Genomic DNA, 56,981 nt, shown 5'->3' on the forward strand with positions numbered 1-56,981 from the left:
TCGGCCCAGTAAAGGCCGTCATGCTGGCCATCCGTGCTGATGAACTTCTGTGCGTACTCCAGCACGCCGTCGCCGTTGCGGTCGACTTCGGCGTAGTCCATCTGCGCATCGTGATAGGCCTCGGCGGCCTGGATGGCGGCCAGTTCGTTGCGGCCAATGCGCCGCAGGCGGATTTCCTCGCCGCCCGCCCGGGCATCGAAATGCCAGCCGTCCTTGCCCTGCACCAGGGGGATGGGCAGCGTCCAGGGGTCGTTGCCGACGACGATGTGGGCGCGGCCCTCGATGGCGCTCTGGATTTCGTGTTTTTCCCGGTAGTAGGCGAGGAAGGCGTCGACGTCCTCGCGTTCGATGCCCTTGGTGGGAATGTAGTCCTGCCAATGGGCCCCCAGCAGCGCGGCCAGGCGATCGGCATCGGCCTTCTCGGTGCCGAGGGCGGCGACGAAGGCGTCCGCGGCGGCTTGCGGGGTCTTGAAGCTCTGCTGCGCGACGGCGCCCAAGGCGCAGGTGGCCAGTGACAACAGGGCGAAGATGCGGATTGCGCGGTTCATGTGCTGTCTCCTTTCAGCGCCGGCGGCCACCACCGCCACGAGACGGTGCGTGGGCTGGCCGTTGCACCTGCCGACCGGCAGAAGCCTTTTGCGGGCGCGAGGCGGAGGCTCGGCTGAACTCACCCCGGCTGGTAGCCGCGCGCGTCTGGGACGGCTGGCGCGCCCCGGCGAATGCGTTGTTGCGCGGGCCCTGCCGACTGGCGGACTGCTGCTGGCGGGCCTGTTGCCGCACTTGCTGGTTGTTCTGCGCCCGAGGCCGTTGCTGGCGGTTCGCATCAGTGCGTTGGCGCTGCTGCACGGCACTTTCGGCCCGCTGCCGCGCCTGTGGGTCGGTGCGCAGGTCGCGTGAGGCGGCCTGGGCCCTTTCGCGGGCCTGCTGGTTGCTGGCGGCCGGGGCCTGGATGCCTCGCTGCTGCAGGCTCTGGCTGGCCCGCTGGCGCTCGGCGGTGCGCTGGGCATCATAGCCACGCAGGGCCTGGCGCTGTTCGCCGCCGGACATGCGCAGGCCGTTCTGCTGGCGGTTGCGGTTGTCGCGGTAGGGCACGCCGTCGCGGTTGATCGGGTTGTGGACGAATTTGTTCTGGCTGCGGTCGATCTGCCTGTTGGTGTTGATGTTGTTGTACTTGTTGACGTCGATATCCACATCGCCGCCGCCCCAGTCGCAGTCGCCCCAGAGGGAGTTGACGATGCCCACGCCAACGCCGAAGGCCAGGCCCGCCGCCAGGCCGGTGGCGATGGGATAGCCGTAGCTGGGCGGCGGCGGGTAGTAAGGCGGCGGGTAGGACGGATAGGACCAGGTGCCGTAGACCACCGTGGGGTTGTAGCTGGGCACGTAGACCACCTGCGGGTCGGCGGGCTCGATGACGATGGTCTGGGTGCTGGCGGCCGGTTGCACCACGGTGGTGGTGGAGCTGGGCGGCGGCGCCTCTTGCACGCTGACCTTCTGCTGCTCGTTGGATTGCAGGTTGCCGGCGGCCTGGGCCTGGCGCCTCAGGCGCTGGACGGAATCCATCACGTCGTTGGGCTGGGCGAGGAAGGCGTCCCCCACGCGCTGCACCCAGGCCGGGTCCTGGCCGAGGGTGGCGAGCACCTGCGGAAAGGCCACGAGCGATTGCACGCTGGGATCCCAGGGCTGGTTGGCCACCTGCTTCACGGCAGCGTCGCCACTGACATCCGGGTGCGCCTTGGACCAGGCGACCGCATCGGCCACGTTGCCCGGGTAAGTCGCAGCCATCAGCACCTGGGCCAGCAGCGAGTCCGGGTAGAGGGCGATGGGTGCCATCATCTGGTCCAGCTCTTCGGTCCTGAACACCGCCTGGCTGGCGGCGGGTTGGGCCGCAGGCGCGGCTGCAGGGGCGGCTTCGGGCGCGGCTGAGACCCCGGCGGCGGGGGCGTCGTCGCCTTCGGCTGCGGAGATGCCGGCATCCGTGGCGGCGTACAGCGGGTTGCTGGCCAGCAGGACGAGCAACACCGCACTGAATCTGTTGCGGATTGGCATGGTGCTTCTCCCGCAGAGGAGTTGGGTTGTCCTTGAACCCGGCAAAGGCGCGCGCCCTACCACTGCCGTTGAGAAACGATAGACCAGCGGATGGGACTGAGCCCCGCGAAGCTGACAGAAATGTAATCACCTGCCCTTTCCCGATACGGCAGTTTTGCGCGGTGCCTCTTTCGACTGACTGGATTGAAACGGCATGCAGTGCAAAACCTCGCGGCGGACCTTCGTCAAGGGCCTGGCCGCCGGCGTCCTACTCGGCACGGGCAACCCCTCTTCCGGTGGGAGAGGGGTTGCCCGTTGGGCCTCGCTTCGCCCAGCGCCAACCTACCTCGCGCCGATATCCCCGCTCGCCCAGCGCGCTTCGCTGCTTTCCAATGCGCTGGCGATGGTGGCGAGCCTGTCGTCCGGCAGGGTTCCCGGTAGCGGGTCGACACCGGCGCTGACGAAGAGCTGGGCATAGGCGTTGCGCAGTTCGGCGTAGGCCAGGTCGCGCTGGAGTTGGGCATCGAGGGTGTTCAGCTCGCCCTGGATCAGTTCCAGCTCACCGATGTTCTGTGCCTGGTGGCGGTTGCGCAGCTGCTCGACGATCTGCCCGTCCAGGTCGGCCAGTTGCTGGTTGGTCCGGAACTGCCGCAGGGCTTCCTGGTAATTGGCGTTGGCCACGTAGAGCTGCGCCAGCACGGCCATGGACATGGCCTGGCGGCGGGCCGCGGCGACGGATTCGCCGGCCTTGGCGACGTCGATGGCGGCCGGTGCGGAAATGGCGTTGAACAGGTTCCAGGTGACCTTCACGCCGTAGTCGGCCCAGCTCTGGTTCACCAGGAAGGAGTTGCTGTCGTAGTGGCCGCCGGCGGAGAACTCCAGGCCCGGGAGCATGCGCAGCATGGCCTTGCGGGTTTCCGCGGCGCTGATGCGCGCCTGGTAGTCCTGCTCGCGCAGTTCCGGGCGGCTGGCCAGGGCTTCTTCTTCCAGGCGGGCGATGTCCACCTTGAGTTCGGGCACCGGGTAGTCGTCGCCGGCGGCCAGGCTGTAGTCGGTGTTCAGCGGCAGATTGACCAGTGCGGCCAGCTCGGTCTTGGCCAGGGACAGCGCGCGGCGCTGCTCTTCCAGCTGGCGGGTGGCCTCGATCAGGGCGCGCTGGTAGCTCAGGGCCTGTACCGGATCGCCGATGCGTTCGCGGCTCATGCGCTGGCTGCTGCCACGGGCCTCATCCACCCGCGCCATCAGGCCGTCGATCTGCTTCAGCAGGCGGTCGGCGGCCACCGCCCGCCAGTAGGCCGAGCGCACGTCCTGGATGATGGTGTGGATCACCTTGCGGCGACGCTCCTGGACGATCAATCGCTGGTCGGCCTGCTGCTTGGCGCTGACATAGCTGACCCCGAAGTCCAGCACGTTCCACACCATGGTCAGGTCGGCCACGCCACGATCGCGGTCCTGGGAAGTCGAAGGCTCCAGGGACTGGGTGTTGGTCAGTACGCTCCGGCTGCTGGCGGCGCTGACGTTGCTGCGCCCGGCGTAGCCCGCCTCCATGGCCATGCGCGGCAGCATGTCGAAGCTGGCGAGGTCCACCTGCCGCTTGGCCAGGGCCTCCTCCATCACCTTGAGGCGCGCTTCGAGGTTGTACTTCACCGCGCGGGCCATGGCCTGGTGCAACGTCAGGGGGCCGCCGAGGGGCTCCTGATCCTTGAACATGGCCTGCAGGTCCTGGCGGGCACGCTGCTCGCTGACGCTGCGGTCGATGGGCTGGCTGGTCACCGCGCAACCGCTGATGGCCAGCGCCAGCACGCTGACACTGAAGAATTTCCCTGCTCTGCTCATCCTTGGGCCGCCCCCTTGGTCACGGCGTACATATTGTTCTGATTCGTGTCGATCAGGCCTGTGGCGGGTCCGCCTGGATCTGCCGCAGCGCCCGGGCCAGCTCGTCGACCTGTCGTTGTTCGTTGTCCTGGATGTCCTGCAGCTGCCGGCCCAGCGTGGGCGCGCCGAAGCCGTCCCGGGCGCCCTGGCCGGCATCCGCCGAGCGGTGCCAGGGCCTGGTGTCGAAGGGCTTCATCTGGCCGGCACCGTCAGCAAGCTCCCTGTCGAAGAAGCTGGCCAGGCTGCTGCTGCCGAAGACCCCGGCGTCGCCCCCGCCGAAACCGAGGAAACCGCTGGCCGAAGCGTCGCCATCACTGACACCGCCGCTGGCGAACACCTGGGCGATGAAGCTCGGCGCCACGGCCCCGTTGTGCCTGAAGAGACTGCCCAGGGTCGGGAAACCGCTGCCCGGGGTCTGCACCTCGAACAGCGGCAAGGGCAGCAGCGGCGAGCTGAAGGGCGGCGGCGGCGGTCCCGGCAGGAGCATGTCGATCGGCGCGTTGGGTGTTTCCGGGATGCGCGCCGGCGATTCGATGCGGAACTGCGGGTCACCTTCGCTCTGGCTGAGTACAAAGCTTTCGCCCACCAGGCTGCCCACCAGCACGTTGCCGGCGGCATCCCGGATGCCGGCGCCGGGGTTGTTCAGGCTGATGCCCAGCGAGCCATTGCCGGCGACATTGCCGACCATGATCTGGTAGGTGCGCGCGTCCACCTGCTCCAGCGATTGCAGGGTGCCGACCGCATCGCCGGTGGTGTTCAGGCTGAAGTAGTCGAGGTCGACGCCGCTGACGTCCTCGCTGAAGGTCAGGGTGAAACGCAGGGTACGCGCCGAAGTGGGCGAGGCGTCCGCGCGGACCAGGCCGATGGCGCTCGGCGCCGTGGTGTCGACGATCACGCCACGGGTGTCGCCGACGGCGTTCAGGTCCGGGGTCAGGTCATTGCCGGCGGCATCGCGCAGGGTCGCGCCATTGCTGGCCAGGCCGGTCACGGTGATGCCGTCGGCGTCGTTTTCGCCCGGCTGCACGCGGTACTGGAACACCAGGGCGCTGCCGCCGGAACCGGACAGGTAGTCGGCGAATACGGTGCTGCCGCCGATATCCAGGGCGAGAAGTGGAGTGCCGTTGACGAATACCGCCTCGCTGGCGTTGACCACGAAGGTCAGCAAGTCGCCGTCCCGGTATCGAAGCCAGATCGGTACGCTGACACTGGCCACGCCCGGTGCCACGGCATCCACTTGTACGCCGGTGGTGCTGGCGACGTTGTCGAGGCTGGGGTCGGCATCATTGCCCAACCCATCGCGCAAGGTCGCGCCATTGGCCAGGATGGCGCCGCCGACGCTGATGCCATTGCTGTCCAACTGGCCGCTGGCCACCGTCAGGCGGAACACCAGCGCGGTGCTGCCGGAGCCACTGAGGTAGTCGGCGAACACCGTGCCGCCGGTATCCAGGGTGACGGCGATGCGCGGGCTGCCGCCGCTGGTGTCGACGGTCACCGCTTCGCTGAGGTTGACGATGAAGTCGAGGTTTTGCCCGACCACATAGGTGCCGTTGGCCGGCACAGCCACGCTGGTGACCGTCGGCGCGTCTCGGTCGAAGCTGTACAGCGCGCCCACCAGGCCGCCGCTGATGGCGTTGCCGGCGAGGTCGACGATACCGGTGCCGGCGCCATTGAGGTTGAGCCCCAGGGTACCGGTGCCAGTGAGGCCGCTGACGGTGAGCTGGTAGGTCCGCGCGTCGATCTGGCTGATGCCGGTCAGGCTGCCGCCGGCGGTGCCGGTGGTCACCAGGCTGAAGTCGGCCAGATCGACGCCTGTGACGTCCTCGCTGAAGGTGACGCTGAAGCGCACGCTGCCGGCATTGGTCGGCGAGGAGTCGAGGGTGACGATGCCGCTGGGACCCGGCGCGGTGGTGTCGACCAGCACGCCGCTGGTATTGCCGACCGCGTTCAGCGTCAGGTTCAGGTCGTTGCCGGCGGCGTCACGCAGGGTACCGCCGTTGCTCGCGAGACTGGAGACGGCAATGCCGTCGGCGTCGTTGTCGCCGGCCTGGACGCTGTACTGGAACACCAGGCTGCTGGTGCCGGAGCCGGTCACATAGTTGGCGAATACCGTGCTGCCGCCGATATCCAGGGCGAGACGCGGGGTGCCGCTGACGACCACCGCCTCGCTGGCGTTGACCACGAAAGTCAGCACATCGCCGGCGTTGTACCGCACGGCCGGGGGCACGCTGACGCTGGCCACGGTGGGCGCCACGGCATCCACCTGCACGCCCGCAGTACTGGCGACGCTGTTCAGGGTGGTGTCGGCATCATTGCCCACGGCATCGCGCAGGACCGCGCCGTTGGCCTGGATGACGCTGCCGACGCTGATGCCATCGCTGTCGAACTGCCCGTTGGAAACCGTCAGGCGGAACACCAGCGCGGTGCTGCCGGAACCGCTGAGGTAGTTGGCGAACACCGTGCCGCCACCGTCCAGGATGACGGCGATGCGCGGCGTGCCGCCGCTGGTGTCGACGGTCACCGCTTCGCTGAGGTTGACGGTGAAATCCAGGTTCTGGCCAGCGACATAGGTGCCGTTGGCCGGCACGCCGACGCTGGTGACGGTGGGTGCGATACCGTCGATGACGATGGCGCTCTGGCCGGCCAGGGAGTTGCCGCCGGCCAGGGCGGGCAAGGTGAGGATGGCGTCGTCGTTGATCGCGCTGCGAATGGTGGCGCCATTGCCGGCCAGCGCAGCGGTGGACTGGTAGTTCAGGTCGGCGCTGAGGTCCCCGGCCTGCACCGTATAGCTGAAGGTCAGGGTGTCGCTGCCCGAGCCCGACAGGTACGTCGCGACACGATCGGTACTGCCGGTTTCCAGCAGCAGCGTGGGTACGCCGCCGCTCACGGTGACGGCCTGGTCGAACCTGACGCTGATATTGACCGTGTCGCCCACCTTGTAGCCGCCGTCGGGGCTGCCACCGGCGACGCTGGTGATGGTCGGATTGGGCTGGTCGACGTTGATCAGGAGGGTGTCGCTATCGGTCTGGTTGCCACCGTTGCCCGACAGGCCGAGATCGTTGGTGGTGATCTGCAGCGACGCGGGGCCGTGGTAGCCGGACGTGGGCGTGAAGCTCAGGCCGGCCAGGGCATTGTTGATGTCGTTGATGCTGCCGTCGAAGGTCATGGTGCCGTCGCCGGTGCCGCTGCCCACGGAGAACACCAGACCGGCGGTGCTGCCCAGGGTGATCAGGCCGTTGCTGGCAGTGAGCGTGACCCGCACCGTGCCACCGCCGGCGTCCACGTCGGCGATCGAGACCGCGTTGCCGTTGCCGGCGCTGAAGACCAGGACGCCGTTCTCCAGGACGGTCTGGCTGCCCGGCACGCTATTGACCGGCGCATCGTTCTCGGCGCTGACCACCAGGGTGAGCGAGGTACTGCTCGTCTGGTTGCCGCCGGTGCCGGTGTTGCCGCCGTCGTCGATGCCCAGCGACAGCACCACGTTGCCGGTGGCGTTGCTGGCCGTGGTGAAGCTGACGGCGCCGCCGGCGATGAAGGCATTGATGTCCGCCAGCGTGCCGCTGAGGCTGAGGGAGCCAGTCCCGGAGCCGAGCACGGTCACGCCGGCGGCGCTGGTGGCGCTGAGGGAGCCGCTGCCAGGCGCGACGCTGAACTGGACGCTGACCACGCCGGAGCCGGCATCGACGTCGCTGAAGCTGATGCCGGTGAGCGCCTGCGGGATGTCCTCGGTGACGCTGCTGCTGCCCGGAGCAGTGATGTTCGGGGCGTCGTTCACCGCGGTCACGCTGAGCGTGACGCTTTCGCTGTCGCTCCTGGGTGCGCCGCCGGTGTTGCCGTTGTCGTCGATGGTGACGGTGAGCGTGACACCGGCGGTGGAATTGAGCGCCGTGGTGTAGCCGAGGTTGCTGCCGGCGATGAAGGCGTTGATGTTGCCGATCGAGCCGGTCAGCGTCAGGGCGGACGCGGTGCCGCCCACGGTGACGCCGCCGCCACTGGTGGCGCTCAGGCTGCCCGCAGCCACGCTCAGGGTGACGGTGACGCTGCTGCTGCCCGCATCGAGATCGCTGAAGCTGATGCCGGTGATGGCGGTGGCGACATCTTCGCTCACGGCGATACTGCCCGGTACCGTGACGATCGGCGCATCGTTGGTCGTACCCACTGTGAGGGTGCGGTTGGCCGTCGCGCTGAAGCTGTTGCCGTCGCTTACCGCGAAACCGATGGTGCGGGTCGCGGTAGCGGGCGTATCCGAGCTGTTGCCGTAGGTGACGGCACGCAGGGCGGCCTGCCACTGCGCAGCGGAGGCGCCGCCGGCGGAAGTCAGCGTCAGTACGCCGGTGGCGCTGTTGTAGCTGCTGGTGATATCGCCCATGGCGGCCGAGTCGTTGCTGAAGGCCAGCACATCCTGGCCACCCTGGAAGCCGGCAGTGATGGCGACGGTGGCGCTGGACAGCAACGCCGAATCGCTGTCGGACAGGGTGATGCCAGGGTCGATCGCCACCGGGGTCGAGGCGAGGTTGTCGCCTTCGATGAAGGCGGCGCTGCCACCGCTGGTGGTAACCACCGGGGCGTCGTCGATGGCGGTGACAGTGATGCTGGCGGTATCGCTGGCAACGGAGAACGGCGACGTGCCGCCGTTGGCCGAGGCGTCCACCTTGGTGCCTTGCTGGCCGCTGGTGGCGCCGCTCTGGTCCCAGGCGTGATAGGTCAGGCTGGCACTGGTGCCGTTGATGCCGTCGGGCACGAATCGCACCCGGTCGGTGGAGCGCAGCAGCAATGCGGCGCCGTCGGAGACGCTGCCCACGTTCGACCAGCTGCCGCCGCCATCCACGCTGTACTGCCAGGTGCCGTTGCCCGCGTTCAGCCCGGTGATGGCGATGCCACTGACCGCGCCACTGTCGACGTCGCTGATGGTGCCACCAGCGAAGCTGGAAACCGGTTGGCCGGCATTGTTGATATCGCCATCGCTCAGGCCGGTCAGGGTGGGCGCGACCGGGACAAGCACCGGCGCGTCGTTGACACTGCTGACGCTGAGCGTGGCCTGCGCGGTGCCGCTGGAGAACGCCGTGCTGCCGCCATTGGTGGTGGTATCGGCCGTATTGCGGGTGCTGTTGGTGGATGCCGTACCAGTGGTCTGGTCCCAGGCCCGGAGGGTCAGGGTCGCGCTCTCGCCATTCTGGGCGTCGGGGACATAGCGCAGCTGGCTGCTGGCGGAAAGCAACAGCGCCGCGCCGCTGGAAACGCTGCCGACGCTGGTCCAGGTGAGGCCGTCGGTGGAGTACTGCCAGGTGCCGTTGCCGCTGCTGGCGGTAAGGGCGATGCCGCTGGCCGGGCCGTCCGCATCGGCGTGGGTCAGGCCGCCCAGCAGGCTGGCGACGGTGACCGCCGACGAGGTGGCGTCTTCGCTGGTGCCGACCCAGACATAGGGGCCGCCGGACAGGGTCGGTGCGTCGTTCACCGCAGTCATCGCGACCTGCGAGATGGCGACGGCCGAACTCGCCCCACTGCTATCGGTGACGGCGAAGCTGATCTGCCGAGTGCCATCGGTACCGCCGAAGGTGGGATCGTCGGAGGTCGAGGAGTAGGTGACCGATCGCAGCGCGGTCTGCAACGCGGCCAGGGTGCCGGAGCCCGTCAGGGTCAGCACGCCGGTCGCGCTGTCGAAGCTGGTGGTGAAGCCACCAGGCGTGCCGACGCTGAGCACGTCGCCTGTCCGGAAGTCGCTGATGGTGACCGTGGCGCCCTGGAAGTTGGCACTGTCCGGGTCACTGATGGTGAGGCTCGAGCTGAGCACCGCGCCCGCGCCATTTTCGGTGTAGAAGGCGGTGTCGTTGGCCGGCGCCAGGCTCGGCGCGTCGTTCACGGGCGCCACCGCCACGGTCGAGGTGATGCTGGGGCTGGCGCTGTTGTTGCTGCCGCCGCTGTCGGTGACGCTGGTGATGGTCACCGCGCGGCTCGTACTGCCCGGATTGTCGCTGGTATTGCGGTAAGTTATGCCGTCGACCAGCGCGCCCATCTGGATATTGGTACGGCTCATGCCCGAAAGGGCGACGGTCGCCGTACTGCCGGCAAGGCTGACGCTGTAGTTGCCGATGCCGGCGATGGTGCCGCTGTTGCCATTGGTGAGGGCGATGTCGCTGCCGCCGACATTCAGCAGCTCGCTGGCACCATTGCCGAGGCCGGTCACGGTCAGGGTCATGCCGCTGAAAGTCTGGCCGCTGTCGTTGGTGAGGGCGGTCACACTGTTGAACAGGTCGACGGCGCTGCCATTCTCGGTGAAGGACGGGTTGGCGGCGGTGGCGGACAGGCTCGGCGCGGTCAGGGGCGGGTCGGTATCGCCGCTGAAATTATCGAAGTTGGTGCCGAAGAAGTCGGTGGAGGTGATCTGCACCTGGTCGACACGAAGACTGCCGAACGTCAGCGTTCCGGATGAGCCCACGGCCATACTCTGGTTGGACCCCACCGCCAGGCCGTCGAGAAAGCCGCGTACGTTGGTGGTACCACCGCTGGCGTTGTCGATGAAGATGCTGCTGAAGGTGAAGTCCTGCCCGTCGGTGCGTGCGATGGTGACCAGTTCGACGGCATTGGTGCCGTCGAACGAGAGCATGTTGATCGACGCGCTGTCGCCGAAACCGTTGATGTTTTCCCATGCGAAGTCACCACCATCACCGTCGGTAGTGAAGGTGAAGGTATAGGACACGCCACCCAGGTCGCGGGTGAAACTGGTAACGCCGCTAATAGTATTGGCACTGTCGAGATTGTCGCTGAATGCAACCAGCAGGCCGGTGAAATCGGCCACCTCCAACACGGACGTTTCCACCTGACCCTGGCCGACCTCCAGCACCCAGTCCCCGCCCCTAGCCGCCGCACCGGTCGGGTCGCTGGATGCGGCAACGTCAGCGCCCGTGGCGGCGGCCAGGCCATCGATGAACGCCCGCCCTTCCCCATTGGCGCCCACCTGGCAACCGTAGAGCAGGATATCGCCGTCGGCGCCCAGGGACTGGCCGATGGCGTTCAGCAGCTCGCTGCGGGCGGCGAGGTCGCCGCTGTCCAGCCAGTCGTTGCCCAGCTGGACCTTGCCGATATCGCCATGGCTGAGGATGTGGATGGCATCGATCCTGCTGCGGCCATCGAGGTAGTCGGCCATCTGCTGCAGGCCGTCCTTGTTCGCATCCAGCACCGCCACTTCGGTGCCGGGTTTGAGGCCGTCGACCAGTTGCCGGTAGTCCTGCACCTGGCTGTCGACGAACACCACCTCCTGGCGGTTGTCCGCGGTCCCGGCCGGGGTCGCGGCCAGGGTTTCGCTGGCTGCCTGGGAATCGGTGGTGGACGGCTGGACGTCGCCACCGTCCGCTGCCGGCTGGGCGTCCGTCACCTGCGCAGTGGTGGCGGCCACCGCGCCATCGAACATCATCCGCGGCTCGAGCGCCACGGCCAGCGCGCTTCGCGCCGGCGGGTTCGACGTCGGTCGGGGGCCACTTTTCTTCCACCACATGGAGCACCTCCTGGTGCATTGGAATGGGGGGAGGCCGCGAACGGCCTTCCCCCGACGCCCTGTTGCGCTTCCGCTCGGCGCGATCAGCTGCGCGACGGGAAGATCCCTTCAAGTGCGATCACGAAGTTGACGCCCAGATAGGGGTTGCGGAGCGGCAGGGGCTGGCTGCCGCCGCTGATGCCTATGGTGATACCCGGCATGTCCCCCATCACGCTGACGTTGAAGGGCGCGAGCGTGGTATCGGGTGCGCCGGTGGCGTACAGGGTGCCGGCCCGGCCGGACGCCGCGATCGGCCCGAGGACGGTGGTCGGCCCCGGGTTGGCCTGGGTCGTGCCGGTGGTCGCAGCGGGAATGGCGGCCTGCCCCGACGCGGTGATGGAGTTGCTGGTGGGCACCGCGGTATGGGTGTGCGCGGGCATCTGCGTGGACAGGATGCTCACGCTTTCCATGCCGCTCACCTCACCGATCGTGATGGGCGTCAGGCCCGGCCCCTGCCCCTGTCCCACTGGGCTGCGCCCCTGCAGGTCCGGCAGGGCGAAGGTGGTCTGTCCGTTGCCGCCGTAGGTGGTGCCGAGCAGCGCGAACAGCGCCGAGTTTTGCGCAATGGACATCAACGTGCCCTGGCAGAAGGCCCAGCCACGGGGCGCGAAATTGAAGCCGACCATGCGGATTTCGCCGAGAAAGGGATCGCTCATCGCTGTTGCTCCTTGTTGACGCCGACTCATCGGCAGGTTGCGCATCGCTGCGCGGGACAAGCTCTTGATCCTGTTCGCCTCAGGCGGCCCTGCGGCTATGGAATACCGCCTGCAGCAGCTGGCGTTCGCCCTCCTCGTCCGGGCCGATCGGCGTCAGCAGCACAGGCCACTGGGCAGTGCCGGGGCTGCGCAGCAGATAGGTGTGCTGGGGCAACTGGATGCCAGCGGGCAGGGCGAAGACCGCGCAATAACACTCATGGCGGGCGTTCATCGCCGTCCTTTCGCTGACCTCGACCAGGCTGACGGCGAGGCCTTCGCCACCCTCCCAGCTCAGATGCCATGGCTGGTCGAGCTGCTGTTCGAACTCCTGGCGGGTGGGGATCGGGCTCACGGGGACACCTCCTGTGCGCGCTGCGAACGGGTGCCGCGGTGCATCTGCAGATAGACGTGGTTGTTGCCGGTGACGACGAAACCGAAGCGGTCGTAGAGGTTCCGGGCCGGATTGTCGGCCTCGACGAACAGGCGGATGGCCCGGTCGGCGCGGTCCGCCTCGCGGGTCAGGGCCTCTAGGTAATGCGTGCCGATGCCCCGCTGCCGCCATTCGGGCAACAGGGCGATGTCCATCAGGTTGAAGGTGTCGGGCCCGCGAAAGACGTAGAGCCGGCCAATGGCCTGACCGCCGCGGCAGATCAGGGAGAACTCCGCGTCCTGGTAGTGCTCCTGGTAGTAGCGGTGCTGGGCGTCGAACTGTTGGGCGAGGAAGGCGTCGATGGCCGGCTGGCTCCAGCCGGTGGCGGCCATCTCGTCGGCGCGGGTGGTCGCATAGAGCGCACGCAGGAACGCCATATCGGCATCCGCGATGGGGCGAAGGTTCAACTCCAGGCTCGGCATGGCGTCGTGCGTCCTTGCTGGCGGCACCCTGGGTGGAAGGGGCCGACTCCGTATTATTTTGCTATCACGCGACCTCAACAGCAGGAGATTAGTCGAAGGCATTGGCCAATCGCCACTGTTTCCTGAACAAGCAATAGCACTTTTCCCAAACACTTGTATGAAGCCGCTGCTCTATTCCCACAGATACCCGGCGAGACGTGGCGAATGGGTCGGCATCGCACTGTCCTGGCGCCTCGAAGGCAGATGGACCGATCCTCAGAAACCGCTTTCCCTGATCCCCAGCGCCGCCAGCCGGCGCCAGGCGAAGCCGAGCAGCGACTGCCCCTCGCCGTCCAGCAGCACCACGCCACGAAGGGGCTGGGCCGGGTGGATGGAAGCGTCCAGCGGGCTCAGGCGCACGCCGTACTGGGCCTGCACCGGCTCGGCGCGGTGCTGGGCATCGCGGCGCACGGCAATGGGCCCGTCGCGGTCGGAGGTGAGGGCCTCCAGTTCCAGGAAGGCGACACCGGTGGCGTCCACTTCCTCGAGGCGGACCGGCAATGCCGGGCGCGCCGGGTCGTCGGCGATGAAGCGCCCTTCGGCGCCCGGCTGCACGCGCCAGAGCTGTTCTTCGGCCAGGTAGCCGCGCAGGCGCAGGCCGGGCTCCACCACCCGCGCCAGCACGTCGGCGGGGCCGAGCCAGCGGCCGGGGGTCAGGTCCGGCAACAGGTCGCGCACCACGCCGGCCCGGGGCGCACGCAATTGCAGGCGTTCGCGCTGGGCGGCGAGGCCACGGTATTCGGCTACGGCCTCGGCCAGGCGCTGTTCGAGGATGCCGACATCGGCCGCGGTCTCGCTGCGCCCGGCCTGACGGCGCAATTGCAGCTGGAGGATATCTATCTCGCGGCGGGCGATGGCCTGGCGCGCGTCCAGGTCAGGGGACTCCAGTTCCAGCAGCAGATCGCCCTGCCCCACCGCCTGGCCGTCCCGTACATGAAGTTGCTTCAGCCGTGCCGCCAGGGGCGCGTGCAGTGCGGTGGTACGGGAGGCCTCCAGCAGGGCCGGAACGTCCACCGAACTGCGCCAGGGCAGCGCCAGCAAGGCCAGCAGCACCAGCAGGCCGACGCCGGTCAACATGACCTTGCCTGGCCGCGCCTGGTCGCGGCGCTGCCACCATTCGCGCAGCTCCCGCCAGACCGGCAGGCCGATGAACCAGACCAGCTCCACCAGCATCAGGAAGATGCCCAGCAGCTTGAAGAACAGGTGGTAGACCGCCAGGGCGATGCCGAAGAACAGCACCGCGCGCCACAGCCAGGAGCCGTAGCCCCAGAGCAGCAGGCGCCGGGCCATGGCCGGCTGCCAGGGCTCGGGCATGGCTTGGTCGTAGCCGAACAGCGCTTCGCGCAGGCGCCAGCGGCACAGGGCGAAGGCCCGCGCCTGGAGGTTGTCCACGCCCCAGAGGTCGCTGAGCAGGAAGTAGCCATCGAAGCGCATGAAGGGATTGAGGTTGACCAGCACCGTGGTGACCCAGGTGGCGCTGGCCAGCATGAAGGCCGAGGTACGCGCCGGGCCGTCCGGCAGCAGCGACCAGGCCAGCAGTGCCAGCACCGCCAGCAGCAGCTCGGCGAGCACGCCGCCGGCGCCGATCAGCAGCCGCGAGCGGCGGTCATTGACCCGCCAGGCGTCGCTGACATCGGTGTAGAACATCGGCAGCAGCACCATGAAGGCCAACCCCATGCTCTGCACCCGGCAGCCGGCGCGCTTGGCCATGAAGGCATGGCCGAACTCGTGGCAGAGCTTGGCGAAGGCCAGGGCGACGCCGAAGGCCATGGCGCCGCCCAGGCTGAACAGGTGCGGGAAGGTGGCGAGGAAGCGCTCCCAGTCCCGCGCCACCAGGAACAGGCCGAGGACGAACACCAGCGGCAGGCCCCAGCGCAGCAGTGAGGGTCCGTTGCGCTGCAGCAGCGGCCAGGCGCGATCGAGGAAGGCGTCCGGGCGCCACAGCGGGATGCGGAAAAACAGGTAGTGGTGCAGCACCCGCTGCCACAGGCCCTGGCGCTGGGCGGCGGCCCTGGCGGCGTAGCCGGCGCGCTGCTCGGCGTCCAGGGCGGCGATCAGGTCATGGCCACGGAGAAAGCGCAGCAGTTCCTCCAGGTCGACGGCGCCCAGGGGCAGCCCGGGCTCGGCGTTGGCCGCCGCCAGCACCCGCTGCGGCTCGCCCAGAGCCCAGTGGCGGAGCAGGCGCACGGCGCTGGCACCGAGCTTGAAGTAGCGCCCGCGCAGGGGGTCGGCCAGGGTCCACTGGGGCGCGCCGTCCAGCCCGGGAGCGGCCGGCGACAGTTGCAGGTCGGGACGCAGCGCCGGCAGCATCAGAAGCCCAGGCCCTGGCGCAGCGCGGCCAGGGGCCGGCGCAGCAGGTAGTAAGCCAGCGGCGCGCGCTCGCCGAACAGCTTGGCGGTTCCGCGCAGGCCGATGCGCGGTGGCGCTTCGGCGAAGGCGGCGTCGAGGCGGTAGGCCAGCTTGCCGGCGGCGGTGGTCTCGGCCTCGTAGGCGGCACGTTCGAGGCGTGCGCTGTGGCGATCGAGCGGATCGCTGTCGAGGAACAGCGCCACTTCGGCGCCAGGCTGCAAGGCGATGGCATCGCCCACCGGCAGCTCGATGCGCAGCTCGGCCTGGGCCGGATCGGCAATCTGCATCAGCCGCTCGCCGGTCTGCACCGGCTTGCCGGTCCAGCGTTCGGCGTCGGCGAACACCGCGATACCGGACCGTTCGGCGCGCACTTCGCTGCGCGCCAGCAGCTGGCGGGCGTAGTCGCGCTCGGCGCGCTTCTGCTCCACCCGCGCGGCCAGCAGGTCGATGCGCGCGCTGGACTCGGCATCGGCGAAGGCGCGCTGGGTGCTGGCCTTGAGTTCGGCCTCGGCCACGCCCAGGGCACGCTCGGCGACATCCGCCTGGGCCTTGAGGCTGGTGGCGTCGAAACGCACCAGCAGGTCGCCGGCAGCCACGTTCTGGTTGGGCTTGACCAGGAACTCGGCGATCACCCCGTCCAGAGGCGCCGCCACCACCCGGCCGCCCCGGGGCACCACCTCGGCCGGCGCCAGCACCGACTGGCGTACCGGCACCAGGAGCAGCAGGCAGAGACCGGCGGCAAGGGCCAGCCGCTTCTTCTTCGGCCAGCGCAGGCGCCAGGGCTTGCGCGGCTCCAGGGCCAGCCAGGCGTGGGCGTAGGTACCGCCCAGTTGGACCAGCAGGGTCTGCTCGGCTTCATTGAAAGGCTGTTCGCGGGCCAGCCAGAGGCCGCCGAAGACGGCGCCATCACGGTCCTTCAGGGGTAGCCAGAAGGCCTGGGCGGCGGACAGTGCCTGCCAGTCGGCACGGCACTGCTGGTCCAGCCGAGCGGCATCGACGCTGCTGGACTCGTCCAGCAGCCCCTGGCCGAGCAGTTGCCCGGCGGCGCGCTCGACGAAGGCCACGAAGGGGGCATTGGGCTCCACCAGGCTGATTCCGGTGAGGGCGCGCACCTTGCCGGCGATCAGCAGCGCGGCATGGCGGAAGCCGAAGAGCGCCTGGCCGTCGTTGACCATGGCGAAGGCAAGTTGCTCGGTGCTGGCGGCCTGGCGGGCCTGCTGCTCCAGGCCGAGGAAGAGCGCGAAGACACGCTCGGCGCCGACCGGCAGGGCCGCGCTCATGGCGTCTCCGCAAAATGCGCGGTGCCGCTCATGCCAGCCAGCAGGCCGTGGGCATCGGCCGGCAGGCCGCCGATCAGCAGCAGGGTCTGGCTGCCTTCGTCGATCCGCGCGCCCAGGCGCTTGACCACGGCTTGCAGCGGCTGGCCGGTTTCATCGGGGACGAAGCTGAAGGTCTGCTCCGGCTTGAGCCGGTTCAGCCAGCGCGAGGGGACGAGCAGGTGGATCTCCAGGGTGCGGTTGTCCACCACCTCCAGCAGCGGCGCGCCGGCGGCCACGCTCTCATGGGGTTGCACCTTGCGCGCCACCACCTGGCCGTCGAACGGCGCCCGGACCTGGCAGCGCTGTACCTGCACCTGGTAGACCTGGGCCTCGGCCTGGGACTGCGCCTGGTGCGCCTCGGCCAGGGCCACTTCGAAACGGCCCACCGAATTGAGAGCGGCCAGCTGCTGCTTGTTCTTCAGTTCTTCCCGGGCCGCGCGCACGGCGGAATTGGCGGCATTCAACTGGGCCTGGTAGGCGCTGCAGTCGAAACGCACCAGCACTTCGCCCTGCTTGAATGCCTGGCCTTCGGCATAGGGCATTTCATTGATACGCCCGGCCAGTTCACTGGAAAGCAGTGCCTGGTTGCGGGCCCGCAGCACGCCGCGAGCGTCGCTGCTGGCCGTGGCCTGCGCGACAGGCGCATCGAGCAGGGGATCCTGCACCGGCGGCTCCTCCGCCCAGGCGGGCGCGACCAGCCCCATCAAACCCAACAGCGTCCATAGCGTGCGTTTCATGACGGCCCTTCCCTGGAAGACTGGGCCTGAGTCTAAGAGAGCTGTCGGACAATAGGAATCTGAATGGAGGAATTATCTTTCCCCGAGGGCCCTGGCTACGCAGACAGTCGTAGGGTGGGGGCCTTCAGACCATCTCCAGCGGCCGCCTGCGCCGTGGCGGCGGGAAGCTCTGATCGATCAGGGCAAGGTCGTCGGCGCTGAGACGCAGGCGGTGGGCCTCGGCGTTCTGCTTTATATGGAGGGGATCGACGGCCTTGGGGATGACCATCACCCCCTCCTGGCGCAGGGCCCAGGCCAGGGCCACCTGGCCGGGACTGGCGCCATGGCGGCGGGCGACTTCCTGGAGAGCGGCGTTGCGCAGCAACGCACCGCCCTGCCCCACCGGGCAGTAAGCCATGAGCGGCATGCCCTGTTGCTGCTGCCAGGGCAGCAGCTCGAATTCGATGCCGCGCGCCTCCGGGTTGTAGAGCACCTGGTTGGCGGCGCAACCGGCGGGGAGCTCAGAGAGCTCGTCCAGATCGAGGTTGGAGACGCCCCAGCGGGCGATCTTGCCCTGCTCGCGCAGGCGCTCGAAGGCTTCCACCGTCTCCTCCAGCGGGTGCTCGCCGCGCCAGTGCAGCAGATAAAGGTCGAGGTGGTCGGTGCCCAGGCGCCTGAGGCTGCGCTCGCAGGCCAGGGCGGTCCCTGTGCGGCTGGCGTTCCAGGGGTAGACCTTGCTGACCAGGAAGACCTGTTCGCGCAGGCCGGCGATGGCTTCCCCCACCACCTCCTCGGCGCCACCTTCGGCGTACATCTCGGCGGTGTCGATCAGTTTCAGCCCCTGTTCCAGCCCCTGGCGCAGGGCGGCGACTTCGCGCCCGCGCTCGCTGCGGCTCTCGCCCATGTGCCAGGTGCCCTGGCCGATGGCGGGCACCCGGGTGCCGTCGGGGAAGGTGATGCTTTGCATGGCGTGTTCCTCGGAAAGTCCGTTCGTTCGGGATTGCCGGCAGCTGGGGCACGATATTCCCGCAATGGACCGGAGCGCTCAAGCCCGCGGGTCGTAGGAGCCGATGCTCCACAGGTGGCCTTCCGGATCGCGGCAGGTGAAGCCGCGACCACCGTACTCCTCGTCCTTCAGCGGCAGGACGATGGTGGCGCCGGCCGCCACGGCGCGGGCATGCACGGCATCGACATCGGCCACCACCAGGTAGATGCCCTGGGTTCCCAGCCCGCCGGCTTCGTCGGGCTGGAGCAGCAGGCGGCCGTAGTCGTTGTCCCGCACCGAGCCGAGCATGAGCATGCCGCCGCCGAGGCTGAGCTGGGCGTGGGCGATGCCGCCATCCGCTTCCGGCACCACCAGATGCTCGACGAAGCCGAAGGTGTGGCAGAGCCACGCGATGGCCGCGTATGCATCGCGGTAACGCAGACAGGGAATGACAGTGGAACCGACCATGGCGAAGACCTCCCTCGAAGGTGAATGGATTGAGCCTGGCCCCCTCCCGCGCGGCGCCGGTGCGAAGGCCTATGCAGCAATGGACCATCGCGCCACGCTGAAGTGTCAGGTGGCAGGAAGGCTCAGCCCATCGGCTTCGCCTCCAGCAGGAGCGACAGCGGCTCGCCGGTGCCGGGATGGGCCGGCTCGAAAAGAGCCTCGACGCGGCGCGATCAGTGGCCAATCACCTGCTTTCAATACGATTTTCCCGCACCATGCGTGTCCAGGCCTGGGCATTGGCCCGCCAGCTGAGGTCCAGTTGCTTCCGATTGTCGCCTGTCATTGATTCGCCCCTATTTTGCCGCCACTACGCCATGCAGCCCGCCAGCGACCTACTAAGATTGCAAGCAAGAGCGGAAACAGGCCAAGCCGGTGGACTATGGGCGCTATATGGCAATCCGAAGAAGTAAGGAATGAGGTCCCTAAAGGCCCTCTCGATAACCCCGCTGTTTCCCCGAAAAAACCTCGCCGCAAGCACCGTCTCCTGTTCTGGAGCCTGTGCCTGGTGACCATCGGCATCGTCGGCGTCGCAGCCACCCACGAGGCGCGCACGTCCCGGCTCCAGGCCCGGGAAATCAGCCGCTATGCCGCCACCTTGAACTACAAGCTGGGGGAAGGCCCGAGCCATTCCATCCGCTACCCCGCCGATGGCCCCTTCGACCGCCGCCTGGGCTATTCCTTCCTGCCACAGATGCTCGACCGCCTGGAAAAGCGCGGCTACGAGATCCAGCAACAGACCCGTTTCTCCCCGGCCCTGGTCAACTACACCGAGCACGGACTCTTCCCTCCCTACCGGGAAAAGGTCCAGGCCGGCATCAGTATCTGCGACTGCCGCGGCCAGCCTTTCTACCAGTTCGCCTACCCGCAGCAGCGCTACCCGAGCTTCGCCAGCATCCCGCCGTTGCTGGTCAGCAGCCTGCTGTTCATCGAGAACCGCAAACTACTGGATCGCAGCGAGCCGCTCGCCAACCCGGCGGTGGACTGGCCGCGCTTTTCCAAGGCGGCGCTGACCCAGGTGGGCAAGGCCATCGATCTGGAAGGCCAGTCCGCCGGCGGCAGCACCCTGGCCACCCAGCTGGAGAAGTATCGCCACTCGCCGTACGGCCGCACGGCCTCTGCAGCCGAAAAGATCCGCCAGATGGTCTCCGCCAGCGTACGCGCCTACCAGGGCGGCCCTGAGACCCTGGCCGTGCGCGAACGGATCGTGATGGACTACCTCAACAGCGTGCCGCTCTCGGCGGCGCCGGGGCACGGCGAGGTGCACGGCATCGCCGACGGCCTGCGGGTCTGGTATGGCGCCGACTTCAACAAGGTCAACCAGACCCTGGCGAACAAGGACGCCGACCTGGCCGAGCGCGGCCTCGCCATGCGCCAGGTGCTCTCGCTGTTCATCGCACAGCGTCGCCCCTCCTACTACCTGTCCACCGCCCACGGCGAGCTGAACGACCTGACCGACAGCCACATCCGCGTACTTGGCAGCGCCGGGATCATCGACCCGGACCTGCGCGACGCCGCGCTCAAGGCGAAACTGCGCTTCCGCAACTGGGTGGAAGAACCGGCACTGCAGGCCGTGGAATCGAACAAGGGCATCAGCGTCGCCCGCAGCCGCCTCTCCAGCATGCTGAAGATGCCGCTCTACGACCTTGACCGGCTCGACCTCACCGCCAGCAGCACCCTGCAGAGCGAGCTGCAGAACGCCGTGACCGAGTATCTGCGGCACCTGGCCGACCCGGCCTTCGCCGAGCAGGTGGGGCTCTACGGCGAACGCCTGCTGTCACCGGAGAAGACCCGCGAGGTGCGCTACAGCTTCACCCTGTTCGAGCGCACGCCCTCGGGCAACCGCGTGCGCGTGCAGACCGACAACACCGACCAGCCCTTCGACATCAACGAAGGCAGCAAGCTGGAGCTGGGATCTACCGCCAAGCTGCGGGTGCTGGCCACCTATCTGGAAAACGTCGCTACCCTGCACCAGCGCTATTCCGGCATGCCCACGGCGGAGCTGCGCAAGGTGGTGGTCGATCCGCTCGACTTCATCAGCCGCTGGGCCGTCGACTACCTGATCCAGGCCAAGGACCGCAACCTCAGTGCCATGCTCCAGGCCGCCCTGGACCGCACTTACTCCGCCAGCCCCTACGAGGCCTTCTTCACCGGCGGCGGGCTGCACACCTTCAACAACTTCCGCAAGGAAGACAACGGCCGCCGACCGACCCTGCGCGATGCCCTGCGCGAGTCCATCAACCTGCCCTTCGTGCGCCTGATGCGCGATATCGTACGGCATGACATGTACCGCCCGGACGGCGGCAAGATGCAACTGCTCTCCAACGACAAGGATCCGCGTCGCCAGGGCTACCTGGATCTCTTCATTTCCCGCGAGAGCCAGACCTACCTGCGCCGCTTCTGGAACAAGTACCAGGGCAAGGATGCGGAACAGCGCCTGTCCACCTTCCTCGACGGCCTCAACCCCTGGGGTGCGCGGATGGCCGCGATCCACCGCTACCTACAGCCCCAGGCCGACCTGGCCACCTTCGCCGCCTTCATGCGCGAACGGGTGCCCAAGGCCAACCCGGCGCTCACCGACGAGCGTATCGAGGACCTCTACTCCCGCTACGGGCCCGGCGCCTTCAACCTCAACGACCAGGGCTACGTCGCCCGCGTCCACCCGCTGGAACTCTGGCTGCTCGGCTACCTGCAGCAGCATCCCGACGCCACCTACCGCGACGCCGTGGAAGCCAGCAGCGACGAACGCCGCGAGGTCTATGGCTGGCTGTTCAAGTCCAAGCGCAAGTACGCCCGCGACAAGCGCATCCGCATCATGCTGGAGGTGGAGGCCTTCCTCGACATCCACGAGCATTGGAAATCCCTGGGCTATCCCTTCGATCACCTGGTGCCGTCGCTGGCCACCGCGCTGGGCAGCTCCGGCGATCGCCCGGCGGCCCTGGCCGAACTCATGGGCATCATCCTCAACGACGGCATGCGCCAGTCCACCCTGCGCATCGACCAGTTGCACTTCGCCGCCGACACGCCCTACGAAACCCTGGTGGGCTACCAGACCAGCGAAGGCAAGCGGGTGATGACCTCCGAAGTGGCCGCCACCCTGCGCGACGCCCTCTCCAAGGTGGTGGAAGGTGGCACCGCGCGACGCCTGCAGGGCAGCTTCACCCTGCCCGATGGCCAGCCGCTGGTGATGGGCGGCAAGACCGGCACCGGCGACAACCGCATCCAGACCGTGACCCGCTGGGGCACGGTGAAGAGCTCGAAGGCGATGAACCGCACCGCCACCTTCGTCTTCTACCTGGGCCCGCGCCACTTCGGCACCCTCACCGCCTACGTCGAAGGCAGCCAGGCCGACAAGTTCAGCTTCACCTCCGCCCTGCCGGTGCAGGTGCTCAAGGGCATGGCCCCCATCCTCCAGCCCTACCTCACCCCCGGCCTGAACACCCAGTGCCAGGACCTGGTGCCGGCGGCGCAGGTGAGCCGGCGCTGACTCCTGCGCCGGCTGGCCGGTCTCCGTGTAGGGGCGAATTCATTCGCCAAGGACCGCAAAGCGCTCCCCTATGCACCTCCTGAGGCAGGCCTTCGGCCTGCTTGGCGAATGAATTCGCCCCTACAGGAACAGCGCCTACCTCAGCCCCGCCACCCCGGCGATGATCAGCACCACCGACACCAGTTTGACCGGCGTCAGTGCTTCCCCGAGCAGGAGGAAGCCCAGCAGCACAGTGCCCAGGGTGCCGATGGCGGTCCAGATGGGGTAGGCGATGCTCACCGGCAGCACCCGCATGGCCAGGGTCAGGAACCAGATCCCGGCCACTGCGGCCACCACCACCAGCAGGCTGGGCCAGGGTCGGGTGAACCCTTCCGCGTACTTCATGCCCATGGCGAACAGCACCTCGAAGAAGGCCGCCACCAGCAGGAAAATCCAGGCCATGGCCGCCTCCTCAGAAGGTTTCCGCGAGATCCGCCAGGGTCCGCTCGGCGCGCTGGTAGGACTGCGCGAAGGCCTCGCCGCCGAACTCGTCGTTCTCCACCGCCACCACCGTCACCTCGCTGATGCCGATGAAGCCGAGGACCGCGCGCAGGTGGGTGTCCGCATGGTTCAGATGGGCGAAGGCACCGTCCGGGCCATAGCCACGGTCGCCGCGGGTGGTGATGATCAGCGCCTTGCGGCCCGGCACCAGCGGCGTGTAGGGGTTGCCCGGCGTTGCCGGATCGAAGGCGAAGGTGCGGCCGATGCGCACGATCTGGTCGACCCAGGCCTTGACCCCGCTGGGCAGGCCGAAGTTGTACATGGGCGCGGAGATCACCAGGCGGTCGGCGGCGAGCAGCTCGTCCACCAGCTGGTCGCTGAGCGCGAGATCGGCCTTCATCACCTCGCTGCGCGCCTCAGGTTCGGGGTGGAACGCGGCGGCGATCCAGCCTTCGCTGACCGGAGGGATGGCCACCCGCCCCACTTCGCGGCGCAACACCTGGCGGCCGTCGGCGCGGGCCCGCCAGGCGTCGAGGAAGGACTCCTGCAGGCGACGGGAATGGGAACGTTCACCACGGGGGCTGCCTTGCACGGAAAGAATGGTGTTCATCTCAATCTCCTTGACGGTCGTGCTTCCAGAAGCACATGAATTGGTTGAAACTCAATCGCTAAGCTATTCACACCCCGCATCCCGGACAAATGAGCATAAGTTCATCTGGATGAATTCAATTCATCCATAGAGGTTTCCATGTTCTCCAGCCTGCCGCTCACCGCCCTGCGTACCTTCGAATCCGCCGCGCGCCTGTCCAGCTTCAAGGCGGCGGCCGAGGAACTCGCGGTGACCCCCACCGCGGTGTCCCACCAGATCCGAGGCCTGGAAAGCTGGCTGGGGGTGCCGCTGTTCGACCGACTGCCGCGCAGCGTGCGCCTGACCGCCTGCGGCCAGCGCCTGTTCGGCAGCCTCCACGGCGCCCTGCTGGAAGTGACCCAGACCCTCGACCAGCTGCGCCCGCAACGCAGCAGCGGCAACCTCACCCTCTCCACCACCCCGGCCTTCGCCGCCCTCTGGCTGATCCCGCGGCTGGGCCGCTTCTATGCCGAGCACCCGGAAATCAACCTGCGCCTGGACACCAGCAACAGGCTGATCGACCTGCACCAGGACGCCAGCGTCGATTGCGTGATCCGCTATGGCATGGGCGACTATCCCGACCTGCACAGCCAGTGCCTGCTGGACGAGTGCTTCGGCGTCTACGGCGCGCCGGCGCTGGTGGCCGGCCTGGGTAGCGGCGTGCCGACCCTGATCACCGTGCGCTGGCGCAACGCCCTGCTCTTTGAGCTGGGCTGGAAGGCCTGGTGTCAGGCAGCGGGGGAGGAACGCCTGCTGGAAATCGCGCCGCAGCGGGAATACGACGAGGAGCACTACGCCCTGCAGGCGGCCATCGCCGGCCAGGGACTGGTACTGGCCAGCTCGATCCTGGTATCGGAAAGCCTCGCCAGCGGCCTGCTGGTGCCCTATCGGCCGGATGTCAGCGTGGCGGGTGCGGGCTATTCGACCCTCTGCGTGCCGGGACGGGAACGGCACCCGCCGGTGAAGGCCTTCTTCGACTGGTTGAGCCGGGAGGTGGGGTGACTGACGCGGAATTGCGCCGTTCCTACAGGAAAGCAATCCACCCCAACCGAACAAAATAACGAACACAATTTGATCCTCGTGCATTCCCGCGACAAGCCACCACACCCACAAACTTGCCTTCCACTGGCCAGAACGGCTAACATTTTGTTCATTATGTTGAACACAACGAACCGCCCCCTCCACTTCGCCCGCCTCGCCTCCCGCGAACGCCACTGGACCGGCGACCTGTAGCCCCTCCCCTTTCCTCATTGCCGTGGAGACGTCGGGCACTGCCCGCCACACCATGGCCAGGATTCCCTGCAAACACGTCATTCGCCTCCGGGCGAAGGGCCCTGCATCGCCCAAGGGAGGGCACCATGCGTTCCTGGATCTATCTGCTCGCCGCGATCCTCTTCGAGGTCGTCGGCACCACCTCGATGAAATTCGCCGCCGAACACGCTCCCGTGCTCGGCCACCTGTTGATGTACGGCCTGATCGGCCTGTCCTATTTTTTCCTGTCGCTGGCGGTCAAGCGCGTGCCGATGGGCGTTGCCTATGCCCTCTGGGAGGGTATCGGCATCGTGCTGATCACCGGCATCAGCGTCACCTGGCTGGGCGAGAGCATCGGCCCGTACAAGGCCCTGGGCCTGGCCGTGATGATCGCCGGCATCCTGCTGATCAAGTCCGGCACCCGCGCTGCGCCCGAGGCTCGCGAGCAGGAGGTGCTGGCATGAACGGCGTGACCTGGCTTCATTTCGCCTGGCTGGGCGCGGCCATCGCCCTGGAGGTACTGGCCAACGTGCTGCTGAAATACTCCGACGGCTTCCGCCGCCGGGCGCTGGGCGCACTGTCGCTGCTGTGCATCCTGGCGGCCTTCACCGCCCTGGCCCAGGCGGTACGCGGCATCGACCTGTCTCTCGCCTACGCCATCTGGGGCGGCTTCGGCATCCTCGCCACCGTGGCGCTGGGGTGGGCGCTGTTCGGCCAGCGCCTGGCCGGACGCGGCTGGCTGGGATTGGGGTTGCTGCTGGTGGGGATGGGGTTGTTGAAGCTGGCATGATTTGCCGGCCCCGTAGGGTGGACCACGCTTCACCGGTCCACCTTTCGCGGTTCGTCCGGACTCCGCTGGTGGATGTGAAAGGCGACATTCCCCTACGACTGGTTCGGGCTTCTGTCGACAAATCCCAGGCAAAAAAATGGGCGACCATCTGGTCGCCCGCCCAATCATTCCGGGAGAGGAATGTCAGAAACGCTTGTGTCCGCATCACGCAAGATTCAGACAAGTGCCTTTTTACGCACTGACACTCCTGCGGACCATTACACCAAGGTCTAACTCTCCTCCTTCCCCAGTCCATGCAGCCGCAACTTGTTGGCGATGGTGGTATGGGACACCCCGAGGCGCTTGCCCAGCAGGCGGCTGCTCGGATGCTCGGCGTAGAGCCGTTCCAGCACCGCCTTTTCGAAGCGGCCGACGATGGCGTCCAGGCCGCCGTCCAGGGAGAAATCCCCCAGCGGCTGGGGCGTGCCGTAATCCGGCAGGCGAATGTGTTCCGGCCTGACGGTAGCGCCATCGCACAGGGAAACCGCCTGGAACAGCACGTTTTCCAACTGCCGTACGTTGCCCGGCCAGTGGTAGCGGCCGAGCTTTTCCAGCACCTGCGGGGCCAGCTTGGGCAGGCCGCAGCCGATCTGCCGGCTGGCCGAGTCGAGGAAGTGCTCCACCAGCGGCTCCAGGCCGTCCAGGCATTCGCGCAGCGGCGGGATATGCAGGGACAGCACATTGAGGCGGTGGTAGAGGTCCTGGCGGAATTCGCCCTTGGCGCAGAGTTCGGACAGATCCACCTGGGTGGCACAGATCACCCGCACATCCAGGTAGACCTCCTCGTCGCTGCCCACCCGGCGGAAACAGCCGTCCTGCAGGAAGCGCAGCAGCTTGGCCTGCAGGCGCGGGCTCATCTCGCCGACGCCGTCGAGGAACAGGGTGCCGCCGGCGGTGAGCTCCAGCAGGCCCAGCTTGCCCTCTGGACGGGCACCCTCGAAGGCGCCGGGGCCATAACCGAACAGTTCGGTCTCGGCCATGGATTCCGGCAGGCCGGCGCAATTCAGCGCCATGAAGGGCGACTGCCCGCGCGGGCTGGCCAGGTGGCAGGCGCGGGCCAGCAGTTCCTTGCCGGTGCCGGTCTCGCCCTCGATCAAGAGCGGCGCATCCAGGGGCGCCATGCGCCGCGCCTCGCGCACCACCGCGGCCATCACCTTGGAGCTCTGGAAGATACTGTCGAAACCGCGCAACTCGTGCTTGCGCACGTTGTAGATGCGCTCGCCGACACGGTCGGCCCGGTGCAGGGTGAGCACGGCGCCGGCCAGGGCCTCGCTTTCGTCATGCTCGGATTGCAGCGGCGCGATATCGGCGAGGAAGGTGTCGCCCTTGACCTTGATCCGCAGGCCATTGATCCGTGCCTTGTTGGCACGTACCAGCTCCGGCAGGTCGAAGTCTTCGACATAGCGCGCCAGGGGGATGCCCGGCACCTCGTCCACCCGCACGCCGAGCAGCTGGGCGGCGGCGCGGTTGGCGGCGACTATGGAGCCGCCCATGTCGATGGACAGCACCGGGAAATCCAGCGCCCCCAGCAGGGCGTTCAGCTCGAGGTGGCGACGTTCGCTGGGCATCAGGCCCACGCGCTTGACGCCGAATACGCCGGGAATGGTCTCCAGCTTCGGCCGCAGGGCCTGGAACTGCAGGTTGATCAGGTTCGGGCAGAGCAGGTAGATGGCGTTGCCCTGGTCGCCGCCCACCTCGCCACGGTTGACGTTGATGCCGTAATCGACGAGCAGGTTGAGGATGTCGCGCAGGATTCCCACGCGGTTCTGGCAATGGACTTTGATACGCATCAGGCACCCCTGGGTCGGGCTTTTCCTTGGGTTCTGGACGAAAGATTCCGTTCTCGACCCTATTTTTCCGTCAAGAATATGTGACAACCCGCCGCAGCGACAAGGCGATTCCTGGCCATCCAGCCATGCATGTAAAGTTTTCATTACGATTTCACGGCTATATGCGGGGCCCTGCTGCCTCCTGTCCTGCTGCACTGCGGCCCGGTCTGCGCTATCGATTAAGGCAACACAACAACGAAGCCCCATCCCCAGGAGGCCGAATGAAAATGACGCAGTACGTGGCCCGTGAACCCGATGCCGACGGTTTCATCCACTATCCGGAAACCGAGCATCAGGTGTGGAACACCCTGATCACCCGCCAGCTGAAAGTGATCGAAGGCCGCGCATGCCAGGAATACCTGGACGGCATCGAAAAGCTCGGCATGCCCCATGACCGCATCCCGCAACTGGGCGAGATCAACAAGGTGCTCCAGGCCACCACCGGTTGGCGCGTCGCCCGCGTCCCGGCACTGATCCCCTTCCAGACCTTCTTCGAACTGCTGGCCAGCCAGCAATTCCCGGTGGCCACCTTCATCCGCACCCCGGAAGAACTGGACTACCTGCAGGAACCCGACATCTTCCACGAGATCTTCGGCCACTGCCCGCTGCTGACCAATCCGTGGTTCGCCGAATTCACCCACACCTACGGCAAGCTCGGCCTCAAGGCCACCAAGGAAGAGCGCGTCTACCTCGCCCGCCTGTACTGGATGACCATCGAGTTCGGCCTGCTGGACACCCCGCAGGGCCGGCGCATCTATGGCGGCGGCATCCTCTCCTCGCCGAAGGAGACCCTCTACGCTCTCTCGGGCGAGCCCGAGCATCATGCCTTCGACCCGCTGGAATGCATGCGCACGCCGTACCGCATCGACATCCTGCAGCCGCTGTACTTCGTGCTGCCGGAACTCAAGCGCCTGTTCGACCTGGCCCATGAAGACATCATGGCCCTGGTGCACAAGGCCATGGCCATGGGCCTGCACGCACCGAAGTTCCCGCCGAAGGCGGCCTGAATCGAACCCTGCGAATGGTGGATGAATAAAGCGTCATCCACCCTACCAACGACCCCAAATTCTGGAAGAACGAACATGACCGCCCTGTCCCAAGCCCATTGCGAAGCCTGCCGCGCCGATGCCCCGAAGGTGTCCGATGAAGAACTGGCCGTGCTGATCAAGCAGATCCCCGACTGGAACATCGAAGTCCGCGACGGGATCATGCAGCTGGAGAAGGTGTTCCGCTTCAAGAACTTCCGCTACGCCCTGGCCTTCACCAATGCGGTCGGCGCCATCGCCGAGGAAGAAGGTCACCACCCGGGCCTGCTCACCGAGTGGGGCAAGGTCACCGTGACCTGGTGGAGCCACGAGGCCAAGGGCCTGCACCGCAACGATTTCATCATGTCCGCCCGCACCGACCAGGTGGCGGAGACCGCCGAGGGCCGTAAATGAGCCATTTCGCCAAGGTGGGCCGGGTGCCCGGCGACCCCATCCTCGGCCTGATGGACGCCTACCGCCTGGACCCCAACCCGGCCAAGCTGGACCTGGGCGTGGGCGTGTACAAGGACGCCCGCGGCCTGACGCCCATCCCCCGTGCGGTGAAGCTCGCCGAGCAGCGCCTGGTGGATAGCGAAACCACCAAGACCTACGTCGGCGGCCACGGTGACACGGCGTTCGGCCAGCTGATGCTGGAGCTGGTGCTGGGCACCGGTAATCCGCTGATCGCCGCCGGCCGCGCCGGCGCCACCCAGACCCCGGGCGGCACCGGCGCCCTGCGCCTGGCGGCGGAATTCATCGCCAGCAACCTGCCGGGCCGTGGCGTCTGGCTGAGCGACCCGACCTGGCCGATCCACGAGACCATCTTCGCCGGCGCCGGGATCAAGCTCGGCCACTATCCCTATGTGGACGCCGCCAACCGCCTGGACGTGGAGGCGATGATCGAAGCCCTGGAACAGGTGCCCAGCGGCGATGTGGTGCTGCTGCACGCCTGCTGCCACAACCCCACCGGCTTCGACCTCGGCCAGGACGACTGGCACCGGGTGCTGGAAGTGGTGAAGAAACGCGAGCTGCTGCCGCTGATCGACTTCGCCTACCAGGGCTTCGGCGATGGCCTGGAACAGGACGCCTGGGCCGTGCGCCTGTTCGCCGAGGCACTGCCGGAACTGCTGGTGACCAGCTCCTGCTCGAAGAACTTCGGCCTCTATCGTGAGCGCACCGGCGCGCTGATCGTCTGCGCCGGCGATGCCGAGAAGCTCACCGACGTACGCAGCCAGCTGGCCTTCCTCGCCCGCAACCTCTGGTCCACCCCGCCGGCCCATGGTGCTGCGGTGGTCGCCACTATCCTCGGCGACGCAGCCCTGAAGGCCCAGTGGGTCGCCGAGCTGGAGGCCATGCGCAAGCGGGTGGCCGACCTGCGCCTGTGCCTGGTGGAAGCCCTGGAGCCCTATGGCCTTGCCGAACGTTTCGCCCATATCGGCGAGCAACGCGGCATGTTCTCCTACACCGGCCTGTCGCCTGAACAGGTGGCGCGGCTGCGGGCGGAGTTCAGCGTGTACATGGTGAGCACCGGCCGCGCCAACGTGGCCGGGCTGGACTTCAGCCGCATCGCCGACCTGGCGAAGGCGATTGCCAAGGTCTGCTGAGCCCGTCCGCCGAACACCTTGTAGGGGCGAATTCATTCGCCAAGCAGACCGCAGGTCTGCCATCGAAGGCCATCGGGGCTGCTGCGCAGCCCTTGGCGAATGAATTCGCCCCTACAGTTTTCACCCCAGCCCCGCTCAGTAATCCACCTTTCCCCTTCCCGCCTTGATCGCCCCGCGCTTGGCCTTGCCTTCCAGCCGCCGCTTCTTCGAGCCCAATGTCGGCTTGGTCGGCCGCCGCGCCTTCTGCACTTTCGCCACGCTGCGGATCAACTCCGCCAGGCGCTCCAGGGCGTCGGCGCGGTTCTGTTCCTGGGTGCGGTACTGCTGGGCCTTGATCACGATCACCCCGTCGGCGGTGATACGGCTGTCGCGCAACTCCAGCAGGCGCTCCTTGTAGAAAGGCGGCAGTGACGAGGCGTTGATATCGAAGCGCAGGTGCACCGCGCTGGACACCTTGTTGACGTTCTGCCCGCCGGCACCCTGGGCGCGGATGGCGGTCAGCTCGACTTCATCGTCGGGCAGGTGGACGTTGTTGGAGATCAGCAGCATGAGAAAAGCAACCAGAAGGCGGACCGTAGGATGGGTAGAGCCTGCGAAACCCATCAATCCGACAGCATGGGTTTCGCTCCGCTCTACCCATCCTACAAGGTTCCCTCCGCCCGCTGGGACTCCAGCACCATCTCCTGTTCCGCGCCGCGCTTGAGCAGGGCATAGAGCACCCCGGTCAGCAGGCTGCCGGCGACTATCGCCAGCAGGTAGAGCAGCGCGTGGTTGATGGCGTTGGGGATGAGCATGACGAACAGCCCGCCGTGGGGCGCCATCAGCTTGCAGCCGAAGTACATGGACAGCGCGCCGGTCAGCGCCCCGCCGGCAATGCTGGCCGGGATCACCCGCAGCGGGTCCTTGGCGGCGAAGGGGATGGCGCCTTCGGAAATGAAGCAGAGCCCCAGCACCAGTGCCGCCTTGCCCGCCTCGCGCTCGCTCTGGGCGAACTTGCGACGCATCAGCAAGGTGGCGATGCCCATGCCGATGGGCGGCACCATGCCCGCTGCCATGGTGGCCGCCATGGGCGCATAGCTCTGGGACGCCAAAAGGCCCACGGAGAAGGCGTAGGCCGCCTTGTTGATCGGCCCACCGAGGTCGACGCACATCATCCCGCCCAGCAGCAGGCCGAGGAGGATGGCGTTGGAGGTGCCCATGTTGTCGAGGAAGTGGGTGAGGCTGGCGAGCATGCCCGCCACTGGCTTGCCCACCACGTAGATCATCACCAGGCCGGTGAACAGGCTGGAGAGCAGCGGGATGATCAGGATCGGCTTGAGCGCTTCCACACTGGGCGGCAGCTTGGCGTGGCGGTTGATCGCCCGCGCCGAATAGCCGGCGATGAAGCCGGCGATGATGCCGCCGATGAAGCCCGCGCCGAGGGTGCTGGCCAGCAGGCCGCCGATCATGCCCGGCGCCAGGCCCGGACGGTCGGCGATGGAATAGGCGATGTAGCCGGCCAGGAGCGGCACCATCAGCTTGAAGGCGGCCTCGCCGCCGATCTGCATCAGCGCGGCGGCCAGGGTGCCCTCCTCCTTGAAGGCCTCGATGCCGAAGACGAAGGACAGGGCGATCAAGAGGCCCCCGGCCACCACCATCGGCAGCATGTAGGACACCCCGGTGAGCAGGTGCTTGTAGGCGCCCTTGGGTTCGGCCTTGGCCTTGCCCGGCTGATTGTCGCCGCCGGCCCGGGCCTCCAGCGTCTGGCCCTCGGCCAGGGCGCGTTTCAGGGTGGCTTCGGCCTGTTTCAGGGCGACGCCGGTACCGCAGCGGAACACTTTCTTGCCGGCGAAGCGCGCGGTATCCACTTCGATATCGGTGGCCAGCAGCACCGCGTCGGCGGCGGCGATGGCTGCAGGGTCGAGGGGGTCGCGTGCGCCCACCGAGCCCTGGGTCTCCACCTGCAATTCGTAGTCCAGGCGCTGGGCCGCCTGCTTCAGCGCTTCGGCGGCCATGAAGGTGTGCGCCACCCCGGTCGGGCAGGCGGTCACGGCGACCAGGCGCGGCCTCGCGCCGGCAACGGGCGCGGCGGCCTGTACCTCGACCGGCTGCTCCTTCGCCTCCACGGCGGCGCGCAGGAGAAAGGCCTCGCTATCGCGCAGGGCCTCGGCCGGCGAGGCGAGGAACAGGCGCTTGCCGGCGAAACGGCACAGGTCCAGGGGGCCGCTGCGCACCACCAGCACCCAGTCGGCAGCCTCCAGGATGGCGGCGGAAAGCTGGTGTTCCGGGTGCTGCGGGTCCACCACCTCGACGCTGGTGCTCCAGCCCAGGCGCTGGGCGGCGGCGTCCAGCAGGCGCGCACAGAGCACGCTGGTGACCATGCCATTGGGGCAGGCAGTGACTATGGCGAGTTTCATCGGGACACCTCTTGTTGTTCTGGCAGCGCCTGTACCGTCACGGCGCCTTCGAGCTGTTGCAGTTGCACGGCGTCAAGAATGCCGAACCCCACCTGGGTCACCGCCTGGGCGGCGATGGCGGTGGCATGGCGCAGGGTGTGCGGGGCCGGCCAGCCACTGAGCAGGCCGTGGACCATGCCGGCCAGCAGCGAGTCGCCGGCGCCCACGGTGCTGGCCACCTTCACTTTCGGCGGTCGGGCGTGCAGGGCGAGGCCGAGGCCGAACCAGCTCACGCCCTCGGCGCCCTGGGAAATCACAATGTGCTCGATACCCTGGGCCCGCAATTGGATGGCCTCTGCGTGCTGGGCCTCGACGCTGGTCAGGTCGCGTGCGCCGATCTGCCCCAACTCGTCGGTGTTCGGCTTGATCAGCCAGGGCGTCGCCAGCAGGCCGGCACGCAAAGCCTCGCCGCTGGTGTCCAGGGCCACCTTCAGGCCATGGCCCTGGAGCCGCGTGATCAGATCGGTGAGGAAGTACGGCTCGACGCCTCGGGGCAGGCTGCCAGCCACCACGGCGAGGTCGTGTCCCGGAGCGAGACTGTCCAACCGCATCAGCAATTCCACCTGGGCCATCGCATCCACCAGCGGGCCGGGGCCATTGATATCGGTGATACGCCCATCGGCTTCCGCCAGCTTGATATTGCTGCGGGTTTCCCCGGGCACGCGGACGAAGCCATCGACGAACCCACGCCGGCTGAAGAGCGCTTCGAAGGCCTCGGCGTTATCCGCGCCGAGGAAGCCGGAGACCGTCAGGCCATGGCCGAGGTCGGCCAGCACCTGGGCCACGTTCAGGCCCTTGCCGGCGGCATGGCTGGCCTGGGCCAGGCTGCGGTTCACCTCGCCCGGTTCCAGGCGGTCCAGGCGCAGGGTCAGATCCAGGGCGGGGTTCAGGGTAATGCTGAGAATGCGCGCCATCAGAAACGCTCCGCCAGTTCGCGCACCGCCGCCGCGCTTTCCAGGGTGAGCGCCCCTTCGGCCAGCTCGCGGGCCGCCGAAAGGCTGAACTCGCGCACCCGCGCCTTGACCTCGGCAATCCCGCCGGCGGACAGGCTCAACTCATCCACTCCCAGGCCCACCAGCAGCGGCACGGCCAGCGGGTCGCCGGCCAGCTCGCCGCACACGCCCACCCATTTGCCCTGGGCATGGGCGGCACGCACGGTGAGGTCGATCAGCTGCAGCACCGCCGGGTGCAGGCCGTCGGCCTGGGCGGAAAGGGTCGGATGGCCCCGGTCGATGGCGAGGCAGTATTGGGTCAGGTCATTGGTACCGATGCTGAAGAAGTCCACTTCGCGGGCCAGTACAGGGGCGATCAAGGCCGCCGAGGGCACCTCGACCATGATTCCCAGCTGCAGGTCGGCCTGGGGAATCTCGGCGGCCACCTTCAGCGCCATGTCGCGCGCCTGGCGCCATTCCTCGACCGTGCCGACCATGGGGAACATGATGCGCAGCGGCCGGCCTTCGCTGGCGCGCATCAGGGCGCGCAGCTGGGTCTCCATCAGGTGCGGACGCTGCAGGGTCAGGCGCACGCCGCGCACGCCGAGGAAGGGGTTCTCCTCCTCCGGCACCGGCCAGTAAGGCAAGGGCTTGTCGCCACCGACGTCGAGGGTGCGGGCCACCAGGGGGCGGCCGTCCAGGGCATCGAACACGCGGCGGTAATCGGCCTCCTGGGTGGCCAGGTCCGGCGCCTGCGGATGGGCCATGAAGATGAATTCGGTGCGCAGCAGGCCCACACCCTCGGCGCCCTGGGCCATGGCCTTGGCGGCGCCGGCGCTGTCGCCCAGGTTGGCGCAGATCTCCACGCGGTGACCGTCGCGGGTCACCGCCGGTTCCAGCTTGTGGGCGTCGGCCAGTTGCAGGCGGCGCTGGCGGCCCTCCTGTTCCTGGCGGGCGCGCTCCAGCTGCTGGCTGTCCGGCGCCACGACCAGGCGGCCGCGCTGGCCGTCCAGCAGCAGCGGGGTGCGCGGCTCCAGCAGCAACACCGCCGCGCCGGCCCCCACCAGGGCGGGAATGCCCAGGGCGCGGGCGACAATGGCGCTGTGGGAGGTGGCGCCGCCACGGGCGGTGAGGATACCGGCCACGCGGTTGCGGTCCAGCCGCGCCACGTCCGAGGGGGCCATTTCGTCCATCACCAGGATGTAGGGCTCTTCCGGCTCCGGCGCCTCCTCCACGCCACAGAGCTGGCCGAGCACACGCCGGCCGATGTCGCGCAGGTCGGCGGCGCGCTCGGCGAGCAGCGCATCGTGCAGGCTTTCCTGCTGGGCGGCGGCGCTCTCCACCACCGTCATCCAGGCGGCCGCGGCGCTTTCGCCCTGTTTGAGGCGCGCGTCGACTTCATCGCCCAGTTCGGGGTCGGCGAGCATTTCCAGGTGGGTGATGAAGATTTCGCGGATGGCCTTGGCCTCGCTGCGCAGCACCAGTGCCTCGATCTCGCCACGCACATGGGCCAGGGCCTGCTGCAGGCGTTCGCGCTCGACGGCAGGGGCTTCGCCGCGCAGCGGGTAGTCCAGTTCCTTGCGCAGGTGGATATGCGCCGGGCCTACGGCGATGCCGGGGGCCGCGGGCACGGCCTGCAGCTGGCTGCCGGAGGCCGGGGCGCTGAGGGGCTGTGCTTCGGGCTCGACCTCCTCCATCGGTGCCTCGCTCAGCGTCAAGGGTTCGATCTCTTCGCCCAGGCCCTGTTCGATGGCGGCTTTCAGGGCTGGCAGCGCGACGTCGGCAATGGTCGGCTCGGCGAGGATCTCGACGATCTGGCCTCGGCGGACGCCCAGGCTCAGCAGCTTGCTCAGGCTCTTGGCGGAAACGGCGGCGGCGCCACTCTCGGCGACTCGCAGGCGGATTTCCCCCTCGAAGGATTTCGCCACCTGCACCAGCTCCTTGGCCGGCCGCGCATGCAGCCCGTGGGCGTTGGCCAGCGGCAGGCGCAGGCTGGGCCAGTCGGGCTGGGCCTCCCCGCCCAGGGCTTCCAGCACCGCACGGCGCTGGGTGGCGCGGGCGAGCTCACGGCCCCGGCCTTCGATCAGCAGGGCGCAGAGGCGCTCCAGCAGGGCCAGGTGGGCATCCCCCAGGCTGGCCAGGCAGAACAGGCCGTTGAGCGGCTGGTCGAGAAAACGCAGGGGCTTTGCCGGGGTCAGGTAGGCCAGGCCGGGGCGCTGCACCGCCTGGTCGCTGTGCAGCCACCAGAGGCCATCGCCCAGGGGCAGCGGCTCGCCCTGCAGCAAGGCGGCGGCGAATCCGCCACCGACGCAGTCGGCGCGGCGCAGCAGGCGGGCGCCTTGCAGCACCAGTTCGTCGTAGTCTTCGACCGCGATGCCGAGGCCGATCAGCTGGTCGTCCAGGGCCAGTTCCTGGGGGGCGCTCTGCAGCAGCCTGAGAATCTCGTCCGGGGTTTCGGCGCGGCGCAGTTCGCTGCCGAGGTCCGCTTCACCCAGGGCGCGGGTGAGGATCTGCAGCAGGCGCAGGTGCTCGTCGGACTTGGCGGCGATACCGATGGCGAGATAGACCATCTGGCCGTCGCCCCAGTCCACGCCTTCGGGAAACTGCATCAGGCGCACACCGGTGTTGAATACCAGGTCACGGGTCTGCGGGGTGCCATGGGGAATGGCGATGCCTTGGCCGAGGTAGGTGGCCCCCTGGGCTTCGCGAGCCTCCAGGCCGGTGAGGTAACCCGGCGCCACCAGGCCGTCCTCTTCCAGCTGCTGGGCCAGCATCCGCAACGCGGAAGCCTTGTCCGCCGCCACCAGGCCCATGGAAATCTGCCCTGCGGTCAGTTCGAGCATCGCATCACCTCTCCGGGCCTTGCGCCCTTCTTGTAGTTGTCACCTGCCATCAGCCCGCGCCGCCAACCGTCGCATCGATTGGCCAAAGAGTAGACAGAACGCTTGCTGAATCGTTTCACTAAACTGAGCAGGCACGTTACTCGATAATCTTCGATTCTTGAAGCCCGTCCGATGAAACACATCCGCATAACAGGAGTCGTCAACTTGAAACTCAGCGATATCGCCCGCCTGGCCGGTGTCTCGGTGACCACGGCGAGCTACGTGATCAACGGCAAGGCCGAGCAGAAGCGCATCAGCCCGGCGACCGTCGAGCGTGTACGGGCGGTGGTGGATGAACACGGTTTCAAGCCCAACCCCCAGGCCGCCGGCCTGCGCAGCCGGCAGACGCGTACCCTGGGTTTCATCCTCCCGGACCTGGAAAACCCCAGCTACGCCCGCCTGGCCAAGCTGCTGGAACAGGGCGCACGGGCGCGGGGCTATCAGCTGCTGATTGCCAGTTCCGACGACGAGCCGGACAGCGAGCGGCAACTGCTCAAGCTGTTCCGCGCGCGGCGCTGCGACGCCCTGATAGTCGCCAGCTGCCTGCCAAAGGAGGACGACAGCCTGGAGCAATTGCTGGATGAAGGCCTGCCGGTGATCGCCGTGGACCGGGTGCGCGATCCACAGCGTTTCTGCTCGGTGGTCAGCGATGACCGCCTGGCCTGCCAGCAACTCACCCGCAGCCTGCTGAACCCCGCTCCCCGGCGCATCGCCCTGCTCGGCGCACGGCCCGACCTGCCCATCAGTGGCGAGCGCAGCGCCGGCTTCCACGACGCCCTGGCCGGGATGGAATGCGCGGTACTGGAAATCCAGGGCGAGGACTTCAGCCGCGAGTGCGGGCACCGCCTGATGGTCGACCTGCTGCAAAAGGGCGAGCTGCCGGACGCGCTCATCACCACCGCCTACGTATTGCTGGCCGGGGTCCTGGATGCATTGCGCGAGCAGGGCGACTGGCCGGCGGGCCTGCGCGTCGGCACCTTCGGCGATACCCAGTTGCTGGACTTCCTGCCGCTGCCGGTGAACTCCATGTACCAGCAGCACGAGTTGATCGCCGAACAGGTGCTGGGCCTGGCATTGAAGGCGGTGGAACAGGAGCAATACGAACCGGGCGTGCACGGCGTGGCGCGCAGGCTCAAGGAGCGTTGACGGTCCTAGGCGCGGAAGTTCACGAACTGCCAGGGGTCGTCGCGGTCCAGGGCTTCCGCCACCAGCCGTTCGCGGCCTTGCAGCGGGTTCCAGTCGCTGTAGATGCCGGTCACCTCACCCAGGTACGGCCGGGCCAGTTCCAGCAGCTCCGCGTAGGGCAACTCGTCCGGCTCGAGGATGCCGCGACGCGGGTTGCGCATGACCCAGACCACACCGGCCAGCACCGCGGCCGTCACCTGCAGGCTGGTGGCGTTGTTGTGCGGGCAGAGTTCCCGGGCCTGCTCGATGGATAACCGGGAGCCGAACCAGTAGGCCTGCCGGCCGTGGCCGAGCAGCAGCACGCCAAGGTCGTCCCGGCCGCCGCTGATGTCATCCATCAGCAGCCTGCCGTGGCGTTGCGGCTGCCAGTTGCGCGCCGTCAGTTCGCGCAGGGACAGCACCGCGTCGTCACAGGGCTGGTAGGCATAGAGCACCGTGGGCCGGTAGCGCGGCTGGCTGGCCGGCCCCAGGGTGAAGTAGTCGGACATGGAGATGGACTCGCCATGGGTGATCAGGTAACCGAGGGTGGGCCCGGTGGGCGTCCAGGTACGCACTTGGGTCGCCGCCCCGGGCCGGCGCAGGTAGATCGCCGACCGGCTACCGCTCTCGTGCTGGCAGCCATCCGGCGGCAGGCCCTTTTCATGGGTACCCCAGCCGAGTTCGGCAGGCTGGCAGGCTTCGTCGATGAAGCCGGTGATTGACCAGGTATTGACGAACTCGTCGTCCACCTTGCGGCGCGAGGACTGCTGGGTGTCCCGCTCGGCGATATGGATGCAGCGCACCCCCAGTTGCTCGGCGAGTGTCGCCCAGCCCTCACGCGTGGCGGGGGCCGACTGGGCATGGCCGCTGTCCGCCGCCAGGTTCAGCAGCGCCTGCTTGACCAGGTGCGACACCAGCCCCGGGTTGGCGCCGTGGGTCAGCACCGCGGTGGGGGCGTCGCCACCAGGACGGCGCAGCGCCAGCGCAGCCTCCCGCAAGGCGTGGTTGCTGCGCTGGGACAGCGTGCGTCGCGGGTCGGTGTAGCCGCCCGGCCAGGGTTCGATGCAGGTGTCCAGATAGAGGACGTCGCGCTCGCGGCAGAACTGGAGCAGTGCCTGGGTGGAAACGCCCACCGAGAGGTTGAGCAGGAAATCCCCGGCGCCCAGCAGCGGGTCGAGCAGTTCCCGGTAGTTGTCCGGCTCCAGCGCCAGGCGGAGGAAGCGCACGCCCTGGACCCCGGCGATGGTCCGGCCGGCCGGGTCCGGGCTCAGCACCAGCAGCCGTCCCGGGTCCAGCGCCAGGTGACGCAGCAGGAGGGGCAGCACACCTTGGCCGATGCAACCGAATCCCACCATGACCAGACGGCCATCGAAACGCTGGAGCAACTGCCGACTGTGCAAAGCCACACCTCCATTGCCAGGCCTGGAGGAATGATCGGGCCGCGGGCCCGATTTCCCATATCCCCTAACCCGAGCATAGCCGCGCCCACGTGCAACGAGAGACCGGGACGGATTCGCCGAGCCCATCAGCCCCCGAACGCGCTGGCGCGATATTCCCTGGGCGACTGCTCGAAGTGCTTCTTGAAGGTGCGGCTGAAATGCGCCGAGTCGGTGAAGCCCCAGCGAAAGGCGATATCGGTGATGGACTCGTTGCGCAGACGCGGATTGGACAGGTCGGCGGCGCTGCGCTTCAGGCGCGAGCGCTGGATGAAGCGGCAGACGCTGTCGCCCTGGTCCTCGAACAGGCGGTAGAGCTGGCGCACCGAGATATTCAGTTGCCGGGCCAGTGACAGAGGCGTCAGGCCCGGTTCGGACAGGGACTGGTCGATCAGTTGCTGCGCCAGGGCCCGCAGGCCGGCGTTGTGGCATTGGTCCTGCTCGCTGGCGGCCGGCCCGGCCTGCTGCCGCAGGGTCGGAGCCAGCAGTGCGATCAGCGCTTCCTGCAGGGCGTCGCCCTCCTCCAGGCCGGCGCAATGGTCCAGTTCGCCACCACAGATCTGCTCCACCAGGCTGCGCAGCACGCGGCCGCTGGCGCACTGCTGGGAGAGCTTGCCGAAGGTCGGCCGGCCCTCCGGCAGGTGGCGGCAGACGTCCTCGCGGGACAGGTGGAAGGAGGCGTGTTCGATCAGCCCGTGGGGGAGGATTTCGCAGGCCCTGGCCGAATCCATCAGGGCCATCTCGCCGGGCGCCAGTTCGACGCTCTCGCCGTTCTGCCGCAGCTGGGCGCGGCCGCTGCGCTGGACCACGAGGAAGCAGTGGCGGTCGTCGTCATGGTCGATGGAGGTGCGCTGGCGGCTGATGACCCCGGCGTTGGTGCGGATCTGCGCCACCTCCAGCCCGGACAGGTCCTGGCGGGCGATCTCGCCGATGAACAGGCCGGGGCTCAGCGCCGGACGCGACTCGAATCGACCGCAGACGCCTTGCAGCTCGCGGAGCCAGGAATCGAAATCATGGGAGCGGACAGCTTGGGAAACCATCGGACACCTCCAGGTGCGGGCTCGAACCCGCCTTGTCGTTATGGCGACATAATTAACATGTTAATCATGTCGCAACAAGCTGGATTCGCCTGAAGGTCGTGGAGAGGAAAAGGGCCGCATCGCGGCCCTTCGGACACTGCTCTGCGGCTCAGATTTCCGGCTCGAACAGCTTGCGCTTCATCACCAGTTTCACCCACAGCGCCGCGATCACCCCCACCACCAGCAACACGGCCCCGGTGAACAGGTAGACGGTCTGGGTCATCTCGGGCGACGGCGAGTTGTTCAGGGCGATGTAGCCCATGCCGAGGATGCCGACGATTTGCGGCAAGGGGTAGAAGGCCGACTTGAACGGTCGCGGCAGCTGCGGGTGGCGGCGGCGCAGGACGATCACGTCGAGGTGGGCGATGACGTACGCCAGCAGCCAACTGGTGGAGGCCGCGATCAGCAGGGTGATGATGGAGTCGGGCCCCATCAGCAGGAACGGCAGCGCGATGATCGCCGCGACGAAGACGATGGCCATCCAGGGCGTGCCGAAGCGCTTGTGCAGCACCTTCATCTGCGGGAACGCCTGGCCGTTCTCCGCCATGCCGCAGAGCATGCGAGGTACCGCCGCGAGCACGGTGTTGACCGTGCTGCAGGTGGCGGTCAGGGCCATCACCGTGGCGATGATCACCGCGCCCTTGCCGAATACCGCGAACACGTAATCCAGGTACGGCAGCGGCGAGGTGGTCAGGGTTTCCACCGAGAGGTAGCGGCTGGCGCCGATGCAGAACAGCACGAACAGGCTGAAGGTGATGGTCAGCGAGAGCATCATCGAACGCGGGATGTTGCGCTCCGGGCGGCGCACCTCGCCGATCAGCGGGCAGATGAACTCGGCGCCCACCAGCAGCCACATGGCCAGGGTCACCAGGCCGAAGAAGCTGCCGTCGAGGACGCCCGCCCAACCCCAGTCCACGTCCGCCACGAAGCCGGCCGCCGGCGGCTCGGCCAGCCCACCCACGGCACTGACGCCCACCAGCAGCAGGGCAGCCACCATGGCGAAGGTGAAGAGGTTCTGCACCCGCGCGAACACGTCGGTGCCGAGGATGTTCAGCAGCGTCAGCACGACGAGGATGCCCAGCGGCACCAGGGTGGCGGGGAAGACGCCGGGAAACAGCTTGGCGAGGATGGCGTCCACCAGCAGCAGCTCGGCGGAAAGGCCGAACATGGCGACTATCACGTAGCCGGCAAACACCGCGACTATGGCCGGAAAGTGGCCGAGGGCCTTCTGTGTGTAGGTGGCCAGGGTTCCAGCCTGGGGAAACATCAGCGCCAGTTCGGCGAAGCTCTGCACGTAGCACTGCGCCAGGATGAAGGCCACGGCGAAGGCGGCGAGGAAGCCCAGGCCACCGAGGCCCATGCCCTGCAGCGCCGACATCATCGCGCCCTGCACCACCACCACGCCGATGCAGATGGCGATCATGGTGGCGAAGCCGATGCCCTTCTTCGCCGGCCGTGCGGCATCGGCGGCAGCCGCCATGCCGAGGTCATTGGTCGAGGTCTTGTTCATTCTTGTATTCCTCACGGGGGATGCGGACAGGCGTCGCTCAATAGGCGATGCACACGGACTTGTTCTCGGTGAAGGCCTCGATGGCCGCATGGCCCATCTCGCGGCCGATGCCGGACTGCTTGAAGCCGCCGAAGGGCATGGAAGGGTCCAGCAGGTTGTGGGCGTTGACCCAGACGGTGCCGGCCTTCAGGCGCGGGATCAGGCCCATGACCTGCTTCAGGTCGTTGGACCAGATGCTCGCGGCCAGGCCATAGGGGCTGTCGTTGGCCAGGGCGACCACCTCGTCGAGCTCGTCGAAGGCGCTGGCCACCAGCACCGGGCCGAAGATTTCCTCGCGCACCACCTGCATCTCCGGGCGCACCTTGGCGATCACCGTCGGCTGGACGAAGAAGCCCCGTTCGCCGTGGGCCTCGCCGCCGCAGATGACGCTGGCGCCCTGGGCGCGGGCGCCATCGACCATGCCCAGCACGCGGCGCTGCTGTTTCGCGGAAATCAGCGGGGTGATCTGCGCCGCCGGGTCCAGGCCCGCGCCGATGCTGAGGCTGTTGGCGATGCCGTGCAGGCGTTCCAGCACCTGGTCGAAGGACTTGCGCTGCACATAGAGGCGCGAGCCGGCGGTGCAGACCTGGCCGTTGTTGAAGAAGATCGCTCCGGCGGCCCCGGCGGCGGCCTGGTCCAGGGAACTGTCGTCGAGCACGATCACCGGGCTCTTGCCACCCAGCTCCAGGGTGAAGCGGGTCATGTTCTCCAGCGCCGCGTGGCCGATCAGCTTGCCCACCGCCGTGGAGCCGGTGAAGGCCAGCTTGTCGATCCCCGGATGGGCCGCCAGGGCCGCGCCGGCCTCGGCGCCGACCCCGGTGACGATATTCACCACGCCGGCGGGGATGCCCGCCTCCAGGCACAGCTGGCACAGGCGCAGGGCGGTCAGCGGGGTCTCGTCGGCGGGCTTGAGCACCACCGTGCAGCCGCAGGCCAGCGCCGGCACTATCTTCCACAGCGCCATCAGCAGCGGGAAGTTCCAAGGCACCATGGCGCCCACCACGCCCACCGGCTCCGGCACCGTGTAGGCGCGGAACCTGCCGCCGGGAATGGCGCCGATGGAGACATCCAGGCTCTTGCCTTCGATCTTGGTGGCCCAGCCGGCCATGTAGCGCACGTATTCGACGCCCGCGCCCACCTCGATGGCCCGCGACAGGTTGATCGACTTGCCGTTGTTCAGGGTTTCCAGCTGCGCCAGTTCCTCGCCATGGGCTTCCAGCAGGTCGGCCAGCTTCAGCAACAGGCGCTCGCGGTCCGCCGGGCGCTGTGCCGCCCAGCTGCCCTCGAAGGCACGGCGGGCGGCGGCCACGGCCAGGTCCACATCTTGCGCGGCGGCAACGGCGACCCGCGCCAGTTCCTCGCCGGTGGCGGGGTTGAACACGGGCATCTCGGCGCCGGACAGTGCCGGACGCGCCTCCCCGTCGATCAGCAAGCCATGGCGGGCCTGGACGAAAGCCGCCGCGCGGGGGTCAAGGGCAATGCTCATCTCGATTCCTCTTCTCGCTCGGCCGCCGGGGCGACCGGGTATCTCGGATAGTCGAGAGGCACTCTGCGGCAAACCCGGCGGACGCTCTTGACCCTGCCTGCCGGGGGATTTGCCACTGGCTGCCAGGACCCCGGCAGGCAGAGACAACCGCCCGGGCAGGGAAAGACAAGCATCACCTCAGGGTTTGGCGGACAAGGGCGGTCGAGACGGCCTGGAACCACCGCCTCGCGCCCTACGACGACAATCAGGACCGTTGCCATGCAAAAGCCCTCACGAGCCCTGCTGTTCGGCCTCGCCCTGCTCCTTCCCGCGCTGGCCGCGCTGGCCGACCAGGCCAGCCCCTACCCGCCCTACCTCGCCGAAACCCGGCTGCAGCTGGCGGACTACCTGCCCCCGCCGCCTACCGCCGACTCGCCCGCCGCCCGCGCCGACCTCCAGGCCGTGCTCGACGCCCAGGCCGAGCGCGGCACCACACAGGTGAAGAAGGTGCAGGCCGACGACCAGTGGGAGGACGGCGTATTCCCCTTCGCCGCCGACCTGCTCGGCAAGGGCTTCGCGGCGGAGCGGCTGCCGCTGACCCGCGCCTTCTTCCGCCGCGCCCAGGAAGACCTGGTGCAGGTGCTGATGCCGGCCAAGCGGCACTTCGACCGGCCCCGCCCCTACGAAGCCGACGCCAGGGTGAAGCCCGTGCTGCCGCCGCCGGAAGGCGATTCCTACCCCAGCGGCCACAGCATGAACGCCTACCTCAACGCTACCCTGCTGGGCATGGCGGTGCCGGAGAAGCACACCGAGCTGTTCGAACGCGCACGGGAGCATGCCGGGAGCCGGGTGATCGCCGGCGTGCACTACCCCAGCGACCTGGAAGGCGGGCAGCTCGCCGCCACGGCGCTGGTGGCGAACCTGCTGGCGGACCCGCGGGCGGCCGCCGACTTCGCCCTGGTGCGGCAGGAAATACGCGCGGCGCTGGAATCGGCCGGGGATTAGGCAAGGTCAGGCAACCGGCCTGGCAGGGACGGACAAGACGTCCCCGGCCGGTTGTGTCAGGTGTAACGCGCTCATTCAACTTCCGGGAGCGTCGCCATGCATGGGGACTTCGGCCTGCACTGCCTGCACGCCTTCAGCCGGGTGGTCCCGGCATCCTGCTTCGCCTTCTACCGGGTCGATCCGCAGCTGCGCGCCCACGACTTCCAGCTGCTGCGCATGGACGCCCGCACCCACCGCGACTATATCGACCGCTACCGCGACCACGACCCGCTGCGGCCCGCCCTCTGCCAGGGCGAGCGCCGCGCCGTGGTGCCCCTGCGCGAAGCCATGGCGCGCCAGCCCGGCGACTCGCGGCGCATCTACCAGGGCTTCCTGGCCCGCCATGGCATCCGCGATGTGGTGGAAGTGATCGCCCATTCGGGCCAGCGGCCGGTGGCGGGCATCTCCCTGCTGCGCACCGGCGACCTCTTGCCTTTCGATGCCGAAGAACTGCAGCGCCTCGACGGTATGCGCGGCCTGCTCGACCTCGCCGTGCGCCAGTTGCCGGAGCTACGCGACGACAGCCTCACCGACCTCACCCCACGCGAACGGCAAATCGCCTTGCTGCTGCGCGAGGGCCTATCCAACAAGGAACTCGCCCGCCAGCTCGAAATGGGCCTGGCGACGGTGAAGACCCACCTCATCCATCTGTTCCGCAAGACCGGCGCGCGCAGCCGGACGGAGCTGGTGAGAAGGCTTTTCCCCTGATGCACAGACTGCTTTTGTAGGATGGGTAGAGCGGAGCGAAACCCATGCTGCTGAATTGATGGGTTTCGCAAGCTCGCGGAACGCCGCCCGACCCATCCTACGAACCTACGAACCTACGAACCTGCGAGGCCACCTCCACCTTCCGGTTGATACCGCCCCCGCCCCATCCGGCCGAGCATGGCGCCATCCCAACCCACGGAGATGAGCCATGACCACCCAACCCGAATGGATCACCGTCGGCGCCCTGGCCGACGGTTTCGCCCCGGCAGCCTTCACCCTGCCCAACCTGGCGGACCTCGCCGGCCGCACCCTCACCCTGCACTTCGCCAACGGCTGGCGGATCGATCACCGCTTCGGCGCCGAGCAGCTCGCCTGGACGTTGCAGGACGGCAGCGGCGGCGAGGCGCCCTACCGCGCCACCTCGGTGCGCGAAGGCCTGTACCTGGTGGATTTCCTCAAACAGGAAGACGGCCGCACGGTATCGGTGAGCCTGGTGCTGGATGTCGCCAACGCCGCCTTCACCGCCGTGCTCGGGCGCATGCCCAGCGAAGCGGAGTGCCGCGGCGACCTGTTCGGCAGGGCGCTGGCCGGTGGCGAGCTGACCTCGGTGAAGGCGGAATTCCTCCATGGCAGCCTCAACCGCCCCTGGTACGAAGGCGCCTGCCCCCACGCGCCGAGCCGCGAGCTGGTGGGCCTGCGCAACCTCTACCGCTACAGCCCCAGCGAGGTCTACGAGCACCTCTACCTCAACGAGAACTTCTACAGCTGGCAGTGCCTCAAGGGCGTCGAGCAGGGCCTGGCGGACACCGACCGTTGCCATACCTACAAGATCGCCGATGCGCTCTACCTCTTCGTCTGGCGCGAGAAGATCATCCCCACCCTCGGCGTGGTACTGATCGACCTGCGGAACCATCGCAGCGACGGCAAGATCTGCGGCCATGCCGGCGGCGACTTCGGCCAGTTGTCGAACTTCCCGGTCAGTTCCCATTGCAGCGTGCTGAATCGCACGGAGTACCCGCTGTGAAGGGCCGCACCGTGCTCATCACCGGCGCCGGCAGCGGCATAGGCGCAGCCTGTGCCCGACGGTTGGCGGCGGAAGGTGCCAACCTGGTGCTGGTGGGGCGCCGGCGCGAGCCGCTGGAGGCGGTGTCGCGCGATACCGGCGGCCTGGTGCTCTGCGGGGACGCCGCCAGCAGCGCCGACTGGGCCCGCTTCATCCCGACCATCCGCGAGCGCTTCGGCGGCCTAGATGGAGTGATCGCCAACGCCGGCGGTCACGGCCTGGGCAGCGCCACCCAGACCTCGGACGACGACTGGCAGGCCGCCATGCGCGCCAACCTGGACAGCGCCTTCCACACCGCCCGCGCCTGCCTGCCGCTGCTGGCGGAGCGGCGCGGCGCCCTGGTGCTGATGGCTTCCATCGCCGCCCTGGCGGCCGGCGAAGGCGTGTGCGGCTACACCACCGCCAAGCACGCCCTGATCGGTCTCACCCGCTCCCTGGCGCGGGACTATGGCCCGCAAGGCGTGCGGGTGAACGCCGTCTGCCCCGGCTGGGTGCGCACGCCCATGGCCGACGCCGAGATACAGCCCTTGATGGAGCGCCATGGGGAAAGCCTGGACGCGGCCTATGCGCGGGTCACCGCCGAGGTGCCATTGCGCCGTCCGGCCAACCCGGAGGAAATCGCCAGCGCCTGCCGCTTCCTGCTCTCGGACGAAGCCTCGATCATCACCGGCGCCAACCTGGTGGCCGATGGCGGGTCGAGCATCGTGGACGTGCCGACACTGGCGTTCGGGCGGATGTGAGGCGCCACCTTGTAGGAGCGAATTCATTCGCGAAAGGGACGGAGTCGCGCCGACGGAACCGTCCATGGGGCCGCTTCGCGCCCCTTTTTCGAATGAATTCGAACCCACAGAAAAGCCAGGCCCGATGGCACATCTTGTGGGAGCGAATTCATTCGCGAAAGGGACGGAGTCGCGCCGACGGAACCGTCCATGGGGCCGCTTCGCGCCCCTTTTTCGAATGAATTCGAACCCACAGAAAAGCCAGGCCCGATGGCACATCTTGTGGGGGCGAATTCATTCGCGAAGCGGGACGAAGTCCCGCCTATGGAAACTCCCCCGGGGCCGCAAACGGCGGCCCTAGCTTTTCGGGCTCTTGCTGAAGAACACCACCCCGGGCAGCCCCTGGAAATGCGCATCGCAGGTCAGCAATTCCGCTCCCCACTGCCGCGCGGTCGCATAGACCACCGCGTCAGCGGTCGCCAGACGGTATTGGCGATGCAGGTCCGCAGCCAACAGTGCGATACGGGTATCCAATGCCGCCACCTGGCATTTCTCCGTGTAGGCGATCACCCGGTCGGCCTCGTCTTCGCCCACTTCGCGCATCAGCCATCTGGCAAGTTCCAACTGCACCATGGTCGGCACGATGCACCTGTCCCGCTCGGGAAACTCCTGGCGCAAGCGCTGGCCCAACTCGCTCCCCAGCAGCCATTCGATCCAGACGGAGGTATCCACCACCCTCGGTGCTGCCGCCATCAGACGCGATCCTTCCTGTCGCGGTACTCCTCTGCGCGGGCTCCCTTGGCAATTCCCATGAGCTCGTCCAACTCAGGTACCGGCATCACCAGCACCCCCTTGCCCTTGGGAATGAAGACGAATTCCTGCCCTGCTTCCCAGTGCAGCTCATCGCGCACGGCCTTGGGGATGGATATCTGGAACTTGCTGGAAAGGGTGGCGGTAGCGGGCATTTCATACCTCGGCGCAGTCGATCGATGCACAGTAAGAATGCACTATAACTCCACCGCTTCCCTGCCAGGCAGTCCGACCCCCATGTCACCTCCAGAAACAAGTTAAGATATTAATCTTCACCCCGATCCGTAACCTCCCGATGTCCAATCCCCGACCCTGGCCCGCCGCCATCCGCGCCCTGCGCCACCGCAACTTCCGCCTCTACTTCGCCGGCCAGGCCGTTTCCACCCTGGGCAGCTGGCTGCAGCAGGTGGCGCTGGCCTGGCTGATCTACCGCCTCACCGGCTCGGCGGCGCTGCTGGGCATCACCACCTTCGCCTCGTTGCTGCCGCAGTTGCTGGTGGGCCCGCTGGCCGGGGCCTGGATCGACCGCCACGACAAGCGCCGCCTGCTGATCGGTGTGCAGGGCCTGCTCGGCCTGCAGGCCGTGGCCCTGGCGGGGCTGACGGCGACCGGGCTGATCGGCCCGGCGCTGATCGTCGCCATGGCCGCCCTGCTCGGCGTGCTCAACGCCTTCGACACGCCTCTGCGCCAATCCTTGCTGAGCCAGTTCGTCAGCGGCCGGGAGGACCTGCCCAACGCCCTGGCGCTGAACGCCATGCTGTTCAACTGCTCGCGCTTCATCGGCCCACCGCTGGCCGGCGTGCTGCTGGGCTTCACCAGCGAGGCCGCCTGCTTCGCCCTCAACGCCCTCTCCTACCTGGGCCTGGCCACCGGGCTGCTGGTGATCCGCATGGCCCCCACGCCGCGTGCCCAGGGTTCCACCGGCGACGTGTTCCGCGAGGGCCTGCGCTACATCGCCGGCCGCCCGCCGATCCGCCTGATGATGACCAGCGTGCTGGTGGTCAACCTCACCGCCTCCAGCTACGCGGTGCTGCTGCCGGTGTTCGCCAAGGACATCTTCGCCGGCGACGCGCGCACCCTCGGCTGGCTATGGGGCGCCGCCGGCCTGGGCTCGCTGCTGGGCACGGCGTTCCTCGCCAACCGCCACGCGCTGCCGGGGCTGGTGAACGGCATCATGGCCTGCGCCCTGGCCGCTGGCGCCGGCTTGCTGGCCTTCGCCGCCAGCGAACAGCTCGCCCTGTCGCTGCTGGCCATGGCCGTGCTCGGCTTCGCCATCACCAACTGCAACGTGGGCACCAACATCCTCCTGCAGAGCCTGGCGCCGGAGCACCTGCGCGGCCGCGTGGTGGCGCTCTACACCTCGACGCGCTTCGGCTTCGACGCCATCGGCGGGCTGCTCGCGGGGGTGCTCGCCGAGCGCTTCGGCGCGCCCGTCGCCATGGCCTGCGCCGGCGTGCTGCTGCTCGGCTACTGCGCCTGGCTGCTGCCGCGCCAGCGCCTGCTGGGCCGGGACGTCGCCAACACGCCGGCGCCCGACTGACGGCCGCCATCGCCTGCATTACCGGGGGCGCCTTGTCAGCCCCGGACAAGAATCCAGGCAGCCTGGATCAAGACAGCGACTGCCGCGCCGGCCCCTAATAGGTTCATTCGCGCGGCACCCACCGCCCCTTTCCACCCGGTTCCAGGCTGCAGTCATGATCAATATCGAGACCCCCACCTACTACACCGCGACCAAGAAATACGATCTCTCCTTCCCCTCCCTGGAGACGGACCTGGAGGCCGACGTCGTCGTCATCGGCGGCGGCTTCTCCGGCATCAACACGGCCCTGGAACTGGCCGAGAAAGGCATCACCAATATCGTCGTGCTGGAGGCGCGCTACCTGGGCTTCGGCGGCACCGGGCGCAACGGCGGGCAGATCATGGCCGGCATCGGCCACGACCTGGACAAGATCCGCAAGGATGTCGGCGAGGACGGCCTGCGCTCCATCTTCGAGATCAGCGACCTGGGCGCCGACATCATCAAGGGCCGCATCCGCAAGTACGACATCGACGCCGACTTCTGCCATGGCTACGGCTACATGGGCTTCAACGCGCGCCAGGCGAAGACCCTGCGCACCTGGGAGAAGGAATTCAAGTCGCTCGGTTCGCAGCATGAGATCCGCTACCTGGACGGCTCCGAGGTACGCCAGATCATCGGCTCCGACGCTTACTCCAGCGCCCTGCTGCACATGGGCGGCGGCCATGTGCACTCGCTCAACCTGCTGCTCGGCGAGGCCAAGGCCCTGGCCAGCCACGGGGTGAAGATATTCGAGTACAGCCCGGCGCTGGACGTCAGCTACGGCGAACGCATCAGCGTGCGCACCGCCAAGGGCTCGGTGAAGGCGAGCAAACTGCTCTGGGCCTGCGACAGCTTCCTCAACAAGCTGGAGCCCGAGCTGCACAAGAGCACGATCAACACCTATGCCTTCCAGATGATGACCGAGCCGCTGTCGGACGAGCTGATCCAGCGCATCAGCCCTATCCGCGGCGCCTACAGCGATATCCGCCCGGTCATCGACTACTACCGGGTGACCCGGGAGAACCGCCTGCTGTTCGGCTCCGCCACGCCCTTCATCGAGCACCTGCCGGGAGACCTCAAGGCCTGGAACCGCGCCTTGATGCTGAAGATCTTCCCCTACCTGGAGAACGTGAAGATCGACCTCGCCTGGGGTGGCCCGATGGCCTGCAGCCCCAACCTCTTCCCGCAGATCGGCACCCTGCCCGGCCGCCCCAACGCCTTCTTCGTGCAGGGCTACTCGGGTTTCGGCGTCACCCCCAGCCACATCATCTGCAAGGTGCTGGCCGAGGGCATGAGCGAAGGCTCGGCGCGCTACGACCTGATCAGCTCGGTAAAACGCATCCGCATCCATGGCAAGGACCGGATTCGTCCGCTGCTGCTCAGCGCCGGCAAGACCTGGCACCAGGTATCCGGCTACTGGAACGGCCGCCGCTGACAAGGATCGGCGCGGCGCCCCGTCACGGCCCCGCGCCATGGAACTGCTTCATCACCCACGCCAACAGGAGAACCATCCATGGCACTCACGCCCATCAAGCACGGCATCACCCTCGACGAACTGGACGCCTGGGGTAGCGTCGCCGACCTCGGCTCGGAAATCCTCGAAGGCGAGGTCCGCGCTTTCGGCAAGATGACCGCCGGCGCTCCCACCGACCCGGTCAGCGCGGCCTACTTCGGCACCACCAAAGGCAGGTTCCGCATGGTTTACCCGTTCAACGAACAGGCCACCGTGGTCAGCGGCGAGCTGCGCCTGACCGACGAATCCACCGGCCAGAGCCAGCTGTACCGGACCGGCGACACCTGGTTCGTGACCAAGGGCACCCCGGTGCTCTGGGAAGTGCTCAGCGACAGTTTCGTGAAGCACTATTACGCGGTGGCCTGAGTCTCTCCTACCAAGCCGCATCGAGCTCACCCGCAGGGTGCGCTGCCCCACGCCTATGCCGGGGCCGCCTGGTGCCGGTCCACGAAGGCGGCTACGCCGAAGCCTACGTGCCCTTCTGCGGCCTGGCGGTGATGGAGGAACTGTCGGGCATCCGCACCGAGGTTCAGGGCCCGCTCTGCGACTTCATCGGCCTGCAGCAGCCGGGCGCGCCGCAGCGCCGGCTGCAGAGCGAGTTGATCGGGGAAATGGTGGAGGCGTTCGGCCTGGCTTCGTAGGTTGCGGCCAAGCGCAGCGAAGCCCAACGTCGATGGCAGATCCAGGCCACCGGGCGTTGGGCTTCGCTGCGCTCTGCCCAACCTACGACCTGGAGCCGTAGGGTGGGTCACGCTTCACCGCCCCACCATCGGGGCTGGCCCGCGATGGGTCAGAGGCTGAGCAGCCACAGGCAGATGCCGGGGAAGGCCACCAGCAGGACGATGCGCACCAGGTCCGAGGCGAGGAACGGCAGCACGCCCTTGGCCGTCTCCAGGTAGGGCACGTCCCGCGCCACCTTGTTGACGATGAACAGGTTCATCCCCAGCGGCGGGTGGATCAGGCCGATCTCCACCACCATCAGCGCGAGGATGCCGAACCAGATGGACTTCTGCACTTCGCTCATGCCGTAGAAATCCAGGCCCATGATCACCGGGTAGAAGATCGGGATGGTCAGCAGGATCATCGCCAGGGAATCCATCACGCAGCCCAGCAGCAGGTAGAGCAGGAGGATGGTGCAGAGCACCAGCATGGGCGCCAGGCCGCTCTGCTTGACCCAGTCGGCCAGCTCGGTGGGCATCTGGGTCAGGGCCAGGCCGGAATTGAGCAGGTCGGCGCCGAGCAGCACGAGGAAGATCATCGCCGTGGTCTCGGCGGTGCCCAGCAGGCTCTGGCGCAGACCCTCGGTGCGCATGCCGCCCTGGAACACCGCCAGCAGGCCGCAGGCCGCCGCGCCAATGGAGGCCGCCTCGGTGGGGTTGGCCCAGCCGCCGTAGATGCCGACGATCACCACCAGGAACACCCCCAGCACCGGCAGCACCTGGAGGAAGGCCTTGAAGCGTTCGGCGGCGCCGACCGCTTCGGCGCGACTGTGGCCTTGCGGCTCGCGCGCCACCATCAGGCGCACCACGACGAGGTAGCCCAGCGCCGCCAGCAGGCCCGGCACCACGGCGGCGACGAACAGCTTGGCGATGGATTCCTGGGTCAGCACCGCGTAGATGATCAGCGGCACCGACGGCGGGATGAGGATGCCCAGGGTGCCGCCCGCCGCCACCGTGGCGGTGGCCAGGCGGCCGGAGTAGTTGTGCCGGCGCAGTTCCGGCAGCGCCACCTGGCTCATGGTGGCGGAGGTGGCGAGCGACGAACCGCAGATGGCGCCGAAGCCGGCGCAGGCACCGATGGCGGACATGCCGAGGCCGCCGCGCAGGTGGCCGACGAAGGCCGCCGCACAGCGGAAGATGGCCTTGGACAGGCCGCCGTGGGTGGCGAACTGGCCCATCAGCACGAACAGCGGGATCACCGCCAGGTCGTAGTTGGACAGGCGTGACCAGGCCAGGTTGTTGAGGCTGAACAGCAGCGCCGAGAGGTCGCCGTCGTTCACCGCGAGGAAGCACAGGGCGCCGCCCACCATCATGGTCAGGCCGATGTGCACGCGCAGCACCAGCAGGGTGAAGGTGGCGGCCAGCGCCAGCAGGCCGAGACTGAGACCGCTCATGGACGTTGCTCCCGGGCGAGGCAGTGGAGGGTTCGGGCAGCGGCGGCGACCGCCAGCAGCAGGAGGCTGGGCACTATGCCCAGCAGGGGCATCCACAGGGGCACCGAGAGCAGCGTCGAGACCTCGCCGTACTCATGGCTTTCCAGCGCCTGCAACCCGGTGCGCCAGGCCAGCAACAGCGCCGCCAGCAGGCACAGCAGGTGGGCGAAGGCGTCCAGCCAGGCCTGGAGCCGCCGCGGCAGTTTCAGGGTGAAGGCATCCACCTTGATGTGCTGCCCGCGCAGCTCGCACAGCGGCAGGAACGCGGCGATGGCGACCGCCGCGCCGATCTCCACCAGCTCGATATCACCCTGAATGGGGGTGGCGAACAGCTTGCGGCCGATGATCGACACCAGGGACATGGCCACTAGCGCCAGTAGGAGGAAGCCCCCGCCCAGGGCGAAACCCTGGGCGGTGCGCAGCAGCGCGCGACTGGCCAGGCCGGCCCCCTCGGCAGGGGCGGCATCGAAGGACAAGGACTCGTTCATGGTCGGTCACCGGGCGCTGGTGGAGAGCGTGCGGGCGCCTTCCAGCAGCGCCTTGCCGTCGAGTCCCTTCTGCGTGGCGGCGGCGGCCCAGGCATCGGCCACCGGCGCGGCGGCCTGGCGCATGGCCGCGTAGGCCGGCTCGTCGATGGGAACCATCTGTTCGGCCGGGGTGGCGGCGCGGGCCTTGTCGAGGAAGGCGTCCCAGGCGCTGGCGAAGCGTTCGTTGAGAGCCGGGCCGCTGTTGCGCTCGAGGATGGCGCGCAGGTCCTCGGGCAGGCTGTTGAACCTGCGTTCGTTCATCAGCATCGCCAGCACCGTGTAGGAGAGGGCCGGCTGGCCGGCGGGAATTGCCGAATGATGGTCGGTGACCTCGTCCAGCTTGGTCGGCGGCACCACTTCCCAGGAAGCCAGCGCGCCATCCACCACGCCCTTGGAGATGGACTCGGTCATCTGCGCCGGCGGCATGCTCACCGGGGTGGCGCCGAGGGCTTCCACCAGCTTGGCGGCGGTGCGGCTGGAGGCGCGCAGCTTGAGGTCCTTCAGGTCGGCGAGGCTGGCCACCGCCTTGCCACGGGTGTGGATGTCCATGCCGCCGTCGCCATGGATGGACAGCACCTTGTAGCCCTTGAAGTCGTCCCGGGCGTACTGCTCGTAGTAGCGCCAGATGATCGGGTTACTGGCCCTGGCACCCGCCGGCAGCATGAAGGGCAGCTCCATGGCCTCGATGCGCGGGAACTTGCCCGCCGAGTAGGCCGGCGCGGTCCAGACGATATCGGCGATGCCGTTGCGCGCCATGTCGGCCAGCTTCGCCGGGGTGCCGCCCAGTTGCATCGAGGGATAGAGCTGGCATTTCAGACGCCCGGCGGACTCGTCGCCGAGCTGCTGGCACCAGGGTTCGATGATGTTGCGCTGGGCGTTGGAGTTGGCGGGGAGGAAGTGCGCCACCTTGAGCGTGTAAGAGGTTTCCGCGATGGCCGCACCGCAGGTGCAGGCGGCAGCGAAGAGGACGGCGAGCTTGGACATCTTCATGGGGTGAGCCTCGTTGTTCTTGTACTCGTGTGAGCCACCCAACCCCGCAACGCAGCATCGGCGGCCCGGATCTCGTTAACAGATTCAAGATCTCGTTAACACATTAACTTTTAAAATGAAGCTGTCAACCACAGACAAATCCCGCCGGCCCACTCAAATCGGCTTTCCGTTGCCCAAATAAAGCAATAAATACTTTAAATATCAGATAGTTAATAAAATAATGACTTTCCGCAAAAACCACCAAACGGCTGGTCATCTGGCAGGGAAACACAAAAAACAGTTTGTTAAGATATTAATCAAATGCTAACAATCTGCGCCTCCAGCGAGAGGACCAGAGCCCTCGCTGGGGTTCCCGAAACGGCCTCCTGGAGACAAGAACAATGATCAGGACCCCACTGCAACGCACTTGCGATATTCCCTTCCTCACCCTGCTGGCGCTGCTCTGCAGCGCTCCCGCATCCGCCGATCTGGTGGGTGACAGCAAGGCCAGCCTCGAGCTGCGCAACGTCTACATCAACCGCGACTTCCGCCAGGACGGAGCGCCCCAGTCCAAGGCGGCGGAATGGGGCCAGGGCTTCATCGCCCGCTTCGAGTCCGGCTTCACCGAAGGCACGCTCGGCGTCGGCCTGGACGCCCTGGGCGAACTGGGGGTGAAACTGGATTCCAACCGCGACCGCCGTGGTACCGGCCTGCTGCCCTTCGGCCCCACCAGCAAGGAGCCGGTGGACGACTACAGCGAACTGGGACTGACCGCCAAGGTGCGCGCGTCGAAGAGCACCCTGCGGGTCGGCACCCTGCTGCCCACGCTGCCGGTGGCCATGTACAACGACACCCGCCTGCTGCCCTCGACCTTCAGCGGCGGCATGCTCACCAGCCAGGAGATCGACGGCCTGACCCTGAATGCCGGGCGCCTCACCGAAACCAACCTGCGCGATTCCTCCAGCCGCGACGACATCGGCTTCGCCGGGCAGACCAGCGACCGCTTCGACTTCGCCGGCGGGACTTGGGCGGTCAACCCCAACCTCGCCCTCACCGCCTACAGCTCGGAGCTGCAGGACATCTACCGCCAGCACTTCGCCGGCCTGGTGCACAGCCTGCCCCTGGGCGAAGGCCTGGGCCTGAAGACCGACCTGCGCTACTTCGATAGCCGCGACAGCGGTTCGGCCAAGGCCGGACGGGTGGACAACCGCAACTTCAACGGCATGCTCAGCCTCACCGCCGGCGCCCAGCGTTTCTCGGCGGCCTGGCAGCGGCTGTCCGGCGACAGCGCCTTCCCCTTCCTTACCGGCGGCGATCCCTACGTGGTCAACCTGGTGACCTTCAACACCTTCACCAAGGTCGAGGAAGACTCCTGGCAGCTGCGCTACGACTACGATTTCGCCAGCCTGGGGATTCCGGGGCTGAGCTTCATGACCCGCTACGTCAGCGGTGACGGGGTGAAACAGGGCGCGGTGCGCGACGGCCGCGAGTGGGAGCGCGACACCGACCTCGCCTACGTGGTGCAGAGCGGCCCGCTGCGCGGCTTCAACGTCCGCCTGCGCAACGTCACCTTCCGTTCGGGCGACGGGCTGACCCAGGATATCGACGAGAACCGCGTCATCCTCGGGTATACGCTGGCGCTGTGGTAGGCAACAGCCCTCTCCCCCTGAAGAGGAGAGGGGTGACGCTCGGCCCACCGTCGGCGCAATCCTGTAGGGGCGAATTCATTCGCCAAGCAGGACGCAGTCCTGCCGTAAGGGTGGAGCTGAGCCTGCGAAGCCCAATGTTTCGTCGCCCGGAACGATCATTGGCCGCGCTTCGCTTGGCGCCAACCTGCGAAAGCTCAACGTAGGGCGAAGACTTCACCTCAACGCCACGCCTCTTCCTTGTCCCCCGCCCTGCGCTGGCGGTACTCGCCCGGCGACATGCCGGCATTGCGGGCGAAGAAGCGGCTGAAATAGGCCGGGTCCTTGAAGCCCAGCAGGTAGCAGATCTCGTTGGCCGAGCTGCCGGTGAACAGCAGCAGGCGCTTGGCCTCCTGCATCACCCGGTCGTGGATCAGGCGCTTGGACGGCAGGTCGGCGAGGCGCCGGCAGATATCGTTCAGGCGCGCCTCGGTCACGCCCATCTGGCTGGCGTACTGACCGAGGGACCAATGTTCGCGGTAGTGCGCCTCGATCAACCCATTGAAGCGATGGAACACCTGCAGGTCCTCATGGCGCGCCGGCTGCGCCTTGAGCGAGCGGGCCGACAGGCGCAACAGGCTGATGAAGATCAGCCGCGTCAATGCCGACAACGCCGCCTCGCGCCCCGGCCGCTGGGCGCCGAACTCACTGCGCAGCTGGTCGAACATCCGGTCCAGGCGCTGCGCCTCCTCGCGGTACTCCTCCCCCAGCTCGGCGAAGGCCACGCACACCGGCGCGATCTGCGGCCCGTCGGCCAGGCCCTGCTCGGCTTCGAGCAAGGGCCAGACCAGTTGCTGGCGCACGGTGAGCACGTGGCCGTCGGCGTCCTGCTCGGTGACGAAGGCATGGGGAATGGTCGGCGGCGTGAGGAAGAACAGCGGCCCTTCCTGGCGGTACTGCTGCTCGTCGAGGTAGACCCGCACCGCACCGCTCTTCACGTAATGCACCTGGAAGAAGCGGTCGTGACGGTGCACCGGCATGTTGCGGCCGAAGAAGTCCGCCAGCTTGCCGAGGGCCTCGTAGTGCACCTCGGCGTCGGCGTAGCGCTGGTCGTAGACCTGGCCGATGTTGATGTTTGGAATGGGTTGGCGCTCTGCCATGGCGACCTTTCTCCGCTGCTTGCGCACAGCTTCGGTGACCGGCGGCAAGCCGACAAGACTTGACGTTCATTAACATGTTAAATATAACGTTAATACATTAACGAAACCCTCGTTCACGGGTGGCGATCCGTCACGCTCCACCCGCTTTTTTCCACAGGAGACGACCATGCG

At 67.7% G+C, this 56,981-nt stretch carries 45 protein-coding genes and 2 pseudogenes (2 of these 47 cut by a window edge); 18 read left to right on the plus strand and 29 right to left on the minus strand.

Going from position 1 to position 56,981, the window contains the following annotated elements:
- The 12 genes from ACFPU0_RS07085 to ACFPU0_RS07140 form a co-directional block, all read right to left on the minus strand.
- Positions 1 to 548: the 5' portion of a DUF2950 domain-containing protein gene (locus tag ACFPU0_RS07085; protein ID WP_377692131.1), read on the minus strand. Its footprint begins 349 nt before the window's first position; only the first 548 of its 897 coding nucleotides appear in the window; its start codon is at positions 546 to 548; its stop codon lies off the left edge, out of view.
- Between the two features lie 13 nt (positions 549 to 561).
- The gene (locus tag ACFPU0_RS07090; RefSeq protein WP_377692132.1) at positions 562 to 2,046 is read right to left on the minus strand and encodes a DUF3300 domain-containing protein; all 1,485 of its coding nucleotides are present in this window, start codon (positions 2,044 to 2,046) and stop codon (positions 562 to 564) included.
- Between the two features lie 321 nt (positions 2,047 to 2,367).
- On the minus strand, positions 2,368 to 3,861 hold the full coding sequence (locus ACFPU0_RS07095) for a TolC family protein (protein ID WP_377692133.1): 1,494 nt from the start codon (positions 3,859 to 3,861) through the stop codon (positions 2,368 to 2,370).
- A gap of 52 nt (positions 3,862 to 3,913) precedes the next feature.
- Positions 3,914 to 11,389 (minus strand): DUF4347 domain-containing protein, encoded by a 7,476-nt coding sequence (locus ACFPU0_RS07100; protein WP_377692134.1) that lies wholly within the window; start codon positions 11,387 to 11,389, stop codon positions 3,914 to 3,916.
- 83 nt (positions 11,390 to 11,472) lie between these two features.
- On the minus strand, positions 11,473 to 12,084 hold the full coding sequence (locus ACFPU0_RS07105; RefSeq protein WP_377692136.1) for a phage tail protein: 612 nt from the start codon (positions 12,082 to 12,084) through the stop codon (positions 11,473 to 11,475).
- Between the two features lie 79 nt (positions 12,085 to 12,163).
- Entirely contained in the window at positions 12,164 to 12,475 is a 312-nt protein-coding gene (locus tag ACFPU0_RS07110) for a DUF6916 family protein (protein ID WP_377692137.1), read from the minus strand.
- A complete protein-coding gene (locus ACFPU0_RS07115) occupies positions 12,472 to 12,930 on the minus strand; it encodes a GNAT family N-acetyltransferase (RefSeq protein ID WP_377692138.1) in 459 nt (152 codons plus the stop codon). Before ACFPU0_RS07115 ends, ACFPU0_RS07110 begins: the two co-directional genes overlap by 4 nt.
- Before the next feature lie 300 nt (positions 12,931 to 13,230).
- Positions 13,231 to 15,327: a biotin/lipoyl-binding protein gene (locus ACFPU0_RS07120; protein WP_377692446.1), complete on the minus strand. Its 2,097-nt coding sequence runs from the start codon at positions 15,325 to 15,327 to the stop codon at positions 13,231 to 13,233.
- Positions 15,324 to 16,643, minus strand: a complete 1,320-nt coding sequence (locus ACFPU0_RS07125) for an efflux RND transporter periplasmic adaptor subunit (protein ID WP_377692139.1) — start codon at positions 16,641 to 16,643, stop codon at positions 15,324 to 15,326. Before ACFPU0_RS07125 ends, ACFPU0_RS07120 begins: the two co-directional genes overlap by 4 nt.
- Complete coding sequence (locus ACFPU0_RS07130) at positions 16,640 to 17,419, minus strand: efflux RND transporter periplasmic adaptor subunit (RefSeq protein WP_377692140.1); 780 nt, start codon at positions 17,417 to 17,419, stop codon at positions 16,640 to 16,642. The genes ACFPU0_RS07125 and ACFPU0_RS07130 overlap by 4 nt, the downstream gene beginning before the upstream one ends.
- Before the next feature lie 124 nt (positions 17,420 to 17,543).
- On the minus strand, positions 17,544 to 18,365 hold the full coding sequence (locus tag ACFPU0_RS07135; RefSeq protein WP_377692141.1) for an aldo/keto reductase: 822 nt from the start codon (positions 18,363 to 18,365) through the stop codon (positions 17,544 to 17,546).
- Positions 18,366 to 18,443: 78 nt separating this feature from the next.
- Complete coding sequence (locus tag ACFPU0_RS07140; RefSeq protein ID WP_377692448.1) at positions 18,444 to 18,881, minus strand: VOC family protein; 438 nt, start codon at positions 18,879 to 18,881, stop codon at positions 18,444 to 18,446.
- A 388-nt stretch (positions 18,882 to 19,269) separates the two neighbouring features.
- Here ACFPU0_RS07140 and ACFPU0_RS07145 point away from each other — a divergent pair, with 388 nt between their 5' ends.
- The gene (locus ACFPU0_RS07145; RefSeq protein WP_377692143.1) at positions 19,270 to 22,374 is read left to right on the plus strand and encodes a transglycosylase domain-containing protein; all 3,105 of its coding nucleotides are present in this window, start codon (positions 19,270 to 19,272) and stop codon (positions 22,372 to 22,374) included.
- 135 nt (positions 22,375 to 22,509) lie between these two features.
- Here ACFPU0_RS07145 and ACFPU0_RS07150 read toward each other — a convergent pair whose 3' ends face one another.
- Positions 22,510 to 22,815, minus strand: a complete 306-nt coding sequence (locus ACFPU0_RS07150; protein WP_377692144.1) for a DMT family transporter — start codon at positions 22,813 to 22,815, stop codon at positions 22,510 to 22,512.
- A 10-nt stretch (positions 22,816 to 22,825) separates the two neighbouring features.
- A complete protein-coding gene (locus ACFPU0_RS07155) occupies positions 22,826 to 23,464 on the minus strand; it encodes an FMN-dependent NADH-azoreductase (protein WP_377692146.1) in 639 nt (212 codons plus the stop codon).
- Positions 23,465 to 23,602: 138 nt separating this feature from the next.
- Between ACFPU0_RS07155 and ACFPU0_RS07160 the strand changes: the two genes are divergently transcribed.
- The 3 genes from ACFPU0_RS07160 (at position 23,603) to mdtI (ending at position 25,523) form a co-directional block, all read left to right on the plus strand.
- The gene (locus ACFPU0_RS07160) at positions 23,603 to 24,484 is read left to right on the plus strand and encodes a LysR substrate-binding domain-containing protein (RefSeq protein WP_377692148.1); all 882 of its coding nucleotides are present in this window, start codon (positions 23,603 to 23,605) and stop codon (positions 24,482 to 24,484) included.
- A 356-nt stretch (positions 24,485 to 24,840) separates the two neighbouring features.
- Positions 24,841 to 25,197: an SMR family transporter gene (locus tag ACFPU0_RS07165; protein WP_377692149.1), complete on the plus strand. Its 357-nt coding sequence runs from the start codon at positions 24,841 to 24,843 to the stop codon at positions 25,195 to 25,197.
- The gene (mdtI, locus tag ACFPU0_RS07170) at positions 25,194 to 25,523 is read left to right on the plus strand and encodes a multidrug/spermidine efflux SMR transporter subunit MdtI (protein ID WP_377692151.1); all 330 of its coding nucleotides are present in this window, start codon (positions 25,194 to 25,196) and stop codon (positions 25,521 to 25,523) included. Before ACFPU0_RS07165 ends, mdtI begins: the two co-directional genes overlap by 4 nt.
- 269 nt (positions 25,524 to 25,792) lie before the next feature.
- Here the strand turns inward: mdtI and ACFPU0_RS07175 are convergent, their stop codons facing one another.
- Positions 25,793 to 27,352, minus strand: a complete 1,560-nt coding sequence (locus ACFPU0_RS07175) for a sigma-54-dependent transcriptional regulator (protein WP_377692152.1) — start codon at positions 27,350 to 27,352, stop codon at positions 25,793 to 25,795.
- 260 nt (positions 27,353 to 27,612) lie between these two features.
- On the opposite strand from ACFPU0_RS07175, the gene phhA reads away from it, so the two are divergent.
- The 3 genes from phhA to ACFPU0_RS07190 all read left to right on the plus strand — a co-directional run bounded on the left by phhA (position 27,613) and on the right by ACFPU0_RS07190 (position 30,020).
- Complete coding sequence (phhA, locus tag ACFPU0_RS07180) at positions 27,613 to 28,398, plus strand: phenylalanine 4-monooxygenase (RefSeq protein WP_377692153.1); 786 nt, start codon at positions 27,613 to 27,615, stop codon at positions 28,396 to 28,398.
- A gap of 75 nt (positions 28,399 to 28,473) precedes the next feature.
- A complete protein-coding gene (locus ACFPU0_RS07185; protein WP_377692154.1) occupies positions 28,474 to 28,830 on the plus strand; it encodes a 4a-hydroxytetrahydrobiopterin dehydratase in 357 nt (118 codons plus the stop codon).
- The gene (locus ACFPU0_RS07190) at positions 28,827 to 30,020 is read left to right on the plus strand and encodes an amino acid aminotransferase (protein WP_377692156.1); all 1,194 of its coding nucleotides are present in this window, start codon (positions 28,827 to 28,829) and stop codon (positions 30,018 to 30,020) included. The genes ACFPU0_RS07185 and ACFPU0_RS07190 overlap by 4 nt, the downstream gene beginning before the upstream one ends.
- A 135-nt stretch (positions 30,021 to 30,155) precedes the next feature.
- On the opposite strand, the gene arfB is transcribed toward ACFPU0_RS07190, so the two are convergent.
- From arfB to ptsP, 4 genes and pseudogenes are all read right to left on the minus strand, one after another.
- Complete coding sequence (gene arfB, locus ACFPU0_RS07195; RefSeq protein WP_377692158.1) at positions 30,156 to 30,569, minus strand: alternative ribosome rescue aminoacyl-tRNA hydrolase ArfB; 414 nt, start codon at positions 30,567 to 30,569, stop codon at positions 30,156 to 30,158.
- A gap of 85 nt (positions 30,570 to 30,654) precedes the next feature.
- A pseudogene (locus tag ACFPU0_RS07200) lies at positions 30,655 to 32,416 on the minus strand (fructose-specific PTS transporter subunit EIIC); the annotation flags it as partial.
- The gene (gene pfkB, locus ACFPU0_RS07205) at positions 32,413 to 33,369 is read right to left on the minus strand and encodes a 1-phosphofructokinase (RefSeq protein WP_377692160.1); all 957 of its coding nucleotides are present in this window, start codon (positions 33,367 to 33,369) and stop codon (positions 32,413 to 32,415) included. The pseudogene ACFPU0_RS07200 and the gene pfkB, both read right to left, overlap by 4 nt.
- A complete protein-coding gene (gene ptsP, locus ACFPU0_RS07210; RefSeq protein WP_377692162.1) occupies positions 33,369 to 36,230 on the minus strand; it encodes a phosphoenolpyruvate--protein phosphotransferase in 2,862 nt (953 codons plus the stop codon). The genes pfkB and ptsP overlap by 1 nt, the downstream gene beginning before the upstream one ends.
- A 204-nt stretch (positions 36,231 to 36,434) precedes the next feature.
- Between ptsP and cra the strand changes: the two genes are divergently transcribed.
- The gene (gene cra, locus ACFPU0_RS07215) at positions 36,435 to 37,415 is read left to right on the plus strand and encodes a catabolite repressor/activator (RefSeq protein WP_377692164.1); all 981 of its coding nucleotides are present in this window, start codon (positions 36,435 to 36,437) and stop codon (positions 37,413 to 37,415) included.
- Positions 37,416 to 37,420: 5 nt separating this feature from the next.
- Here cra and ACFPU0_RS07220 read toward each other — a convergent pair whose 3' ends face one another.
- From ACFPU0_RS07220 to ACFPU0_RS07235, 4 genes are all read right to left on the minus strand, one after another.
- Positions 37,421 to 38,839, minus strand: coding sequence for a homospermidine synthase (locus ACFPU0_RS07220; RefSeq protein WP_377692165.1), 1,419 nt, complete (start codon positions 38,837 to 38,839; stop codon positions 37,421 to 37,423).
- A 119-nt stretch (positions 38,840 to 38,958) separates the two neighbouring features.
- Positions 38,959 to 39,909 carry a transcriptional regulator FeaR gene (gene feaR / locus ACFPU0_RS07225; protein WP_377692167.1) on the minus strand — a complete coding sequence of 317 codons (951 nt, stop codon included), beginning with the start codon at positions 39,907 to 39,909 and terminating at the stop codon, positions 38,959 to 38,961.
- Positions 39,910 to 40,057: 148 nt separating this feature from the next.
- The gene (locus ACFPU0_RS07230) at positions 40,058 to 41,458 is read right to left on the minus strand and encodes an APC family permease (RefSeq protein WP_377692168.1); all 1,401 of its coding nucleotides are present in this window, start codon (positions 41,456 to 41,458) and stop codon (positions 40,058 to 40,060) included.
- Positions 41,459 to 41,495: 37 nt separating this feature from the next.
- Entirely contained in the window at positions 41,496 to 42,983 is a 1,488-nt protein-coding gene (locus ACFPU0_RS07235) for an aldehyde dehydrogenase family protein (protein ID WP_377692169.1), read from the minus strand.
- A 258-nt stretch (positions 42,984 to 43,241) separates the two neighbouring features.
- Here ACFPU0_RS07235 and ACFPU0_RS07240 point away from each other — a divergent pair, with 258 nt between their 5' ends.
- The 4 genes from ACFPU0_RS07240 to ACFPU0_RS07255 all read left to right on the plus strand — a co-directional run bounded on the left by ACFPU0_RS07240 (position 43,242) and on the right by ACFPU0_RS07255 (position 46,517).
- The gene (locus ACFPU0_RS07240) at positions 43,242 to 43,967 is read left to right on the plus strand and encodes an acid phosphatase (protein WP_377692170.1); all 726 of its coding nucleotides are present in this window, start codon (positions 43,242 to 43,244) and stop codon (positions 43,965 to 43,967) included.
- Positions 43,968 to 44,063: 96 nt separating this feature from the next.
- Entirely contained in the window at positions 44,064 to 44,714 is a 651-nt protein-coding gene (locus tag ACFPU0_RS07245) for a helix-turn-helix transcriptional regulator (RefSeq protein WP_377692172.1), read from the plus strand.
- Positions 44,715 to 44,922: 208 nt separating this feature from the next.
- Positions 44,923 to 45,738 carry a molybdenum cofactor biosynthesis F family protein gene (locus ACFPU0_RS07250; protein ID WP_377692174.1) on the plus strand — a complete coding sequence of 272 codons (816 nt, stop codon included), beginning with the start codon at positions 44,923 to 44,925 and terminating at the stop codon, positions 45,736 to 45,738.
- Positions 45,735 to 46,517 (plus strand): SDR family NAD(P)-dependent oxidoreductase, encoded by a 783-nt coding sequence (locus tag ACFPU0_RS07255; RefSeq protein ID WP_377692176.1) that lies wholly within the window; start codon positions 45,735 to 45,737, stop codon positions 46,515 to 46,517. The genes ACFPU0_RS07250 and ACFPU0_RS07255 overlap by 4 nt, the downstream gene beginning before the upstream one ends.
- A 336-nt stretch (positions 46,518 to 46,853) precedes the next feature.
- Here ACFPU0_RS07255 and ACFPU0_RS07260 read toward each other — a convergent pair whose 3' ends face one another.
- Positions 46,854 to 47,249, minus strand: a complete 396-nt coding sequence (locus ACFPU0_RS07260; protein WP_377692178.1) for a type II toxin-antitoxin system VapC family toxin — start codon at positions 47,247 to 47,249, stop codon at positions 46,854 to 46,856.
- Positions 47,249 to 47,461 (minus strand): AbrB/MazE/SpoVT family DNA-binding domain-containing protein, encoded by a 213-nt coding sequence (locus ACFPU0_RS07265; protein WP_377692179.1) that lies wholly within the window; start codon positions 47,459 to 47,461, stop codon positions 47,249 to 47,251. Before ACFPU0_RS07265 ends, ACFPU0_RS07260 begins: the two co-directional genes overlap by 1 nt.
- Positions 47,462 to 47,601: 140 nt before the next feature.
- On the opposite strand from ACFPU0_RS07265, the gene ACFPU0_RS07270 reads away from it, so the two are divergent.
- The 4 genes and pseudogenes from ACFPU0_RS07270 to ACFPU0_RS07285 all read left to right on the plus strand — a co-directional run.
- Positions 47,602 to 48,846: an MFS transporter gene (locus ACFPU0_RS07270; RefSeq protein ID WP_377692181.1), complete on the plus strand. Its 1,245-nt coding sequence runs from the start codon at positions 47,602 to 47,604 to the stop codon at positions 48,844 to 48,846.
- Between the two features lie 154 nt (positions 48,847 to 49,000).
- The gene (locus ACFPU0_RS07275) at positions 49,001 to 50,299 is read left to right on the plus strand and encodes an NAD(P)/FAD-dependent oxidoreductase (protein WP_377692183.1); all 1,299 of its coding nucleotides are present in this window, start codon (positions 49,001 to 49,003) and stop codon (positions 50,297 to 50,299) included.
- A 78-nt stretch (positions 50,300 to 50,377) separates the two neighbouring features.
- Positions 50,378 to 50,743 (plus strand): cupin domain-containing protein, encoded by a 366-nt coding sequence (locus ACFPU0_RS07280; RefSeq protein WP_377692184.1) that lies wholly within the window; start codon positions 50,378 to 50,380, stop codon positions 50,741 to 50,743.
- Between the two features lie 41 nt (positions 50,744 to 50,784).
- Positions 50,785 to 51,018 (plus strand): annotated as a pseudogene (locus tag ACFPU0_RS07285) (class II histone deacetylase); the annotation flags it as partial.
- A 149-nt stretch (positions 51,019 to 51,167) separates the two neighbouring features.
- On the opposite strand, the gene ACFPU0_RS07290 reads toward ACFPU0_RS07285, so the two are convergent.
- From ACFPU0_RS07290 to ACFPU0_RS07300, 3 genes are read right to left on the minus strand one after another with little or no spacing between them, the layout of a single operon-like run.
- Complete coding sequence (locus ACFPU0_RS07290; RefSeq protein WP_377692185.1) at positions 51,168 to 52,490, minus strand: TRAP transporter large permease; 1,323 nt, start codon at positions 52,488 to 52,490, stop codon at positions 51,168 to 51,170.
- Entirely contained in the window at positions 52,487 to 53,017 is a 531-nt protein-coding gene (locus tag ACFPU0_RS07295) for a TRAP transporter small permease (protein WP_377692186.1), read from the minus strand. Before ACFPU0_RS07295 ends, ACFPU0_RS07290 begins: the two co-directional genes overlap by 4 nt.
- A 6-nt stretch (positions 53,018 to 53,023) precedes the next feature.
- Positions 53,024 to 54,046 carry a TRAP transporter substrate-binding protein gene (locus tag ACFPU0_RS07300; protein WP_377692187.1) on the minus strand — a complete coding sequence of 341 codons (1,023 nt, stop codon included), beginning with the start codon at positions 54,044 to 54,046 and terminating at the stop codon, positions 53,024 to 53,026.
- Between the two features lie 380 nt (positions 54,047 to 54,426).
- Between ACFPU0_RS07300 and ACFPU0_RS07305 the strand changes: the two genes are divergently transcribed.
- Entirely contained in the window at positions 54,427 to 55,674 is a 1,248-nt protein-coding gene (locus tag ACFPU0_RS07305) for an OprD family porin (protein WP_377692188.1), read from the plus strand.
- Between the two features lie 218 nt (positions 55,675 to 55,892).
- Here the strand turns inward: ACFPU0_RS07305 and hpaA are convergent, their stop codons facing one another.
- Positions 55,893 to 56,810, minus strand: a complete 918-nt coding sequence (hpaA, locus tag ACFPU0_RS07310; RefSeq protein WP_377692189.1) for a 4-hydroxyphenylacetate catabolism regulatory protein HpaA — start codon at positions 56,808 to 56,810, stop codon at positions 55,893 to 55,895.
- A 166-nt stretch (positions 56,811 to 56,976) separates the two neighbouring features.
- Here hpaA and ACFPU0_RS07315 point away from each other — a divergent pair, with 166 nt between their 5' ends.
- A protein-coding gene (locus tag ACFPU0_RS07315) for a fumarylacetoacetate hydrolase family protein (RefSeq protein ID WP_377692190.1) crosses the window boundary here: on the plus strand, positions 56,977 to 56,981 show its 5' portion. Its footprint extends 655 nt past the window's final position; 5 of the gene's 660 nt are visible here — the first part of the coding sequence; the start codon lies at positions 56,977 to 56,979; the stop codon falls past the right edge of the window.

The sequence above is a fragment of the Pseudomonas sp. GCM10022186 genome, from assembly GCF_042656385.1.
GTDB lineage: Bacteria > Pseudomonadota > Gammaproteobacteria > Pseudomonadales > Pseudomonadaceae > Metapseudomonas.

What these genes read in the sequence shown, in the direction of transcription:
- ACFPU0_RS07290 (WP_377692185.1), bottom strand. Translation starts at nt 52,490, where the DNA reads ATGAGCGGTCTCAGTCTCGGCCTGCTGGCGCTGGCCGCCACCTTCACC.
- ACFPU0_RS07150 (WP_377692144.1), bottom strand. Translation starts at nt 22,815, where the DNA reads ATGGCCTGGATTTTCCTGCTGGTGGCGGCCTTCTTCGAGGTGCTGTTC.
- mdtI (WP_377692151.1), top strand. Translation starts at nt 25,194, where the DNA reads ATGAACGGCGTGACCTGGCTTCATTTCGCCTGGCTGGGCGCGGCCATC.
- ACFPU0_RS07155 (WP_377692146.1), bottom strand. Translation starts at nt 23,464, where the DNA reads ATGAACACCATTCTTTCCGTGCAAGGCAGCCCCCGTGGTGAACGTTCC.
- ACFPU0_RS07190 (WP_377692156.1), top strand. Translation starts at nt 28,827, where the DNA reads ATGAGCCATTTCGCCAAGGTGGGCCGGGTGCCCGGCGACCCCATCCTC.
- ACFPU0_RS07295 (WP_377692186.1), bottom strand. Translation starts at nt 53,017, where the DNA reads ATGAACGAGTCCTTGTCCTTCGATGCCGCCCCTGCCGAGGGGGCCGGC.
- ACFPU0_RS07160 (WP_377692148.1), top strand. Translation starts at nt 23,603, where the DNA reads ATGTTCTCCAGCCTGCCGCTCACCGCCCTGCGTACCTTCGAATCCGCC.
- feaR (WP_377692167.1), bottom strand. Translation starts at nt 39,909, where the DNA reads ATGGTTTCCCAAGCTGTCCGCTCCCATGATTTCGATTCCTGGCTCCGC.
- hpaA (WP_377692189.1), bottom strand. Translation starts at nt 56,810, where the DNA reads ATGGCAGAGCGCCAACCCATTCCAAACATCAACATCGGCCAGGTCTAC.
- ACFPU0_RS07125 (WP_377692139.1), bottom strand. Translation starts at nt 16,643, where the DNA reads ATGAGCGCGGCCCTGCCGGTCGGCGCCGAGCGTGTCTTCGCGCTCTTC.
- ptsP (WP_377692162.1), bottom strand. Translation starts at nt 36,230, where the DNA reads ATGCTCGAACTGACCGCAGGGCAGATTTCCATGGGCCTGGTGGCGGCG.
- ACFPU0_RS07175 (WP_377692152.1), bottom strand. Translation starts at nt 27,352, where the DNA reads ATGCGTATCAAAGTCCATTGCCAGAACCGCGTGGGAATCCTGCGCGAC.
- ACFPU0_RS07240 (WP_377692170.1), top strand. Translation starts at nt 43,242, where the DNA reads ATGCAAAAGCCCTCACGAGCCCTGCTGTTCGGCCTCGCCCTGCTCCTT.
- ACFPU0_RS07165 (WP_377692149.1), top strand. Translation starts at nt 24,841, where the DNA reads ATGCGTTCCTGGATCTATCTGCTCGCCGCGATCCTCTTCGAGGTCGTC.
- pfkB (WP_377692160.1), bottom strand. Translation starts at nt 33,369, where the DNA reads ATGGCGCGCATTCTCAGCATTACCCTGAACCCCGCCCTGGATCTGACC.
- ACFPU0_RS07130 (WP_377692140.1), bottom strand. Translation starts at nt 17,419, where the DNA reads ATGAAACGCACGCTATGGACGCTGTTGGGTTTGATGGGGCTGGTCGCG.
- phhA (WP_377692153.1), top strand. Translation starts at nt 27,613, where the DNA reads ATGAAAATGACGCAGTACGTGGCCCGTGAACCCGATGCCGACGGTTTC.
- ACFPU0_RS07230 (WP_377692168.1), bottom strand. Translation starts at nt 41,458, where the DNA reads ATGAACAAGACCTCGACCAATGACCTCGGCATGGCGGCTGCCGCCGAT.
- ACFPU0_RS07260 (WP_377692178.1), bottom strand. Translation starts at nt 47,249, where the DNA reads ATGGCGGCAGCACCGAGGGTGGTGGATACCTCCGTCTGGATCGAATGG.
- ACFPU0_RS07115 (WP_377692138.1), bottom strand. Translation starts at nt 12,930, where the DNA reads ATGGCGTTCCTGCGTGCGCTCTATGCGACCACCCGCGCCGACGAGATG.
- ACFPU0_RS07135 (WP_377692141.1), bottom strand. Translation starts at nt 18,365, where the DNA reads ATGCAAAGCATCACCTTCCCCGACGGCACCCGGGTGCCCGCCATCGGC.
- ACFPU0_RS07265 (WP_377692179.1), bottom strand. Translation starts at nt 47,461, where the DNA reads ATGCCCGCTACCGCCACCCTTTCCAGCAAGTTCCAGATATCCATCCCC.
- arfB (WP_377692158.1), bottom strand. Translation starts at nt 30,569, where the DNA reads ATGCTGCTGATCTCCAACAACGTCCACCTGCCCGACGATGAAGTCGAG.
- ACFPU0_RS07305 (WP_377692188.1), top strand. Translation starts at nt 54,427, where the DNA reads ATGATCAGGACCCCACTGCAACGCACTTGCGATATTCCCTTCCTCACC.
- ACFPU0_RS07270 (WP_377692181.1), top strand. Translation starts at nt 47,602, where the DNA reads ATGTCCAATCCCCGACCCTGGCCCGCCGCCATCCGCGCCCTGCGCCAC.
- ACFPU0_RS07090 (WP_377692132.1), bottom strand. Translation starts at nt 2,046, where the DNA reads ATGCCAATCCGCAACAGATTCAGTGCGGTGTTGCTCGTCCTGCTGGCC.
- ACFPU0_RS07105 (WP_377692136.1), bottom strand. Translation starts at nt 12,084, where the DNA reads ATGAGCGATCCCTTTCTCGGCGAAATCCGCATGGTCGGCTTCAATTTC.
- ACFPU0_RS07145 (WP_377692143.1), top strand. Translation starts at nt 19,270, where the DNA reads ATGGGCGCTATATGGCAATCCGAAGAAGTAAGGAATGAGGTCCCTAAA.
- ACFPU0_RS07280 (WP_377692184.1), top strand. Translation starts at nt 50,378, where the DNA reads ATGGCACTCACGCCCATCAAGCACGGCATCACCCTCGACGAACTGGAC.
- ACFPU0_RS07185 (WP_377692154.1), top strand. Translation starts at nt 28,474, where the DNA reads ATGACCGCCCTGTCCCAAGCCCATTGCGAAGCCTGCCGCGCCGATGCC.
- ACFPU0_RS07245 (WP_377692172.1), top strand. Translation starts at nt 44,064, where the DNA reads ATGCATGGGGACTTCGGCCTGCACTGCCTGCACGCCTTCAGCCGGGTG.
- ACFPU0_RS07275 (WP_377692183.1), top strand. Translation starts at nt 49,001, where the DNA reads ATGATCAATATCGAGACCCCCACCTACTACACCGCGACCAAGAAATAC.
- ACFPU0_RS07100 (WP_377692134.1), bottom strand. Translation starts at nt 11,389, where the DNA reads ATGTGGTGGAAGAAAAGTGGCCCCCGACCGACGTCGAACCCGCCGGCG.
- ACFPU0_RS07300 (WP_377692187.1), bottom strand. Translation starts at nt 54,046, where the DNA reads ATGAAGATGTCCAAGCTCGCCGTCCTCTTCGCTGCCGCCTGCACCTGC.
- ACFPU0_RS07250 (WP_377692174.1), top strand. Translation starts at nt 44,923, where the DNA reads ATGACCACCCAACCCGAATGGATCACCGTCGGCGCCCTGGCCGACGGT.
- ACFPU0_RS07235 (WP_377692169.1), bottom strand. Translation starts at nt 42,983, where the DNA reads ATGAGCATTGCCCTTGACCCCCGCGCGGCGGCTTTCGTCCAGGCCCGC.
- ACFPU0_RS07095 (WP_377692133.1), bottom strand. Translation starts at nt 3,861, where the DNA reads ATGAGCAGAGCAGGGAAATTCTTCAGTGTCAGCGTGCTGGCGCTGGCC.